Source organism: Rhizobium sp. Root1220, assembly GCF_001426265.1.
GTDB lineage: Bacteria > Pseudomonadota > Alphaproteobacteria > Rhizobiales > Rhizobiaceae > Rhizobium.
Genome location: NZ_LMDG01000008.1, coordinates 55,951 through 106,721 on the forward strand (window position 1 = coordinate 55,951; position 50,771 = coordinate 106,721).

Consider the following 50,771-nt stretch of genomic DNA (forward strand, 5'->3'; position numbering starts at 1 on the left):
GGAGGATGGTGTTCCAGAGGCGGCTGGCGCTGACCGACCGCGGTATATCCGGTGAGAGCCATGTAATCCCATTCTCGACCTTCATGTGGTGGCGGAGACAGCCGGACAGGCACGGCGGAATCCATCTTTTTGCCTATCCTGTGCTCGAGACATCGGATGGCGCGCTGGTTGCGATCCGGATGGGGGCTCATACCGCCAATCCCGGCCAGGTCTATTTCGCGGCCGGTTCCCTTGAGCCGGAAGACGTGGTGGACGGACGCTGCGACCTCGAGGCCAACATGCGTCGCGAAGTGCACGAGGAGACGGGGCTCGATCTCGGCGAGGCGGATGCCGGCGAACGGTATTTCGCGAGCCATATCCGGCGCACCGTCACGGTGCTGCGTCTTTTTCGCTTCGGGCTGACCGCCGACGAGATGATCGAGAAGATCCACGCACATATGCTGGTTGCGGAGGACAAGGAGATATCAGGCGCGGTTGCAATCCGCTCGGCGGATCACGCCGCGCATCCGTACAACGTCTCCATGCTTCCTGTGATCGAGTGGTATTTCGGACCGACGCGGGGCGCATAACGCCTTGCGCTCTTTTCTCCGGTCGGGCAGGTTGGCGCACGAGGACGAGACAAGGAGGCCGATGTGGCGCGCAGCTACAGCGTCTATGACGTGTTCACCGACCGCAAGCTCGAAGGCAATCCGCTGGCCGTCATCTTCGATGGTGATGAATTGAGCGATCAGGCGATGCAGGCGATCGCCAAGGAAATGAATCTCTCCGAGACGGTTTTCGTCCAGCGCTCCGGTAATCCCGCCCATAGCGCCAGGCTCAGGATTTTTACTCCGGGCCGCGAACTGCCTTTTGCCGGTCACCCGACAGTGGGCACGGCAATCGCGCTGGCCGAGCAGGCGCATGGCAATTCCACGATGGATCTCGTGTGCGTGCTGGAGGAGAATGTCGGGCCGGTGCGCTGCGCGGTCAGGCTACGGGCGGGGGAGGCAAGCTTTGCGGAATTCGACCTGCCGAAAAAATCGAAGCAGGTCACGATGCCGCTGGACAGGCTCGGAATTGCCAATGCCCTTTCGTTGAAGACGACGGAAATCGGCTTTGAGAATCATGTTCCTTCCCTCTGGAGTGCAGGCGTTCCATTTCTGCTGGTGCCTATTCATGACGTCGGTGCCGCGCAGCGTATGGATTTCGATCCTCAGTTATGGGAGGCGACGGTGCCTTTCGTCGATGGCGCTCTCGCCTCGGCTTACATCTATTGCCGCGGCGGCGTGAACCATGTGGCCAAGTTCCACGCGCGCATGTTCGCAAGCGGTATGGGGATCGTGGAGGACCCGGCAACGGGTTCGGCCGCAGCGGCCTTGTCCGGCGCGATCAATCATTTCGACGGGCTGACGGACGGGCATCACGGCGTGATGATCGAGCAAGGCGTCGAGATGGGCCGGCCGTCCTTTATTCACCTGAACATGGATGTCGAAGGTGGCGCCATCACCAACGCCCGTATCGGCGGGCAGGCGGTCCGTCTCGCAACCGGCACTCTGGACCTTTGATTCTATTGCATTTCAGCCATGCACAAAAATCTTCGCATTTGGCAGAAGAATTTTTGGGCAGGCGCTGGACAAGCACATCGATCCTGTTTATACGCCCCCTCACACCACGCAAACAAGCGCGGACGGGTGATTAGCTCAGTTGGTAGAGCAGCTGACTCTTAATCAGCGGGTCGTAGGTTCGAGCCCTACATCACCCACCATTTTTCTCTAATGAGATCAATGAGTTACGCTGAATTCTTCTGTCATCAGACAAAACACGGACAGCCCGCTAGATCACCATTAGATCACGCGAGGTAAGTATCTGTTTTTCTGTTCTATTTTCGTTCCAAGTCAACAGACTTGTGGATAACCGGATTCCGGCCTGACAGTCACCTGATGAAGCTTAGGCGCGGTAGCTTCAAAACTGGGGAACTATCGAGTGCGGGGTCGGATTCTAACCGACCATCTGCCGACGCACTGTCGGCGTCTCTGACCAGGCTGAGACCATCTCCGCACTCGCAGTCATTCTGCCCTGGCGGCCTGCAACATTCGACATGCAGAAAAGGCGGCAGGACCTCTTCTCGACGCCGAGTCCTCCGCCCGGTCTCCCTCCTATCCTGGAGGCAAGCATGGACTTTGACGACATCCGAAACAAGCTGAAGAATATGGGCGCTCAGGCAGTCGCCGATGCCCATGCCCTTGACCTGCCCGCCGTCTACAAGCGCGTGGCCGAGATCGTCTGGGAGTATACTGGCGGCGAAGTCGTATCCGATGAAGAGCACCATCGCCGTCGTGCTGCCGAACCGTCCTGAGAAGGCCGACTTTCGACGTCGCATCGGCAGTCGGTACGAGCTGCTCTCTGGACGGAAAGCGCCATGACCGAGCCGCCCGACCAACGTCCCGTCCGCCGCCACCCGGATCCGCTCGGCTACGACACCCGACGACCTTTCCACGAGGTCGCCAGGGAGATGGCCGAGGACGCGCTTGCCGGACGGAACCAGGATGCGCTCGATACGGAGCTTGATGCCGTGCGCAGGAGATGGCGTCGTCCTCGATCATCCGACGGAGAAGAATTGTAGATTCTACAATGGACAACAGCGACCGCATCCGGCAAACCTCTCATCGAAGAGGTCGCTGAGGAGCTGCGACGCGTGCGCGCTGAGATCGCTGTTGAGGATGACTACGAAGTCGGGCCATCGGAAGTCTATGCCTTCGATCTATATCGACCGGATCTCGATCAGCTCCTTGCCGTCCTCAGCGGTGATGCTGATCTGGCCGACCTGATCCTGAAGGAAAAGCGGGTTGTAATGACCGCCTCCGAAGAGTCCGCTTGACTCCTCATACAATGAGAACAAAATAGGAACAAAATCCGTTGACGTGCGGATGAAATTCCTAGGAGATTCGCGGTGTCTGTACTGAAGGGATTCGAGGGTGACGCGCTCGCCGCGATCAGGAATCTCCTCGCCGACGCCGACTTTTTGAGGGACCAACTTTGGATCGCGAGCAACCTGATGTCGAAGGGCATCGCGCGCGGATGGAAGCCTCAGTACGAGCGCACGTGATGAAGCATCGGCGCGGCGTCGACCTTGTTCGCGAAGGCTCCGACGCAGGGCACACCGTCGGCGAAGGCAGCCGCCGTGGATCTTCGGGATCTGAATATGCCTATCGCATCGAGGTTTGGACAGACGAGCCGGAGTCTGGCGGATTCTTGATCGAAACGATCTCCAGAGCAACGGACCATTCCGTGAGCTGTGCCGCCTATGGGGCTGCCGTTCGACAACGCCCCGGGAAGGTGCTGGTACATCTCAACGGTCGAAATCGAATGAGTGCGGAGCGTGCGCCGGATCCGCCCGTCCCGGAGTACATGCGGCCACCCGAGCGGACGGGTCGGCCGCGATCTTCAAAAGCTATGACGCCGACAGGATGACGCTGGCGCAGCTTGAGGAGTGGTATGTCCTCGGCGGCAAGTGTGCGGCGTGTACGCACCAAGGATTCGTGGATCGCTGGGAACTCGGTCGACCCCGGCAAGGGCTGGTTCCCGATCTTCCGTTTCTATAGCCCGAGCGAGCCCTACTTCGACAAGACGTGGAAGCTTGAAGATATCAAGGCGACAAAGTAGCGAGACGGGTCTCAGACAGGAACGCAATCACATCAGGAGGAGCAGATGCCATCTCGGCTTTCATTTGTTCTGGCGGGCCTTGTGGCGGTGGGCCTGACCGCACCTGTCCAATCATTCGCGCAGTCGGCGGTCGAGCCGGGAACGCCGCAGAGTGGCATCCCGAGTTTGCCGTCCGACATGCCACATGGATACCTCGATCCTGCAGGCTTGCCAGACAGTCTGGCCATTTTGCGGCCACCTCCACCACTGGACTCTTCTGCCTTCGCTGACGACGAGGCCGCGCGTGAAGCTGCGTCCAAGCTGCGCGATACGGCGCGTTGGTCGCTTGCGGTCAGTGATGCCGATCTCCATTTTCCGCATGCTGCCGAGACATTCTCGTGTGCGGCGAACCTGCCGATCTCGAACGAGCGAACTCCGAAACTCTACACATTGCTGGCCAAGTCTCTCGTGGATGTGGGTCTTTCCACTTATCGTGCAAAGACCCACTATCAGCGCGTAAGACCGTTTGTCCTGCACAACGCGACGAGCTGCACCCCTGGTGACGAGGATGCTTTGCGCCGAGACGGCTCCTATCCATCCGGCCACAGCGCTGCGGGGTGGGGATGGGCGCTGATCTTGACCGAGGTCTTTCCAGACCGTGCCGATGCGATCTTGAAACGCGGTTGGGCTTTCGGTGAAAGCCGAATTGTTTGCAACGTTCATTGGAAAAGCGACGTTGATGCCGGCCGTATCATGGCTGGAGCGGCAGTTGCCAGACTACACGCCGTTCCGGCATTCGACGCCGATCTCAAAGCCGCGAAGGCCGAAATCGCTGTCGCGCGGGCTGAAGGAGCAATGGCCACCGCCGAGACATGTGCTGGCGACGAGGCATCGTCACGACCAGGTCGCTAGCAGCGCATATGCGAGTCCCGGACAGTAGCCAAGGCATTGGGACAGACCATCGGTTACCGAGGAGAAGCAGTAACGGGATGACCGGATGGAGAAACTGTTTAGCAACCTTCACCGCGAGATCGCAGAGGAAAACACTGCCGCTTCTCATTCCCCGCCGCCGCAGCGCCGAGGGATTTTTGGGATGGCTGTTCGGACGGTAAATATCGCTAGGCAGATTATTGGGATTTGTCCTCGTCCTCCCCACCGAGCGCGTCCAACACCTCCTTGCCCCATAGCTCAAGTCGCGAGGCAAGTTGATCGGTAAGGATCAAGAAGGCCCTGCGGTGTCGCAAAAGGATCTCTTTTGACCGATCAAGCTGCTCCTGCAGAATTCGGTCGACTCGTGCCATCGGCATCGGATCGAGTTGGCAAAACGCCTCGAGGTGGCGACGGCTGAGGTCGCCGTAGGAGCCAAGATTCTCACCCATCCCATAGGATCGCTCCAAGGCGATGGCCGTCTTCGTCGCCTCGAAGAGATCGGATCCTTCGTTGCCTGCGACCCCATCATCGTGACCTCCCAGGAAGACCTCTTCCGCAGCCATGCCAGCCATCGTCATGGCAATCAGATCGAGATAGTGCTCCTTCGTCCTGCGAATCCATGTGCCGCGCCTGACCTAGGGACTGCAGGCTGCTATCGACCCTGATCCGTCCAACGATGGAAACATTCACGAGATTCATGCCGAGGGCTACGCCGACTACCGCGTGCCCAATCTCATGGACCGCGCTCGCCTTCAAGATGTTCGGAGGGATGTCCGCCATGAAGGGCAGATGAAGGATCACATCGGTCTTCGTGATCGGCCCGCGCCGCCGCCTTGCCAACCTACGGGCATCGCGTACGATCTTCTGGATCTCGGCGCCGGATAGTCCCGCAGTCGCCTCTGCGAAGTCCCGATAGTCCTCGACACCAAGGCTCTCGTGCAGATGCATTCTAAAGATGTCTCACGGGCGTATTGATCCGGAAGCGAAATCTCCACATGGCGGTCGAGCCGTCCCGCTCGCAGGATGGCGGCGTCGACCATCTTGGGATGATTGCAGGCAGCCACGACGATCACGCCCTCCCTGCCTTCAATGCCATCGAGCTGTTCCAGCAGGCCGTTAATTGCCTTGATGTCGTAGGAAGCATTGCTGCCCTGAGCATCATCCCGAGATCCGAATGCCTCGATCTCGTCGATGAACAGGATTGCCGGAGCGGCGTCTCTGGCTTCCTTGAAGCTCTTCTGCATAGCCTTCAGGAAGTCGTTGAGATATCCCTTCGCCTGCCACTTGGCGTAGGAGGTGGCGATCAGCTTCACATGGCATGAGGCGGCAAGCGCGCGGGCGAACATTGTCTTACCCGTTCCGGGCGGTCCGGACAGAAGCACTCCCTTATCGACGTCCTCCCAGGTGATCGTACCTGCGCGCCAGTCGGCGAGATCGTGCGCAAGTTCAAGGCCCCACTCCTTAACTTCGCCGTAGCCCTCCATGTCTTCGAGACGAATATCCGAGAGCGCTTCGGGATCCTTCGTCTGCCTTGGTGCTGACGGCTCCTCTTGCGACATCTTTTCCAAGACTGAGAACACGCGCGAGATTGGCCGGCCGCGTGTCATTGCAAGCTTCAGGCGCTTCCGAAGAGGATGATCGTCTTCGGGCCGAAAGCGTGTGGGCGATGTAAAACATGATGGTGAGAACGTTTAGAGAACACTCAAGCGGGCGTCAAGCCGGCGATCTCCGTTTATTTTCAGATGGATCCGTCGAGAGCACGTCCGATCCGAAAGATCGAGTGCGCCAGGGAACAGCCACCTCTCAGAGGCGTTTCACTACAAGCCAGGAGGCATAATCATGAAATACGCAGGTTCGCAAGGGTTTAAGCGCGCGCGGCGGCCCCGAATTGGGCGTCTCTTGCCAAGCGAGCTTCGCGGAGCCGGGCGGTTTTCGTTCGCTGCGCATCCTCAACAAAGCTGACTTCTTCGCCTGCCTGATTGCGGGCGAAAAGTTGCGATTGGATGTTGCCAAACGCCGCCTCGGCCTGCTGTCTGGATTTGCTGTATGTCTGGGTCATGGAATTTCCTTGGATGGAGCGTGAGCTCCGTAACGAAAGAAGGCCGGGCATGACTGCCCGGCCTTCAGATCGACATGCTTTCCCCAGTGCCAGTACATCCGTGGTCAAAGGGGGCCGCAGGTTCTCAATCTACGCAGCCTGAAGGTTGCAGGCCGTCATCTTGCCCGACTTGTTGTCACGCTCGAGGTCGTAGCCGATCTTCTGGCCTTCGACGATTTCGCGCATTCCGGCGCGTTCGACGGCCGAGATGTGAACGAACGCGTCGGCGCCGCCGTTGTCAGGCTGAATGAAGCCGAAGCCCTTGGTGGAGTTGAACCATTTTACTGTGCCTGTGGTCATGATGAACCCTTTCAAAGCATAGAGAGAGGAACCGCGAAGCGATGCTCCGAGGACGGCGTAACGACTATTTTTGAAAGGAAGTTCGTTTAGAACGCGGTGCCAATCGCGTGGTAGACAAAGCTCGGCAAGCAAAAGATCGATAAACCAGCAATAGACTTTTAGACGCGAGCACGAGTTGATCCGACAGACCACGCTTTAACAACCGCCGACCAATGGTCATGGTTGTGACTGAGCCAGGATGTTCCGCACGCTTCAAAAAGCTTGCTAGCAGTCGCCTTGACTGTCTTATCTCTCATCACTCTCATGACGCCATCCTTTCCTCGTTCGTCCGTTCCACCGCTCTCCGCAGCCGGTAGCCGACGAATTCCATGACAGGGACGCTCATTGAGTTGCCGATGCCGCGATATCGCTCGATGTCGAGCACCGGGCGGCCTCCGATTTCGACAGCGGTCCAGTCATCCGGGAATCCTTGCGCACGCTCGCACTCCAGCGGTGTCGGCCGACGGACCGTGCCGTCCGAGAACACCAAAACGAAATCGAGTTCGTTGCCCTGTCCAGCCGGCCGCGACATTCCGGCCGCGCTGGCGTTCAATGTGCCGAGCACCTGAGGCCAGATCAGCTCTCCAGCGCCTCCCTGACCGCTGCCGGTAGCTTCTTCTTGCGACCGTTTGCGCGACGCAGGATCCCGGTTTTGGCGGTCGAACTCAGCGAGTACGCAGGCTGCGTCGACAGTTGGGTCAAAGCTGGCGACAAGGAACACGCGCTCCCTGCGTTGTGGGACTTCGAAAAATTGAGAGTCGATGGTTCGCCAACAGACGGTAGCGTCGGTATTTCCATGGATGTCTCGGGAAAGCACATGACCAGCAGCCGTCCAGCTTCGCCCTGGCGGGACCACAGGATTTCCTCCCGCTCCGTCACCGGCGAGGCCAGCCAAAAGACATCCGAATCCGTTCGTTCCATCGCTCAAAACTCCCTTTACGTTTTCCCAGACAACAAACTTGAGGCCATTGATTTCTCGCATTCGCGCGGCCAATTGCGCGAATGCAAGCGTCAGATTTCCGCGATCGTCAGCGAGACCTTTACGGAGCCCGGAAATCGAAAACGCTTGGCACGGCGAGCCACCCTCGAGGACGTCGACAGGTCCGAGAGCGCGGAGGTCGTCGTCGCTGATCTGCGTGATATCGCCGAAATTGACCACGGAACCGCCGCGGATGGATTCGTACTTGCGGGGCCCGAAACCCTTAGCTGCCGGTAGGTATTTCGGAGACGTCGCATCACAGCGTGCGGCGAGCACGTAGCTCTGAAACGCTGCCGGCTCGCAGTAGCCGACGAATTCGAAGCCGAGGGGCTTCCAGGCGGCCGAAGCCGCCGAGATGCCGCTGAAAGTTGAGAGGACACGCATCAGAAATCCTCCAGATCGGCCATGGCCTTCGAAATCGCCGATTCCCAAGGCTGGATGTCGTCGCCGCGCTTGATGTCGGCAATAGCCGCCTCAAGCCGCTCGACCTGCGATGTCGTAACCTGCGTCATCCACGGACGGTATTCCGTCGAGAACGCGCGATGGGGGCGGTCGCCGACGACGGCGGTACGATGATCCTGAATGGAAACTCGATCAGAACGCTGGGGGACGGAAGCGTCGGACTCTATGCAACTGTAGAGCAGGCCGGGCCGCAATATCCCGCGACGCTGACGGGCAACGGCATATCCGTCGAGACGTTCGGCAACAGTGCGCCGGGCGGCACCTCGGTCCAGCATTTTCTCGACGCGCCATCGGTCATGACGCTCAACGACTCCACCGTCACAACGCATGGCGATCTCTCCGGCGGAGTGCGTGCCATCATGGCCGGGACGGTCAATGGCAATCGCACCGCCGTTGCAACGGAAGGCGTAGGGTCGGATGGCGCGCATGCCCGTGACAACGGCAGCTCGGTCAACTTCGTGGGCTCGTCGATTGCGGCGACAGGGGCGCGTTCTCACGGGGCCGTGGCCAACAGCGGCGGTCTGATCACAGCCGTCGATACGACCGTGAATGCGTCTGGCGATGCATCGTCGGCCCTTTACGTGGCCGGGGCAGCAGGGTTCGTGTCGAATGCGAGGTTCACCGACAGCACGCTTACCAACGTCAGCGGTTCGACGATCGGCGTGGGCGGCATCGGAAACGTCTCCCTCTCCAATTCGTTTGTCGGCGGTAGCGGGCAGTGGTTGAGGGTGGGAACAATCGCCGAGTTCCCACCGCTAGCTGTCCCCGACACCGGTCCAGGCGGCGTGACGGACCCCGAAGGTCTGGATATTCCACCAGTATTCACGCCACCGGCGGCCCTTCCAGTCGTTCCCGGTCTCGCCAATGTGACCGTATCCCATTCCACCGTCATTGGCTCTGCGTTCACAGCGCTCGGTAGCGTATCAAACGTCAGTCTTCTCGATGACAGCCTCTGGATCATGACGGGCAGCTCCAACCTCACCAACCTTGTCAACGACCCAAGCCTGATCCAGTACACGCCGCCCACAGGTGATCCGACGCTTTTGTCGAGCTACAAGACTCTGACGGTCGTCGACTACATCGGCGAGGGCGGGGCTATCGGCCTCAACACCTACCTCGGTGCCGACGGTTCACCATCGGACCGGCTGATCGTCGACGGGGGCAGAGGAAGAACCTGAGAACCCCGACTATCCGAAAGACCCGGCCTTCCGCAAACGCTTCGGCCCACGCGGGGTGATCAAGGGCTCGGCCGACGGCAAAATCGAGGACACCGGGGCGCTGACGGTTAAGCGCATGGAGACAGTCGACCAGGAATTCCTAGCCGCTGCCCTCGATTTCATGGACCGCAAGCAGAAGGCGGATACGCCCTGGTTCTGCTATTTCAGTTCCACCCGGATGCACGTCAACACCCATCTGAAGGCCGATTCCGTCGGCAAGACCGGCCTTGGCGTCTATCCCGACGGTATGGTCGAGCATGATGGCATGATCGGTGAGCTGCTGAAGAAGCTCGATGATCTCGGCGTCGCCGACAATACGATCGTCGTCTACACCAGCGACAACGGGGCCGAGGTCATGACCTGGCCGGATGGCGGCAGCACGCCCTTCCGCGGCGAGAAGGCGACCAATTGGGAAGGTGGCTATCGCGTGCCGACGTGCATAAGATGGCCCGGTGTGATCAAGCCCGGCACGATCTACAATGAGGCGTTCTCACACTACGACCTGATCCCGACCTTCTGCGCGGCAGCCGGCGAACCGGTATCGTGGCCAAATGCCTGACCGGGTATACCGCCGGAGCCAAGACCTTCAAGGTGCATCTCGACGGCTACAATCTCATGCCGTTCTTCTCGGGAACCGCCAACGAGTCCCCGCGGCGGGATTTCCTCTACTGGAACGACGACGGCGAACTGGTCGCGGTGCGCGTGCAGAACTGGAAGGTGGTTTTCAAGTCGCAGGATCACACCGGCATCGGCGTCTGGCGCCAGCCATTCACCGATCTAAGGACCCCACTTCTCTTCAACCTGCGGGCCGACCCGTTCGAACGTGGTGATGAGTCCATGGAATATGAGACGTGGTTCTTCGCGAGAGCCTTTGTCATCGTCCCCTCGCAGGCGATTGTTGCGCAGTGGCTGCAAAGCTTTCAAGAATTCCCCGTCCGCCAGAAGCCCGCAAGCTTCAACCTCGATGAGGTCATGCAGAAATTGTCGGCGCCGAAGAACTAACGTCGGAAACCTGTAGCGCCAGAGGCTGCCCATGGCTGCCTCTGGCGCTTTTCGGCCGACGTCGCTGCTGACGCGAAGCCGAGACCGAAGGAAAAGCTCAGGAGCCTGGCTCGGATGTTGGGGAGGTGGGCAAGAAAAACCGAAGAGGAGCAAAGGCCGCGGCCATTGCAATCGCCGACAGCGCAACTCCTATCTGCAGGGGTGCCAGCACCCAGAGCTGCATGGGGTCGGACGATCGTCGAGGATCGGGCTTCATCCCAGGCATGTAGAGAACGACGCCTCTTCAGAAACCGAGGTTATCGCGTCGGCTTTGGGAAGGTCTGTCATGGCTCGTTCCTTTCAGGTGAACTCCTGTGAATGGACAGAAAGCCCCGTTGCTCCCTTCGGACAGCACGATCTTGATGGCCCCCGTTGCGGTGGCTGCGTTGAGCACTATGTCCGCATTCATGGATCAAGACATCAAAACACCAAAACCCTCCGGCACTGCCAAGCTGGACGCCACCACCGAAGCCGCATACGCGATCATTGACAAGCGCGTGCTAGACCGGGAATCCAAAACTGCAAAGCTCAGTGCCTTACGCCTCGAAAAGGACGCCGTCGAACGTGCTGCGAACGCTTCCAAGTCCGCCACGAAGCTGAAGCGGAAGAAGGCAGATCCAGTCGCCTAGCCAGAGGCTGCTAAGGCGTTTCCTCTGGGGTACCCGGCATCCGAAATTCGAAGACCGTCGCGTCCTGATCGGATTTCACCGTCAAGGTGCCTCCATGCGCCTTGGCAATCTCGGAGGCGATATGGAGACCTAGTCCTAGTCCTTGCTGACGTTCATTCGGATTGCTGCCCCGGAAAAATGGCTGGAAGAGACGCTCCATCGTTTGCGATGGAATAGGGTCGCCTCCGTTTGAGACGGCCACGATAAGGCAGCCATCCTCGACGCGTGACTTCATACGAACGGGAAGATCCGGATGACCATGCGTGAACGCGTTGCCGAGAAGATTGGACGCAAGCTGGCCAATTCTACCACTGTCGACGAGCACTGCACCTGGCAGATTGATATCGACATGGATCTTTCTGCCAGTTCCGCTCTCCAATTCGGAGACGACCTGCCTGAGGACGGGTTCGAGATCCAACTCCTCCCGACGGGCGACGGCAATGCCACCCCCGAGGCGGCCGCTCGCCAGATCTAGGACATCGTTGACGAGTGCGCTCATCCTGTCGACGCTCCCGTCGATCAATCGGACGACTTCACTTGCTCTGGGACTGAGGGCCTCCTTCGCCAAGAAGCGCACGCCGCCCTTCACCGACGCCAATGGATTGCGCAAATCGTGCCCTAGAACCGCGATGAACTCGTCTCGAAGGAGAGCCGAACGTGTTAGCGCCAAATTGAGCGCCTCGACCTCCCGTCGAGCGGCCTTGCCAGCCTCGTTGGCATCGAACAGCTCGCGTTCGTACTTGCGGCGGCTCGTCGCCTCGAAGAGGGCTATCCTGGTCTCCAGTACGCCGCCATCGCTTCCGGTCTTCTGGTTCGCATTCGCCAGAACCGGAAGACGGGCTCCGTCCTTCCGCACGAGGTCAAGCGCCACTTCGTGAAAGTTGCCCTGCATGCGAAGGAGCGGCGCGAAATGCGTCTCGTAGAACATACGGCCGGCGACAGGCATTAGATCGAGAAGGCGTTGGTCAGCAAGGTCGGCCTCGTTGAAGTCGAGCCATGCAAGCAGGGTACGATTGGCCTTGGTGATCCGCCCGCGTGCGTCAAGCAGCAGGTAACCGCATGGAGCATCCTCAAAAAGATTCTGAAAGTCGGGCATCGCACTCATCTAGTGTCTGACGAACTCGCGAATTGCCTCAACGACCTCGGCTGGTGCCGAAAGGTTGGGACAGTGACCGGTAGCATCGAGAAGCTTGTAGCTGCAGTTCGGGATCGCCTCCCGGACGTATTCGCCGACTACCTCAGATGCGATAATGTCGTCCTTGCATTGAAGAACCAGGGTGCGAGCGGTGACGAGGGGGAGTTCCGCCCGGTTGTCCGAAGTGAAAGTCACCTTCGCGAACTGCTTGGCGATCTCGGGATCGGTCCTGCAGAAGCTGTCGGTGAGCTCCTGACCTAGTTCCGGCCGATCCGAGTTCGCCATAATGGCAGGCGCCATAGCCGCCGACCACCCCATGTGATTATCGGCGAGAGAATCCAATAGCTCGTCGATATCGCCGCTTTTGAACCCGCCGTAATATCCCTCGTCATCGATATAGCGGGGCGAGGGGCCGACCAGCACGAGGCTTTCGAACATGCGGGGTGCCTTCAGAGATGCCAGAACTCCGATCATCGCGCTGACCGAGTGGCCGACGAAGACAGCGTCCTTGAGGTCAAGCGCCTGGCCGATCTCGACGAGGTCGTCCGCATAACCTGAGAGGTTGGAGTATTTCTCAGGATCATATGCTCCAAGATCTGATCTCCCAGCACCGACGTGATCGAAGAGGACCGTCTTGAACGTGCTCTCGAAGGCCGGCGAAACCAGCCGCCACATGTTCTGGTCGCAACCGAACCCGTGGGAAAAAACCATCGACTGGCTTCCGCTTCCATTGAGGATGACGTTGTTGCGCTGAAGTACGTTCATTGATGCCCCTGTTCAGCACGCACCTTATCCATCATCCGATGGAAATGCCACAAGGCGCGAGACCTTCGAAGGCTGGATGGAATCCTTGCGATACGTCGTCGCTCCTTTCGGCATCGGTACGATGTCGGTCGAGCCGGGCTCCTTCCGTACGGAACTCTCGACGACGGACGGACGCAAGGTGTCGATCCGGCGAAGCTGGGCTCCGCTGTCGTGGAGTTGTCGGACTCTGAAACTCCTCCGTAGCGCATCGTGGCCGGCGCGGACGCGATGAAAGCGTCAAAGCCAAGCTGGGGGCGATTAAGGATCAGAGCGACGGCAATCGAGAACCGTCGGCGACGCTGTCGTTCGACGATCAATAGTGGGGGCTTCGCGTCAGCTCTACGACCGCAGGCGGAGCGCGTCCACCACGAGCGCGAAGGCAGGAGAAGGGTGCCGCCGGTTCGGATAGTATAGGTGATAGCCGCCGAACGGCGGGCACCAGTCCTCAAGCACACGAACGAGGTCGCCCGTCGCCAGATCGGCCTGAACTTGATCCTCCGGCATGTAGGCCAGCCCGAGGCCACGAAGCGCGGCGTCGCGCCTCATCGCCAAGTTGTTGAATACGAGCTGACCGTCCACTCGGGCTCGCAATTCGCGGCCATCCCGTTCGAACTCCCAGGCGAAGATGGTGTCGTGCGTCGGCAGACGCATGTTGATGCAGTTGTGTCCGGTCAGATCCTGTGGCGTGTCCGGTACCGCGTGACGACGGAAGTAGGCTGGCGATCCCACCACCGCCATGCGCACCTCGGGGCCGATCGGTACTGCAATCATGTCCTTGGCGATCTGCTCGCCGAGCCGGACGCCCGCATCGAAGCGCTCGGCGACGATGTCCGTCAGGCCATAGTCGACGATGATCTCCACCTTCACGTCGGGGTTCTCAGGGAGGAACCTCTCCAGAGCCGGAGCGAGCACGGCGACCGCCGCGTGCTCGCCTGCCGTGATGCGGACGGTGCCGGTAGGGCGATCCCGCATCTCGCTGAGCATCACGAGTTCCGCCTGGATTTCCTCGAAACGCGGACCCGCGGTCCGAAGAAGCCTCTCCCCCGCATCCGTGGGCGATACGCGACGCGTCGTTCTCGTCAAAAGTCGCATCCCGAGGCGCGCCTCCAGCCCGCGGACAGTCTGGCTTAGGGCCGACTGGGAGACACCCAGTTTGACGGCCGCCTTAGTGAAGCTTCCCTCCCGCGCAACGACGACGAAGGCGGCAAGATCATTGTAGTTCTCGTTTGGCATTCATAAGTCCTGCTTATAGGGAGATGCGGATTATAGCACCTAATCGCATGTCCCAGCGAGGTCTATGTTCGGATCGTAATCAGCGCTTCTCGAAAGGATTCCTGTAATGCCAGATCAGACCAAACTGACCATGGGCCGGCGAGGCTTCCTCGGAGCTGCAGGGTCGCTTGCCGCGATGCCCCTCGTCGAAGCCAGCTACTCCACGGCGGCGGCACAGACGGCCATTGCCAGCAGCCCGCTTGGAGGCCGCAAGCTCGGATCGCTGGAAGTCTCGAGCATCGGTATCGGTGTACAGAACATGAGCCGCACCTATCAGACGACGATCCCGACACGCAGCGAGATGCACGCAATCATCCGGGCGGCGCACGACCACGGCGTCACCTTTTACGACGCCGCTGAGGCCTACGGTCCGCATGAGGTCGAGCGAATCCTAGGCGAAGGAATCAAACCTTTCCGCGACGAGGTCGTGATCACCTCGAAGTTCGGCTGGAACATCGATCTCGAGACCGGCAAGCGCATGCCGGGACTCAACAGTCGGCCCGAGCATATCAAGCTGGCCGTCGAGGGCATGTTGAAGCGGCTACGCACCGACCGCGTCGATCTGCTCTACCAGCACCGTGTTGACCCGGCCGTGCCAATCGAGGATGTCGCAGGCGCGGTGAAGGAACTGAAAGCAGAGGGGAAGGTACTGCACTGGGGGCTTTCCGAGATGGGCCTGCAGACTGTCCGCCGCGCCCATGCCGAACTGCCGCTAACGGCGATCCAGAGCGAATACTCGATGCTGTGGCGTGCCCCGGAAGAGGCCGTCCTTCCTCTTTGCGAAGAACTCGGCATCGGCTTCGTGCCATGGAGCCCCCTGGGCGTCGGTTTCCTGACGGGTGCGATCGACGAGCGGACCAGATTCGCCGAAGGCGACATCCGCGGCATCGAGGGCCGGTTCTCCCCTGACAACCTGCCGAACAACCTCGCATTGGTCGCGCTGGTGAAAACCTGGGCCGACCGCAAGGGGGCAACGCCCGGCCAAATCGCGCTGGCATGGCTGATGACGCAGAAGCCGTGGATCGTGCCGATCCCCGGCAGCACACAGATGCCGCACATGCTGGAGAACGTCGGTGCCGCATCGGTCAGCTTCTCGCCAGACGAGGTCGCCGAACTGAACAAGGCCGTCGCCGCGATCGAAATCAAGGGCGCCCGGCTGCCGGAACAGGTGTTGGTCTATTCCGGCGTCGAAGCGCCGCCGCGGTCCTGACCGTTCGGTATGCGACTCCAAACAGTTGAGATGACACTGAAGGAAATACGATGATCACCTGGTTTATTACGGGATGCTCCACGGGATTGGGGCGAAGCTTGGCCGAAGCGGTTCTCGCCGCCGGTCACAACGCCGTGGTGACGGCACGAGACGCGGCCAAGGTTCAGGATCTCGCCGCGCAGTTTCCTGGGACTGCATATTCCGCTGCTCTCGATGTCACCGACAAGGCCCAGGTCGCTGACGTCGTGCGAAAGGCTGAAGAGCGGTTCGATGCGATCGACGTCCTCGTCAACAATGCAGGCTACGGCTACCGCGCCGCAGTGGAAGAGGGAGACGAGCAGGAGGTGGCCGCTCTCTTCGCCACGAACTTCTTCGGCACCGTGTCGATGATCAAGGCGGTTCTGCCGGGCATGCGTACCCGCCGTTCGGGGACAATCCTCAATATATCATCAATCGCCGGCCGGCTGGCCGCACCCGGCTCGGGATACTACTCGGCATCGAAGTTCGCGGTCGGCGGCGTCCGACGCCCTGCGAAAGGAAGTCGCTCCGCTCGGCATTCGGGTGGTCGTCGTCGAGCGGGTGCATTCCGCACGGACTTCGCAGGCCGCTCACTGCAGCAGACCAAGACGAAGATCGACGACTACGCCGCAACAGCCGGACCACGCCGCAAGGAGAACGATAAGACGCATGGCACACAGCCCGGCGATCCCGAACGGGCGGCGGCCGCTCTCCTCGATCTTGTCTCGAGATCGGAACTTCCGGCCCGGCTGCTTCTCGGCAGCGACGCCGTCAAGATCGTCGGCAACGAGGTCGACGGCCAGCGCCGCGAGATCGGCGCGTGGAAAGACCTCAGCGTCAGCTCGGATTTCACGTCCGACGACAAGAACATCTGAACGAAGGAAACGACAATGCAGAAGCGCAAGCTCGGAAACTCCGGCCTCGAGGTCTCGGCCCTCGGCCTTGGATGCATGGGCATGACCGGCGTCTACGGCGCGACGCCCGACAGGAGTGAGATGATCAAACTCCTCCGCGACGCCCACGACCGCGGCATCACCCACTTCGATACCGCAGAGGCTTACGGGCCGTTCGCCAACGAATCCTTGTTGGGCGAGGGACTGCAGCAAATCCGCGACCAAGTGACGATCGCCACCAAGTTCGGCTTCGACATCGATATGGAGACGGGCGCGAGGAACGGCGGAACCAACAGCCGGCCTGACCATATCAAAGCCGTCGCCGACGCTGCCTTGAAGCGTCTGAAAACCGATCGCATCGACCTGTTCTACCAGCATCGCGTCGATCAGAACGTCCCGATCGAGGACGTGGCCGGCGCCGTCAAGGACCTCGTCGCCGAGGGCAAGGTCAAGCACTTCGGCCTGTCCGAAGCCGGTGTTAACACGATCCGTCGTGCTCACGCCGTTCGGCCTTTAGCCGCCGTGCAGAGCGAATATTCGTTGTTCTGGCGTGGACCGGAGCAGGAGCTGCTTCCTGCTCTGGAAGAACTTGGCATTGGCTTCGTTCCCTTCTCGCCGCTCGGCGCCGGCTTTCTGACCGGCAAGATCGATGAGACGACGACCTTTCTGGAAGGCGACTTCCGCAACATGGTGCCAAGGTTCTCTCCCGAAGCCCGGAAGGGCAATCTGGAACTTGTGTCCGTCATCAAGACGATCGCGGAGCGCAAGGAGGCGACGCCCGCGCAGGTCGCTCTGGCCTGGCTGCTGGCGCAGAAGCTATGGATCATGCCGATCCCCGGCACGACCAAACTTCACCGTCTCGAAGAGAACATCGGCGCCGTCGAACTTGACCTGACGACCGACGACCTCAGCGAGATCGATCGCGAAGCGTCGAAGATCGAGGTGCAGGGTGAGCGTCTGCCGGAGGCGGTGCTCAAGATGACCGGACACTGAAGTCGACAAGACGCACCTCAAGAAAAGGATGGAGACACGTCCATGAACAAGATCGCAGCCACCATCGCGGCGTCCGCACTGGCGACGACGGGTGTCGAGGCCGAAGAGAGGCACCCACGCGTCGCGCCGCCCGCCGTCTACGATGTCGCGCCGGGACTTGGGCATTTCACCGACGACGTCCTCTTCGGTGAAGTCTGGGAGCGCGCAGAACTCTCACCTCGCGACCGCAGCCTCGTCACCGTGGCGACGTTGGTTTCCACAGGCAAGGCGGCCCAACTCGGCAACCACGTGCGCCGAGCCCTCGACAACGGATTGAAGCCCGAGGAGGTGGGCGAACTTATCACGCATCTCGCCTTCTACTCGGGCTGGCCAAACGCGATGTCGGCTGTCACCGAGGTCAAGGAGGTCTTCGAGGAACGCAGGATCGGCCCCGTCGCCAGCAGCGACGCGAACAGGATCCAGCTTGAGGCCGCAGCCGAGGTCGCTCGCGGTGCCAACGTCGACGCGAACATCGCGCCGACCGCCCCGATGCTTGCCGAGCTCACGAACCGTGTCCTCTTCGGCGATCTCTGGCAACGGCCTGATCTCTCGGCCCGAGACCGCACCTTAGTGACGATGGCGGCGCTCATTGCAAACGGACAGCCCGAACAGCTTCCCTTCCACACCAACCGAGCAATGGACAACGGCCTGACGCGGCAGGAAGCCTCCGAGGTCGTGACGCACGTGGCGTTCTACGCCGGATGGCCACGAGCCATGTCAGCCGTGCCCGCGCTGACGAAGGTGTTCGAGACCCGAGAAGCGAGTGCCCTGGTCGCGCCGGACGATGTCCGGGTGACGCGGGCGGGCGAGGGGCGCGCGGCGGCGCCGGAGCATTACTTCACGGGCAAAGTCGAGACCTCTGGCTTCTATCGCGGTGATGCTCCGGCCCGCATCGGTGGAGCGACCGTGTCCTTCATGGCCGGCGCACGAACCGCATGGCACACCCATCCTCTCGGCCAGACGCTGTTAATTGTCTCCGGGAAGGGGCTCGTCCAGAAGGAAGGCGCTCCGGTGGAGTGGGTCGGTGCCGGCGACGTAGTATGGATTCCACCTAATGTTCGTCATTGGCATGGCGCGTCGCCGAACGAGGCGATGACCCATTTCGCGGTCGCGGAGGCCCTCGACGGCAACAACGTGACATGGATGGAAAAGGTCACGGATGACGAATACGCCGCCGGTCAAGCGATCGAATGAACTCGATGGAGGTCCGAATGCGCAGACGCCACTTCCTGCAGAGCCTTCCGATCGCGGCAGCAGCCGTATCTTCCCTCGCCAACAGCCCGTCCGCGCAGGGTACCGATTCACAGCGGATTCTGGTCGCCTACTTCTCCCGAACCGGGAACACGCGGGTGATCGCCAATCAGATCAGGAGGACTAAGAACGCCGTCCAGTTCGAGATCACTCCTGCCACTCAATATCCTGAAGACTACGAACAGACCGTGGCGCAGGCCAGCCGGGAGACGACGGCCGGTTACCTTCCGCCTTTGGCGGCTTCTGTAGCGGACCTTGCAGGTTTCGACGCGGTCTACATCGGATTGCCGATCTGGGGCATGACCGCGCCGCCGGTTGTCCGCGCGTTCGTCCAGGCCCACGACCTGTCGGGCAAGATCGTCTATCCATTCATCACCCACGGGGGCTACGGCATTGGCAGCAGTCTCGATGTCTTGAAGGCAATAGCACATCGGACCGACTGGCAGCCGGAATTTGTCGTGGAGGCGGACCAGGAACGAAGAATCCTTGAGCAGGTCAGGGGATGGCTAGCCGGCTGATTACTAGGAGTCTTGGACGGAGTTAGTGGAATGTGGCGAGTAGCGGTTCGTCGTCATTGAAGTTGCCGTTACTCGCCGCGTCGTATTGGTTGATGCTCCGGCCACCGCCGCGAGTCCCGTACGCGGTGAGCTGCACCATGAGGGCTTTTGCTTGCTCTAAGGCCTCGTCGGCACTTCTGGCGTGACCGTCCGGGACCTTGATATACACCACTTCCCCATCGTCGCCGACAAAGTCTATTCGCCAGCCGGTTGTCTCATGGGCCACCTTGGTTTCGAGCAAATGCATGTGACTACCCGGCCTTCCTACCTTTGAGATCTGCCTCGACGCTCTTCTTGAGCGCGTCCATGATGTTGACCACATTGGACTTCGGAGCGACTTCGGCGGCCTTCCCCTTCGCCGCCTTCTTCGGCTTCAGCGCCTTCTTCTTCTGAGCGATGATCTTGAGCAGGCTCTCCCGGATCGGATCGCTCACCATGGCCGCCGACCACCGTGCCGACTTCTTCTTGATGAGCTGCTGAACAAGGGGAACTAGATCCGGATCCGCCTGCTCGTCGATGTCTTCGAAGTAGTTCTCCGCCGGTCGCACCTCGTCGCCGAAGCGCAGGGTCCAGAGCACGATCCCTTCGCCCCGCGGCTCCAGGACGACGGCGCGCTCTCGGCGACCCATGACCAGCTTCGATACGCCAAAAACCTTGTCGGCTTTCATTGCGTCGCGGATGACGGCGAACGCCTCGTTGCCTACGGCGTTGTCAGGCATCAGGTAGTGCGGCTTCTCGAGGTAGATCCACTCGATGCTGTCGGCTGGGACGAACTTGTCAATGTCGATCGTCTTCACCGTATCGAGCGCTACCGCATCCAGATCGTCGTCCGTTAGGATCACGTAGTCGTTCTCGCCGCGGGCATATCCCTTCGCCTCGTTCTTCTCCCTGACGGGCTTGCCATTGACGGAGTCGATGTACTGGGAGACGACGCGGTTGCCCGTCTCCTTGTTGAGCGTATGGAAGCGAACCTTCTCGCTCTCGGATGTCGCGGGGGTCATCGCCACGGGGCAGGTGACGAGGGAGAGCTTGAGATAACCCTTCCAATAGTATTTCGGTGCCATGGGTCGTCTCTCAACTTGCCTTGCGCTGCGGAGCCGCCTTAGCGCCGTTCTTCGCTGCCGCCCCGCGTGCGGCGCGCTCCCGCCCGGCACCAGTATTTGCGTTGGCGGCAGTGCGTTTCGGCTTGTCCGCGGCAGCCTTCATCATGCCCGCGCTCTCGCGTAGCGCCGCCAGCAGATCGTTGGGCTTCGACACTACGACCTTCTTCGGTTTCGGAAGCGCCTTGCCCTCAATCTTGGCCTTCACCAAGTCGGCGAGCGCGGCCTCGTAGCGGTCATCGAACGTCGCTGGATCGAACGCACCCTTCTTCGTTGATATGATGTGCTTGGCGAGATCGAGCATCTCGCCCTGAATTTTGAGCTTGGGCATCTCCTCGAACGCCTTCGCGCTCGACCTGACCTCGTAGTCGTAGTTCAGGGTGGTGGCGATCAGACCCTTGCCGTGCGGACGGATCAGCACCGTGCGCATCCTCCTGAAGAGGACGGTGCGGGCGATGGCCGCAACCTCCGATTTCTTCATGCCGTCACGGAGGGCCGCGAACGCGTCTCCGCCCATCTTGTCCGGTGTGAGGTAATATGGCTTGTCGAAGTAAACATCATCCACATCCGAGCAGGGAATGAACGCCTCGATCTCCAGCGTCTTGTTGCTCTCCGGAATCGCCGAAGAGAACTCCTCCGGATCGATGATAATGTACTGGCCGTTCTCGATCTCGAAGCCCTTGGTCTGGGCCTCTTTCTCCACGCGCTCTTCGGTCTCGCTATCAATGAAGACACGGTTTACGCGGTTGCCCGTGGCCTTATTGATGGTGTTGAAGGTGATCCTGTCAGAGGTGGACGCAGCGGCGTACAGCGCCACCCCGAAGGAAACCTCCCCGAATTTTATGAAGCCCTTCCACTGCGCGCGCTGTCCTGAGGCCATGAGGCTTACTCCGAATCACTAATACGCGACTCAAAGACGTGTCAGGATGATTCGTTCCGACTCAAAACGAATCATTTTTCAATACTTTACGGAATCTCCCTCAGAAATTGATTCCGCTACCTGCCTGGTCAAGGCCGTCGAGGAGCAACTGCGCATCCTCTCCCAACCTGTGCATTTCCGCGATGCTGGTGCCGTGACCGAGCACGCGATGGCGCTTAAGTTCCTCGTTCATCTCTACGGCGATGTTGCCCAGCGTCTGCACTGCGCAGAGCGCGACGACGATGGCGGTGGCAACGGTTTTCACGTCTTCTATTCAGGACCGAAGCTGAACTCGTTGGAAGGACAAACTTTCACACAGTTTGGACAGTCTGATATCCAGTGGAACTGGAACGCCTACGTCCAGGATCTCGAGCAATCCTGGCTGAAGGGCAAGGACGAGAGCACGTTCCTCTCTGGATCCGTGGTGGATTGGGTGAACGCATGACATCAGCAGGCCGTCCGAGCATATGGACTTGTTCCAATTGATCTGACCCTGGGTCAAAAGCAGCTCAAGGTCGAGAAGAGTGATCGCAGACGAGCAACTCGCCAAAGCGGGCGTCCGGCTGGCGGACGCGCTCAATAAAGCGTTTGCATCATATCCCTAACGCCGCATGATGTAGTCGGCACCGCGGCTGATGCTCCATGGGAAGCCGCGGGGTGCTCTCAAGAAGCGCCCTCCCGCGCCCCAAGGACAAAAGTCGGCAGTTAAGCATCCGGAAGGTCTGCCAAGATGGCGCGACATGGAGCAATCTCTCTGGGCCCCAGAAATTTGAAGACAGCATACCGCCCGATCCGGGCGGGGGAGGTTGGCGCGAAAGCACTGAAAGCTATGTCTTGGACGTCGGGGTGGAGGGAAAATCCAGTAGCCAAATCACATCCCCGATCTGGGCGTCCGAGAGTGCTGGAACTTTGTCGCTCAGCGGCTGTTATCTACCGCCAGAAGAGGAGGGCGAGTGATGGATCGAGAACACGAACAGCGCAAACGAGCATATAAGATCTGGGAAGACGAAGGGCGACCTGAAGGCCAGCACGAAGATCACTGGAAGCGCGCCGAAGAACAGCACGAGGCCACCGAAGAGGAAGCTGCGCAGGTGACGGACGCAAACCAGCGAGCTTCCGACCAGTTCAACGACCGCACGAAGCCTCGATCGCCTGCCGACGTCCGACCTCCAACGACGGTAGCCCCTGACTGAGCAGAACCTTCGTGATCGGGTGGTACCAAATGAGCCCGACGATGTGTCGTGGAGCTACTTTCGACTTCAGATCGATCTGACGTTTTCGGCCTTCGATTTTCCCGTCTTTCGGTCTTGGCCGAGATCATAGGACACCCTTCTGGCCGTCGTGCCGAAGCGTTGAACCCTGCACGGCGCTGACATGGACAAACACGTCCTGCCCGCCGTCATCCGGGGTGATGAAGCCGAAGCCCTTGTCCTGGTTGAAAAACTTTACCGTCCCGTTCGCCACTGGTCTCTCCAACTCGAATTCGATGGGAAGCGATTCATAACTCCCGGCCGGACGACTAGCAACGGCAATATGTCGGCTCCAAAACGCCGCGAAAGACCATCCATCCAGGCCGACCGCAGCCTGCGAATAGCCGTGCAGTCCTTGGGACAAGGCTTCGGGAACCCCCATGCAGGAGAACGTCATCGTTAAGCCGGACTTGAACGGTGCGAGAGTATACGATCCCTGGAGAGCCGCGGCCTTCACATTGATCGAGAGCGAAAAACCGCGCTCAGCCTTGGAGCGGACGCCCGCCTCGATCAGCCAGCAACAACGACGGGTGACCGCCATCTGCAATTGGATATACGACCATGTCGACTACCAGCGGGGATCCTCCAACGAGACCACGACGGCCTCCGAGAGCCTGATCAAGCGCGCCGGCGTCTGCCGCGACTCATATCCTCCGTTGATGCGTTCCCATTCAGCGGAGGCGAATGCTCATCGCGAGCGCACGCCAACGGTGTGTGGGAGACCGAAGATAAACCTGCATATGGGTGGTTTGTTCCGATCGGCTCGAAGAAGAAGAAACGAAAGGCCGGCGCGCCGGCCGTGACGCCGATGCACGGGGCCGGATCTCGTTTGTCTCGGATCTGGAACATATCCAGCTTGTCTAGGTTAAGCCATCGGTGGGGCGAATGAGCTCGACACATTCGAGGAGCTTAGAATGGCCACGTACTATTTTCAGTTGGTCGATCACGATGGGGTGCAGCCGACTGAGATGTCATACGAGTTTGACACGCCGGAGGCCGCGATTGAGGAGGGCAGAACTGCCCTCGCAGAGATGGCGGCGGACGGGCTGCCACTTGGCGACTATCACATGCTCTCGGTGGAAGTCTTCGATCATCAGCGTAAGCCAGTTCGGGAGATCAGGCTCATTCTCGAGGAAATCGACAGGACTGTTCCCGCGCACCAATCGGCCTTGCCGGAAGGCTGAGGTGCGCCTCGTGCTTCACACCCTTAACGTCCACCTGCCGTTCTCATTGAAAGTATCCATGACCCGCGTTGCAATCATCGGCTCCGGTCCCACCGGCATATATACGCTGCGGGGCCTCATCGCCTCTACTCAACCGCTTAGCATCACCGTGTTCGAGGAAACGCCGGATGCCGGAAAGGGAACGCCCTATCATCCAGCGGTGAACGACCGAACGATGCTCGCGAATATCGCGAGCATCGAGGTACCGCCAATCGACCAGAGCCTTGTCGAATGGCTCCGCTCGAGAACCAGCGATGAACTTCAGGCACTCGGCGTAGAACGCGACGCTATTGGCGACCGGGAATTTTATCCCCGCGTCCTCTTAGGGGACTATTTTGCAGACCAGTTCTGGACCCTTGTGAAGCGCGGCATCGCGGGTGGACACGCCATTGACGTGAAGGCGAGCCACAAGATCAGCGACATAAACCTTGGGAACGCGGACATTGCATTGAAATTCACCCGCCGGGGTGGCGAGGATGGTGAAGCGAACTTCGATCACGTCGTGATGGCCACAGGCCATGACTGGCCTGAGGATACCGAGGTTTCGCCAGGATATTTTTCGTCTCCATGGCCTGCTTCCGCGATCAAGCGCATCGGACCGGTGGAGGTGGGCGTCCTCGGCACCTCGTTGAGCGGCATCGACGCCGTCGTTTCTGTCGCGACCGCCCATGGCATGTTCCTGCGCGACCAGGATGGGACGCTGCGGTATCAACCTGCAACCGGTACCGACGGGTTCCACGTAACGATGATGTCACGAAAAGGGCTGCTTCCCGAGGCTGATTTCTATTGTCCCATGCCCTATGAGCCACTGGTCGTCTGCACCGAGGATACGGTCAAGCGGCTGATACTGGAGAAGCCTGATCGGTTGCTGGACGAGGTCTTCGATCTGTTCAAACAGGAGATCGTTCTGGCCGATCCGGACTACGCCGCAAAAATCGGACTGGGGCTGGCAACGATAGAGGATGTTGCCGACAGGTATTTCCGAGAGCGCGAGCAGGCCGATCCTTTCGTGTGGGCGGCTAGAAATCTGTCAGAGGCCAAAGCCAACAAGACAACCCGCACCACGGTTCAATGGCGTTACGCTATCCTGCGCATGCATGAGGTCGTCGCATTAGCGGTGCCCCACTTCAATGAAAGTGACCTCAAGCGCTTTCAGAAGCATTTCAAGGCCGTTTTCGTTGACGATTATGCGACGGTTCCTCATCAGTCGGTGGAGCGCCTGCTAGCCCTGCATAACGCGGGCAAGCTGCAAGTCCTTGCCCTTAGCGACGATTACGACATTCAGCACAGCATGGATACATCCGGAGCCGTCGTGACCAGGGAAAGCGAAACGATGAGATTCGCGGCGTTTATCGATACCACTGGCCAACATGCCTTGTCGGCGTCGGACCTGCCGTTCCCAAGTCTACGCCGCCCCGATGCACTGAAGGATGCAAAGACGAGGACCGGCGACGTCGGCAGGGGATTGTTTTCAACCCGAAGGACCGGGGGTATAGACATCGATGATGACTTCCGTCCTCGCGTAGAGCCGAACCTGACCAACCATCTCTACTGCGTGTCGGTCCCCTGCACAAGCTGCCCTTTGTCCAAGGGATAACAAGTTCGCACGAGATGGGGACGCGTGCGGCGCGAGCTATCGTTTCTACGGTGGGAGGGGACGCGCGGCTATGCGCCAGAACGGCAAGCCACAAGGACAGGCTTCGGTTGCGAGGGTAACAATGTCGGAGATTTCGTAGCGAAGCAGGGGTAAGACACTATTGTTCAGCGTCGTAATAAGCAGCTTCGATCCCGTCGTTCCGTTCGGCACTCTCCGGTTATCCTCGTCGACAACCTCGAACACAAACGCGTCTTCGGCAAGGTGAATACCACCGCCCCGTTCACACTCGTGCCCCATAGCTCCCGCTTCGGTGCATGTGTACGAGTTGGCGATTGTCGCCTGCCACGCACCCGCCGCCATCTCCCGGACGTCGTCTGTCAGCGTCTACGTCCGGACGAACCCATACATCGTCCGGACCATTGAACACTTTTCCGCCATAGGCGGACAACAGAACTGTGACCTTCTTGTTGGTTGCGATGGACCACAGTTCGCCTTTGTCAGAGGCCGCCACAATGAGATTGCCTGCGCGATCAAAGTCGGTCCCGATCGCATTTCCGGACGGCGTGAGCCTGTTGGACAGCTTCCCATCCGCCGCGTTCCACTTGATGATTACGTTGTTTCCATAGTCCGTGAAGAACAGATTGCCCTGGGCATCTACCGATGGCCCTTCGGTGTGCGCATGACCCTCACTCACCGCTTCCAGATGCGCGCCGGGCAGTATGAGGTTGGCATCCGCCGAGGAGCAGGAATAGGCTGAAAGTAGCAGTGCGGCGACAAATGAAAACCCGAAGGCCCATGTCCTGCAGAGGTCGAACCCCGAGAAAGCTCCGTCCGCAGTGCTATCGCTCAGAATTGCCATTTGACGATCCTTCCCAGGCGAGCACCAAGTGTGCCAGGAGAAGTCGGCATGATACATCATTCCGTTCGCCCGGTGAACACCTAACCTCCTCGCTGCAGGACGGACCGCTCGATGTTGGCCAAACCCGGACCTGACTGAGTAGGTTATGGGACGCCGTAAGCGTGGGGCGATGGATCGTAAACAGGCGAGATGGTTTCTCGTGGAGTGGATTCGCCCATCGCTGCTTTCTTACAGATGGCGACGGCGTTCGATGTGACCGCCGCCATCAAGAAATGCTCGTAGCTAGCGTCTGCGCGGGAATGCCTGATCCTGGCGGAGGTCACCCATCGATTGGCTTTGTTCCGGGTCACGCGGACGCTCGCCCTCCCACACATCACGTTGGTGACCCGTCGGAAGGACGTCGTCCTCAAGATCGAAGGGGATGGCGGCATCGAGTTCGTAGGAGCGGACGCGCGGCGACACTTGCTCCCCACGGCGGCGATAGTTCGGCCGCGTATCTTCGGCCGCGAATACGTCTTCGCTCGTCCCCAACTCCTGCTGCTCGCGCTCGAGGCCGGAAACCCGATTCTGGTCGTAGCGGGTGTCGGCCAGTTCTTCGCCCGACCTGCTTGCGCTCCAACCTTCCGTCTTCCAAAGATCTGCGCGCTCGTCCATATCGATCGAGCCATGCTCTCCAAGAATTTGGTGCGCGATGTCGTAAGTAATATCATTCACCTCGGCCGATACGAGGAAGCCGCCTCGGCGGAGTCCCTCTCCATAAACGTCCCGGTCTTCGTTCGGCAGGAACCAGTCAGCTTCGAAGAAGCCGCCTCGATCGTCGCTCCCGACTTCGGCGTTGTCCGTGTCGGCTTCGTAGCCCGGCATAAAACGAGCGTCAGGAACTCCTGCTTCCCTCAGCCGCTCGACGGCCGACTCTGCGTCAGACCGAGAATCGAAAAAAGCAGTGAGGGCGCTCTGGGCTCTGTCGCCGGAAAAGGCGGGTGCGTTTTCGTTGTAGAGATTGGCCATCTTCTTCTCCCTTGATTTCCTCTAATCCGCCAACGGATGGAAGGACCCGAAGTTCCCCTGAAGCTGTTCCCGGCGGAGATGCTCTCTCTCACTGACGCCTTACCCGCGACGGAGCAGCTCATCGAAGGCGGCTCTAACCGAGCCGGCGCACCGGACAACGCAATTGTCTCGAGTACGTGTGGCCTACTCGCCAAGGATTCCACGCCGTCAAAATCAAGCGGATCACGTTGGTCCCGAAGGATTGAGTAGATTGATGGAAGAACGCTCCACAGGAGGTGCGATCCCATATGTCTCGTTACAAACCCAGTCAGGTCAGGCCTGTCAAGCTGGGATCCGCTTTAACCATTGCGACCAACTCCAAGCCTCGTTTGTATTTTACAGGATCTGATCCGACGGTGTTTGCCTGCTGCAGATTATCCTGGAGATCGGCGATCTTTACGGAGCAGGCGAGCCTGTTTTCGACGGCCCGGATAACGAACTGATCGTCGGTTTCGTCCTGGCGGTGGGTGAGGGCGTCAACCGCGTCGACGACGTCGTTGCTGAACCCTAGTTGTCGAAGGCGGTCGAAATCCCAGTGGTTGCATTTCTCGACGACATCGTGGAGGAAGGCAACAGTCTTCTCCTTTGTCCCCTGGACGCGATCGGCAACTCGCTCGCAATGGTTGTCGTAAGGCTGGCCTGTCTTGTCCGTCTGCCCGTGATGCGCTTCGGCCGAGACCCTTCGTGCCAAATCGAGTTCCGATGCCTCGGCTGTTGATGTCTCGCCATGTCTTGCCATCGATTTTTTTCCTCCGCAGCGAAACGTGACGCGTGACTTTGAGGTTCCGAAGGTAGATCCCGACCTGCCCACGTTCCCATTCAATCAGATGACGGTTTGCAGGCCAAGCTCCACCACTCGTCCACTGGGAAGGCCGAAATAGTCCGTCGCGTTGCCAGCGTTCTGAGAGAGCACAATGAACAGTCGATCTTGCCAGAAGGGCATCCCACCGTTCTTGGAGGGGAGGATCGTCCGACGCGACAGGAAGAACGAGGTCGACATGATATCGAACTTGAGACCGAGCCTCCGAACTAGCACCAATGCGCGCGGAATGTTTGGCGTTTCCATGTATCCGAACGTGATCACCAGTCGGCTGAACAGCGGGCTGAAGCTTTCGAGGAAGATCTTCTCGTCGTCAGGCACGAACGGCTCCGTTGCGGTGATCACGCTCAGGATGACGTTGTGTTCGTGGAGAACCTTGTAGTGCTTGAGGCTGTGCAGCAGCGCGGTGGGCGCACCTTCAACGTCGCTCGTCAGAAAGACGGCCGTTCCTGGCACGGTGGTCGGCGGCTTCCTTGTCAGCCTGTGAACGACCCCTTCGAGTGGCACCTCATCTGCGCGCGTGCGGGCGGCCAACAGCCGTCGACCCGCCATCCATGTTTGCATGATCAAGCCCATAGTGCATGCGACGGCGACCGGAACCCATCCGCCCTCGGGAAACTTGGCAATATTCGCCACGAAGAACCCTGCATCGATCAGGAAGAGTGGAACGATGACCGCCGCAGTAGTCAACGTGGTCCATTTCCAGATGTGCTTCATGACGACGAACAGAAGAACGCTGGTGATGAGCATCTCGCCAGTGACGGCAATGCCGTATGCGGCGGAAAGCCCGCTGGAATTCCTGAAGTAGAGAACCAGCGCGACGACAAATACGAATAGGAACGCGTTCACCTGCGGCATGAAGATCTGCCCGGAGTGCGTCTCGGAGGTATGCAGGATCTGCAAGCGCGGCAGCAGGTTGAGGTGCATGGCCTGACGGACAAGGGAAAATGCTCCCGAGATTACCGCCTGGCTCGCGATCACGGTCGCCGCGGTCGCCAGACATACCATCGGCACTCGTGCCCATTCCGGATGCATGCCGAAGAAGGGGTGCTCGGTCATGTCGGGATTCGCGAGGACGAACGCACCTTGTCCGAAGTAGTTAAGGAGAAGGCATGGGAAGACGAGGGAAAACCAAGCCGTCACGATCGGCCGTCTGCCGAAGTGACCTAGGTCGACATAGAGCGCCTCCGCCCCCGTGACCGCAAGGAAGACCGCCCCGAGAACAGCGATGGCGTGCCCGACATTGTTCGACGCGTAGAGAACGCCATGGAGCGGGTTGATGGCGTCGAATATTTCGAGGTCATCGAGGATGTGGATGGCGCCGCTTATTCCGAGAACCAGAAACCAGACCGCCATGACGGGGCCGAACACCGAGGCGACGCCGCCTGTGCCGAAGCGCTGAACGAAGAAAAGCACGGCGATGATGCTGACGGTGATCGGCACGATCCATGCGGACAGGCCGGGCGCGACCACCTGAATTCCTTCGACGGCGGACAGGACCGAGATTGCAGGCGTTATGATGGCGTCGCCAAGAAATAGGGAAGCGCCCGCGACGCCCAGCACGAGGATCCAGGCTGGCTTTTCGGCGAAGCTCTGCCGAGCAAGCGTCATCAGGGACAGCGTTCCGCCTTCGCCGCGATTGTCTGCCTTGAGGACGAATGTCACGTACTTCACGGTGACGACGATGGTCAGTGCCCATACGATCAGGGAAAGAATGCCGAGCACGTTCTCCCGGTGCGATCCCGATCCGGCTGTCGCGTGCAGCGCCTCGCGAAACGCATAGAGCGGGCTGGTCCCGATGTCACCGTATACGACGCCCAGTGCGGCCAGTACTAGCGAGGAGAGACCGCTGCGCGATTCAGTCGCCAACTCTGGGTCTTGGGAGCGAAGTTGCGGATAGGTCACCGGGCTGTCCTTGGAAGCGACTATGTTTTCAAGGTTGTAGCTGATGATATCGCTGAACGCCCGAATGTTCGATTGGTTCGATTGGTTGAGCCACACCTTTTGAGATGTGCCACCAACGGGCATCGACACAGACCCCCCGTACTTACGCGGAATTGCGTAGAAAATGCTACCAACTGAAAGCGCTGCGGCGCTTGTCAGTCGTAAGCCCAAAAAGCAAACCGGGGGCCATCGTCCGCTTCGCGCCCCCATTTCAGACGTTCGGGGTGAGCTTAGTGACACCGACGACCTCCGAGGCGATTTCGGAATCTGGCGCAGGCAGTTTCAAACCAGCGAATTTACTTCAGAAAACAAGTAGCAACGGCTGTCAGGCTGCCTAACTCATAGTCGTCACCGGCATGCACGCTCCGTCGGCGCGTGATCTGCCCGGTCGTGGCGTTCTTTTTCGCTGAGCCGATCGGGGCCGCTTCCGGGCGGTCGGAAGAACTGAAGCTCCGGCAGAGCCCCTTGGACAAGACGGTGCCAATGGAGACCGCTGGCCGCTCGCCAATGCTGAGCATGTGCGCCGATCACGAATTCACGCTACGTCACCTCGCCATCTTCGACAGCACGCACCGCGAAATTCCCATCGCTTCGAATTAAAGTGACCGAGTTCCGCTACATCGCTGCCCCCTCCTAGATCGGGATCGGCGTTCTCAGGCAGCGCGATAATCCTACTTCCGTAATGTCGCGAGCATAAGGCGCGCCAAGTCACAGAACTGTCCTCGGGGATATTTGGCAAGGTAGGCATCGATCATCGCAGCGTTGCCATCGCTGCGTACAGTATCCCAGAAGGCGACCTCAACAGCGAGGTCCTCCGGTGACGGCTTACTGTTTTCCAGGCGAGCGTGTGCTAGATCAACAAACTTCCCGTCGGGAAATCGCGAGAGATACAGTTTGTATTCATTGGGGTCATTGCTCTCCCGGACCGCATCCCAGAAGGCGATCTCGACTTGCTGCAAATCTTCTGACGTCCCATGATCAAGGGACATTGGCTCGGCATAGGGTGTCCGAGTATCGGGGTTACTCTCGTCATCCGCATTCATGAAGCGGGGCCTAGGTCCGTCGCTAAGCGGATCCGCCTCCTGGTCGAACTCAACCCGAAACACCCTCAGTGGTCTCCCGATATTTTTGAACGTTTGCTCACCCAGATCTTCGAATGCTGCGTCAACGCGGTCCCGAAGGTGATCTCTCACGCCTCGGGTTACACAGATCCCGCCGACGTCCGCCATTCCTTCCAACCGAGCAGCGATATTGACACCATCGCCGAAGATGTCCCCGTTTTTGACCAGGACATCGCCGACATTGATGCCAATCCGGAAGTTCATTCGCTCTTCGTCAGGGAGAGATTGGTTGGCGCGCCAAATCGATTGCTGCATGGCAACAGCGGCATTGAATGCCAGCACAATCGACGGAAATTCAGCGAGAACGCTGTCGCCCGCGGTCCCGAAGATTTCTCCGTTTGCTCGTTCGATGATGCTATCGACGATCGTACGATGCGACGTCAGCGTCGCGAGCGTGCGCTCCTCGTTGACATGCATGAGCCGCGAATAACCCTCGACGTCAGCAGCGAGGATGGCGGCAAGCTTTCGTTGAAGGGGAGGAGCTTCCATGCGTATTTCCATCGGTTGTCTCGTCCCACGGAAAGAACCGGCAGGTGGTTTTGTTCCCTTCCTCGTTGAGGAAGGATTTGCAGGTGCCGTGGCACTAACGGCTTTTCTTTGCCGACACAAAATGCTCTTCCGTCCGTGGGATCAATGAGCTAATTTCGAGGTCGGTTGTGGCAACAATTTCGGGCGTTCGGAACTCATAGTCAGTTGGCGTGACGGCCCCAGTTCGGTGAGCGCTTTCCACCATGCTCAGGCGAAGTCAGCCCTCGAATGGCCAGGGCAGGAACGCCTGTCTGTGGCGTGTTATCGACGGCCGAGTGCCTTCCAAACCGTTTGACTAACTGCTGAGATAACTCGGAGGGATCGGTCACACCTTCGTGGAACAGTTTTATAAGTAGCATTGACGCAACGTTTGTGGTCGCAGTGCCATCCGCCGGAGTGTCGACCTTGTATCCTGCATCTAGCAGAACTTGGCTTAACATCCGGAGATCACCGGGACTGATGTAAGTAGACATTGAAAGCCCGCCAACAGGATTAGACCGCGGCAGTAACGGCCTCACAAGCCAAAAGGTTCCGTCTTGGAATTCAGCATCGTCTCGGCATTCCGACTCTAGTTGGAACCTGTAACCTTATCTCGGCATTCCGACTCTTGATCGAGAACAGGAATATCATGGCACCCGTTACACAACAAAGCAGGTTGCCCCATCGCCATCTGACGGCGAAGGGAACGGGACTACTATCAGCCGTAAATTGTGGCAAAAGCGACGACGCAAGGTGGTGAGAGTGCGTAGAGGATTCGCGATAGTCGCGACGGTTTTCGCAGCGGTGACCGCTATGGTAGTCGTCAGTAGACGGCCTCTCACGATTGACAATCTCCACCAAACTCCAGACTCGGAGCGCGGGAGAAACGCCGAAATTCCTGAAGCCATCCCGCTCAATGGCTTAAAGGATGTGCTGTGGCGCGTGGTTCACCAAGTGTCCGAAGACAGAGTGACGCTCATTGCCGCTGGCGTGACCTTCTATCTATTGCTTGGCTTGTTTCCAGCAATCTCTGCGCTGGTCGCTCTCTATGGATTGGTCGCCGATCCCTCGACGATGGCTGAGCATCTTCGGGATTTGTCCGGCATGCTGCCACCCGGTGCGTTCGATCTTATAGCCGAGAGGATCAGTAGCTTGTCAGCTAGCCGGAATTCGACACTTGGTCTCACCTTCTTCGCGAGCTTGAGCATCGCGCTCTGGAGCACCCACAGCGCGACACTGGCGATTTTCGATTCAATGAATATTGCCTATGACGAAACTGAGAAGCGTGGGTTGATCAGGCTGAACCTTGTGGGCTTGGCGTTCACAATATGCGCAATGATATCGGCCGTACTCATCCTTGGTCTGGTTGCACTGATCCCGCTGGTTCTGTCCTATGTCTGGTTGGATCGGTTCGAAGAGCAAATGGCACTCATTGTGCGCTGGCCAATCTTGTTCCTGATCGTCGCGACCGCGACGACGGCCATCTACCGGTTTGGACCAAGCCGCCAGCCAGCCAAGCTTCGCTGGCTGACGTGGGGCTCAGTACTCGTGACAGTGTCTTTGTTCTTAATGTCGCTTGGCTTTTCGTTCTACCTGAAGCATTTTGCCGACTACGACGCGACCTACGGGACATTGGGAGCACTAATCGGCTTTCTAGTCTGGATCTGGCTTTCGATATTGATCCTTATTGTCGGTGGGGAGTTGAATGCTGAGCTCGAGCACCAGACGACGAAGGACACGACAACCGGCTTGCCTCTACCTATAGGCGCTCGTGGCGCTTACGTAGCAGACACGATTGGTGAAGCGTCCGACGGTTGACCCGCGTGAACCACAGCCTTCAGAGGAAGACGGCACGAACTCGAACGGGATCATCGAGAGCTTCTTCCGCCGCGTCGAGAAGGCTTACAAGGGCATCAACCACGGCTTCTGGACAAGTACCTTGCATGGGAAGGCTGCCGTGGAAGGAGGACACGCGATGCATGGGCCTGCGCGGGCAGTTCGCCGACTGCAAACGTAGCTCGCGGAGAGGGCCGTCTTTACTTCACGAGCGTCTCGTTGCGCTTTGATGATCCCGTCGCGATTTCGTAGGTCACCGCGCGTTTCTTTTCGCGTTGGGCAGGTGCTGTTTCAGAACCTCGACCTCGCCTTCAACCCTGGCCGTGCTATCGGTAAGTTGCGCATCGAGCGTCTTTTCACCCGTCATTATCTTTTCCAGGTCGGCGCGATTAATCGTCAGTGTTAGATCCGCCTTCGCGGACTGAAAGCGGGCAGAAAAATGAGAAGATAGCTGTAGCTACGGCTCATCAAATGCAGTGGCTTTAACCGTCAACGTCTTTCCTGTTGGGTCGTGCTGAAAAATCAGCCCGCCACCAGCTTTCGAGTGACCGGGCACGTAGTCGAGGACGGTGTCAACGCTTTCCAGCACCGAACCTTGTTCTCCCATCTCCCCGTGGACGGTCACTTGCGATGCAGTCACGCTGGAATCGTTTCGGATTTCAAAGAGCACTTGAAAGCCATCGCTGCGCCTTTCCGTCTGCAAAACCACGCCGACCAGGTTCGGCGAAGTGTCACCGTCCATTAAGGCGTCCTTGCCAATCCATGCGAGTACGCAAATGACAACGACAGCCGAGACGACGCCGGTGGCCCATTCGATCCAATGCGGTTCGGCCGCTTCCACATTTCTATCCTTGGAAATCTTCGTCATCGCTCCTCACAGGATCAGGCGAGCTGCCGCCGCGCCAATGGCACCGGGGAAACTCAAGATCACCACGGTCATCAGAATTTGGGTCGAGCCGATGTCATCGGTTCTGTGGAACGTCCAAAGACAATAGGCGCTGATCAGGCCGGCGATCAGGTAGCCCGGCAGCGTGAAACGGACAAAGGCGTGCCAACTTGGCGTACCTTCGGCCAGGTCGTGGCTTCCGTTGAACGATAGGGCGTAGACAAACCCATGCATGACCGCCAGCGAGGCAGCGATGATCACTAGGCCGTGCCACGGCGTCATTTTGTAAGACAGCAAGATCATCTCTTCCGTGGGCGCGACATTGAGATTGAGAAAAAGGGCTCCGACCGCCATCAGGAACAGCTCACCGGCGTAGCTCGTTTCCCGTCCACTGACGGGATCATCAGGATCGCCATCCCCGTCGTTGTCATTATCCTCTGCGGATTGCCCGCCAAGCTGGCTTCGACCCAACATTGCGCCAATACTAGCGGGAACGGCCTGGATGGCGATCATGCCGATGATCTCGTGCGGCGATTGATCGTGTCTCACAACACCCATGGCCACCAGGATCAGTGTGCTGGCTAGGATACCAAGGCAATGGGCAATGCTTGCGTCGCGGATAGCCTCTCGCCATGTCGACGTTTTTTCGAATCCCACCCTGTCTGAGAGGATGATCAAGAGGGGAATGTTGACGAGAAGCAAGAGGAAGAGGCGGCTGCGGTCCATATAGAATCCGAGTTCCCACATCTCCATGGTCATGAACATCGGGAGCGCAAAAAGTAATGCTCCGGCAACACCGCGCGCAATACCTGCAAAAAACTTGCTGCTGTCGAAATCAGCGCGCGTGTTCGCAGCTCTCAAAGCTATTCCCCCTCAGACGAAAAAGTCCGACCATCCAGAGACCAAAGCAATGCCAATAACTCACCGCGCTTGCGGCCGAGGCATTATTAGAGTGACGCAATACAAGCGCTGCCGAAACCAAAGCTGTCATGAACATCAAGGAGTAGGGAGGATCCTTGCAGCTCATCTATCGAACTCCACAATGACGCCCGGCTTCACCATGCTGCTCAATTCTTCGACGTCCCAGTTCGTCAACCGCACACAGCCGTGAGAACCAGCCTTGTCGATCAACGATGGCTCCGGTGTGCCGTGGATGCCGTAGGTCGGCTCAGACAGATCGATCCAAACGGTGCCAACTGGATTGTTTGGCCCGCTCGGAAGCGTGAGCTTTGTTTTGTTCTTGCCTTGCTGGAAGTTGATTTTTGGATTGTAGACGTACGGTGGATTGCGGGCGACGCCGTTCACCTTGTGTTTGCCAGAGGGAGAGGGGTTATCCTCACTGCCGATTGTCGCTGGATAGATGGCCAGGGCCTTTCCGTTTGCGTCGTAGGCAACGAGCTGACCTTCCTTTCGGTGAGCCTCAATCCGTTTCACGCTCCCCGTGCGGGGTGCGCCGATGACTGCCACAGACAGCGTCTCACCTGGCAAAAACTGGGCCGTGGGGTTCAACGCCTGCAGCAGGTCGACGTCCATATGAAAGCGCTCTGCCAACTTTTCGGCGACACTGGTGTACCCCAGGTGCTCCATCTTGGCTTGCTCGGCGTAGTCTTTGGGAATTTCGGCAACGATGTCTGCACCGTCGTCCGCGTCGATGATGTAGGGGCCAATGACCTGCTGGCCGTCGGAAAGGCGAGCTACAACGTCGGCACCGAGTTTTCCATCAACTGTCAGACCCTGCAGCAGTTCAAAACCAGCGATCGCCTTTCGGACGTTTTCTCCGTCCAAACCGTCAATCACTCCAGGGGATGCGCCAGCACGATCTAGCAAGACCTGAAGATGGATTACTACGGGATCGGGTTGGTCTTTCGACGGCTGTTTCTCACGCTGCTCAGCCGATACCGGGGCAAGATTGGCGTTGTTGATCACGTCCGCCGACAAATCTTGCGCATGGAGCACCCCCATCGAGGTCAGTAAAAAAAGGGAGCTGAGAAAGACAGTTTTCTTCATGACGTCTAAAGCTGCAGACGCGCTCGATGTTCCACGGTTCTGCGATTTACGGATCATGGCAACTCGTGCATACGTGGAGATCACGGAATCTACACCATCATTTGACGTTTGCTTTTCGCGATCGCGCCCTTGGCAACCGGACGCGGCACGGACGGTGGACGCAGTATTTGTCCGGTTTCTCGATGCAGGCAACGAAACGCCAAATGAGCTCCCAACGTGTCCCCGCCGCGATCTCAATGCCTTTAAGACCAACAAATGGAACAGCCTTCATCACGCGAGCCCCTCGAAGCTCATGAAAGCAAGCTGGACGACAGGGCCGTCCGCCTCGCCAGCGTCGATTCAGCCGGCAGCTCGATGAACAAAATTCCGGCGACAGGCGTTGTCTGCTGAAAGCAGGAGATTCCTATAATGCCGAAGCGTGCAACAAAATCTCAAAGTGGCGAATTTGCCGGCGCTTTTCCGTTGGGGAAAGTTGCAGGCGCTATTGCCGCCAGCATTGTCGCATCCGGGTTTGTTCGCAGGCTGCCGCTCGGCCGCGTTCTGGCTGCAGCGGTGCCGATCTTAATCGCTGCACTTCAAAAGAATGACAAGGCTCGGCGTAAGTAAGGCGTTTCGTTTTTGTCGGGTGAGGGGCAGCCTTACACATGGGACGTCTCGGGCCGAACGAAGAGCTTGCCGCCGAGCACGTTTGGATATCCAGGCGCGGCAGCTTAGGCGCTACGTCAGGGACCCGATCTGAAAGAGATGATCGCGGGCGAGTTCGCGAGAGCTGAAGCGTATTCGGCTGAGAGGAACCACAAACCGACGGCTGCTAGATCATTATCTCGCCGCCTGTCACCGGAACAACTGCGCCTGTCATGTAGCTGCCTAGCTCGGATGCCAGCAGAACATATGCACCAGCAAGTTCCGCAGGCTGCCCGGCGCGTCCAATCAGCGTTTTCTCGCCAAACTTCGTGGTCTTCTCCGTTGGCATCGTTGAGGGGATGAGCGGTGTCCAGATTGGTCCCGGAGCGACAGCGTTGACCCTGATACCTTTCTCGGCAACCATTTCTGCGAGGCCGGCGGTGAAGTTCGAAACTGCGCCCTTTGTCGAGGCGTAGGCAAGCAGGTGCGCCGATGGTTGACGTGACTGGATGGACGTCGTGTTTATGATCGAGCTGCCAGGCCGCATGTAAGGAACGGCGGCCTTCGACAGGAAGAATGGAGCGTAGATATTGGTGCGAAATGTCCGATCCCACTCATCGATAGTGATGTCTGCGATATCGGCATAGGTACGTTGGAACGCCGCGTTGTTCACGAGAATGTCGATGGAGCCAAGTTCGCGAACCGTGTGTTGAACGAGGTCCTTGCAGTGATCGTCCGACGTTATATCGCCGGCGACTATCACAGCCCGGCGACCTGCGTCGCGAACCCACTTCGCGGTGTCTTCAGCATCCTCTCCTTCATCAAGAAACGAAATCACAACATCGGCCCCTTCGCGCGCGAAGGCGATCGCAACCGCCTTGCCGATGCCGGAATCCGCTCCGGTGATCAAAGCGACTTTCCCTTCGAGCCTTGCATTGCCGCGATAGGAGCGCTCGCCATGGTCGGGAGTCGGCTGCATCTGCGCCGTGGTGCCAGGCGGCTGCTGACGCTGCTCTGGAAAGGGTGGGGTAGGTCGGCTTTCGTCGCTCATTGTGATCTCCTCGCTGTTGCTGCGAGTTAAACCGTGGGGAGCGACATCGGTTCCCCGGCCGGATGATTCAAGGACGCCAGCAGCACATTCCGGCCGGGCGGTGACGGTGGCAAATGCTGAATACCGAGAGCGCCGGTAGCGATCTGCGGAACCTGTTGCCGCGCTCCAGGTTTGCCTTTGATCGCGCTTGTGTCAACCGGACGCGACAGGGATGGTGAACGCAGCGATTTTTCCGGTTTCTCGCTGCGGGCGACGAAATGCCAGGCGAGCATCCGACCTGTCCGAGCTGCGATTTTGCATCATGAAAATTCATGACCGTGATGCTGATCGCGAGGGCAATCGCGTTCATGCCGAGGCGGCGGGCTCCGAGGGCCGCGTAAATTCGATGATTGGAGATTGTCGTTGCCGAAGTGGTTTCGACTTATCGCGGGGCGATGCCGACGGAACAAAGCGCGTTCAGTGAAGTTTTTGATCCACAGCACAGGAGAAATGCTATGGATCACACAAATCACGTCCGTCTCACCACCACCGAACTGACGCCGGCCAATCTCGAAGGCGCAACGGTATACGGAGCTGACGACGACAAGGTTGGTTCGGTTGACCATGTACACGGTACGAGTTCCGTGGTGATCGACGTCGGCGGTTTTTTGGGGATCGGGGCCAAGCCCGTCGCAGTGTCCTTCTCAGACCTCGAATGGATGCGCGACGAGGATGGCGACGTACACGGCGTGACCAATTGGACCAAGGATCAACTCAAGGCTATGCCCGAACACAGGGACTGAGGTGGCCCGGTGAAGCCGGGCCTTCCTTCGCCGCCGCAGACGACGATAGTGCTCGTGGCAACAGGTTTTAAGTTCGGCTACCACGAAGCGTACCGCGCATAGGATCAGTTTCGACGTCGAGACTAGCGGTAGTGATTTGACGCACAATTCGGTTCCCGCGATCGATAATTGTCTGCCATCCATTCACATGTCGACCTTGGCTCTATCGCCCATGTCAGGCTGCGGTAGGACTGAGTTACCTTCAGTAGGCGGATAGAGGATCCTCTCACCAGCCTCGCTTGCGGTCGCGATCATCGTGGGCCGCTACCTGTTCACCCGCCATCACCGTCATTTTACCCTAACGAGTTCCGTCACGAATTGTCATCATCAGGTCTGGTCCCACCGGGATCTAATGTTCAAAGGGCTGATCTCTTCAGCGATTTCCTTGGCGATCACGAACTTTGAAGAAAGCCCATGACGCAGGAAGACAAAGCTTCGCAACATTGGCGCGCTTTGAGAGTTGAACATTCACTTCAATGCCGGGAGACCAGCAATGGCAGGCGACAGCACCGTAGCGATCCGCGCCATCTTTGATACGCGCGAAGCTGCAGACCTCGCAGTGGAGCACCTCGTGCAACAGCTCGGCCTATCAAGGCCGGACGTCTTCGTTCAATCAGCGGCGGACGAGAACACCTCGGGATCGCAAGCGTCAGGTGGGGACGCGTCGCACCAGGAGGGGCCGCGCGTCGATGCTCCGCTTGGTGGCGACATCGAGGTCTCCGTAGACATTCCTGCAAGGCAAATACCGGCAGCCAACCGGATCTTTGGAGATATTGGGGCAATGCGGGTCTCGAGGGGCCAACCATGACGGGCATTGACTGGAAACCAATTGGCCGCCGAATCCTGATCACCGGCGCGAGCGTGGCGGGCAACGCCCTCGCCTGGTGGCTCGCCAAGCGAGGATTCGACGTTACCGTGATCGAGCGCCATCCGGAGTTCCGCGACGGCGGGCAGAACATCGACATCAGGGGCGCGGGCCGAACGGTCCTGGCGATGATGGGTCTCGAACAGGAGGTCGCTGACGAAGGGACGGGCGAGACAGGCGTCAGGTTCGTCGACAGCGATGACAAGCCAATCGCTCAGTTCGACGTTCAAGAACTTGGCTCCGACGGACCCACCGCCGAACTCGAAATCCTTCGTGGCGATCTGGCGCGTATCTTCTACGTCGCATGCGATGGAGATGTAAGATTCCGTTTCGACGACTGCATCATCGACATCACAGACGCGGGGGAGGCCGTCCACGTCTCATTCAAAAGCGGTGCTCGTGACGAATACGATCTCGTCGTGATCGCAGAGGGTGTCGGTTCCTCCACTCGTGAGCTCGTCTTTTCCGGAGANGGGGAGGCCGTCCACGTCTCATTCAAAAGCGGTGCTCGTGACGAATACGATCTCGTCGTGATCGCAGAGGGTGTCGGTTCCTCCACTCGTGAGCTCGTCTTTTCCGGAGAGAACCAGCCTCGATGGCTCGATGTSACGATGGGATATTTCACCATTCCCAAAGGGCCGGGTGATGGAGATCTCTGCAGGATTTTCACGGCGGGCAAAGGCAGGAGCATATGGCTTCGTCCTGACAACAAGGGCAGTACGCGTGCCATCCTCGTCGTTCAGAAGGARGCCRACGGCGAGGACGAGCTGACTYCCGCGGAGCAAAAGACATTCTTGCGAGAGCATTTCGCCGACGCAGGCTGGGAGACGCAACGGGTACTGCAGGGACTGGAGACGACTGACGACCTGTATTTCGACGTCCTGCGGCAGGTGAAGTTGGATCGCTGGTCGAATGGCTGATCGGAACCGGCAGATGCCTTGCCGCCGACCTCCCCNAAAGACATTCTTGCGAGAGCATTTCGCCGACGCAGGCTGGGAGACGCAACGGGTACTGCAGGGACTGGAGACGACTGACGACCTGTATTTCGACGTCCTGCGGCAGGTAAAGATGGATCGATGGTCGAATGGCCAGGTCGTCCTCACCGGCGACGCGGCGTGGTGCGCCACTCCGATCGCGGGAATCGGCACGACGCTTGCCATTGTCGGGGCGTACGTCCTGGCCGGCGAACTATCGCGCTCGACCGACCTTGCGGTGGCGCTCAGACGGTACGATGAGATCATGCGTCCCTACGTGGAGAAGGGACAGAACGTACCGAAACTTGCTCCCAAGATGCTGCAGCCACTGACGATGTTCGGCGTTGCTCTGCAGCGCGCTGTTCTTCGCGTCGTCGACAAGCCTGGGATTAAGCAGCTTGCCACCAAACTGTTCGTATCGGGCGACGACGATTTCGAGATTCCCCCGTATGAAGACGTCCGGTCATAGTGCGCGCGCCGTGCGTTGCAAGGTCAGGCATTACAAATAAATCATTGGAACTTATGCATTTTCCGCGTGTTTCCGTTTCATCCAACAAGAGGAAACACCAATGAACAAGATCACCATCCTCACTGCCGGCCTGTTTCTCGCTGCATCCGGCGCGTTTGCACAGAGCGAAACGCCGAGCACCTCGCAGACCACTCCGGCGGTCAATACTGAACAGAACCCAGGCGCGCCGATCGCTGGCAAGAACAGCTTCACCGAAGCCCAGGCGAAATCCCGGATCGAAGACGCCGGCTACCAGGACGTAGCCGGACTGAAGCTCGACGATCAGGGTGTGTGGCGTGCGACCGCTTCCAAGGATGGCAAGCCCGCGAACGTGTCCCTGGATTTCCAGGGCAACGTCACGCTCGCCAAGTAAAAATCGAACACGGAGGATCTCCTATGAGAACGATCACTGGACTTTATGACAGCTACGACGACGCCAAGGCGGCCGTGAAGGCACTCGAGGATGCCGGCGTTTCGTCGGATGACATTAGTATCGTCACCAACAAGGCAAACGGCGTCGATGCCGAAGGACAGGGAAACCGGGCCACTGAAGGTGCTGGAACCGGAGCCGGGATTGGCGCGGTCGCTGGCGGCGCAGGCGGGCTCCTGACCGGCCTCGGCATGCTCGCGATCCCCGGTGTCGGCCCTGTCGTCGCGGCAGGCTGGCTTGCTGCCACTGCAGCCGGCGCGGTCGCGGGAGCCGTTGCCGGCGGCGCGGTCGGTGGCATCGTTGGTGCGATGGTGGAATCCGGCGTCCCGGAAGAGGATGCCAACTTCTATGCGGAAGGCATTCGCCGCGGTGGATCGGTGGTGACGGCCCGCGTCGACGAGAGCCGCGTCGGTTCGGCCGAGGCGATCCTAAGCAGCTCGCGGCGCGTCAACGTCGCCGAGCGCCGGGCGCGCTATTCCGAGCAGGGCTGGACACGTTTCGACGACACGGCCGATCCCTACACGGATGAGCAGATCGCCGCCGAGCGCGACCGCTACCGCGTAAACCGTCTGTAGTTCTGACCGCCATAAACGATCGGAGAGCCTCGCCGTCGCTGCGGGGCTTTTTGCTGCCCGCCACCGGGACCTTTTTGCACCGCCGACGTTGTCTCCTCACGAGAGAAGAAGAACGAGATGTCATCGAAAGCCACCGCCGCAAAGCTGCGCGATATCCAGCAGCACGTCGAGAACCGGAGCGACAAAAATGCCGCCGACGGCAGCAGCCGTCCGCCCGATGCCACGGAATAGACCCGACCCGGAGCGGAAATCGTGGTGGTCCGACGCAGGCGACCACCCGGGCCGGAACGGAGAAAAGACAGTAACCCAGCTTCACTTCGGCGGATCAGGGAATGGCACCTGCACCCGCCGCAACCACACCTTCTCGCCTCAACAGGAGAACTAACCATGGACAGAGAGCAAGATCGCCGGGAACGCGCGTACAAGATCTGGGAGGACGAAGGCCGCCCGGAGGGTCACCATGAGGATCACTGGCAGCGAGCCGAGGATCAGCATGAAGCTACGGAGCAGGAGGCCGCCAACGTCGCCGAGGCGAACGAACATGCCTCCGGCGAGTTCAACAACGGCAAAAAGAAGAGAAGCGCGGTGGTAGACAGCCGTCCGCCTTCAATAGTTGCTCCGGATTGAAAGACATTGGAAACTGTCGACGGTTGCAGATGCAACGTACACCGTCGGTCAGAGCCGAAATCGTTTGGAACATGATCTGCCAATTGAAGTTAAGTCTAGGAGGTCATCAAGATCTCTCAAGGAGGAGTACAAGCATGGCATCCACTGGCACAGACTCATCGCACTCCAAAGGTGGCTCGAAGTCGGGCGCAGCCAAGAACACATCATCGGCAAAAGACGCCAGCTCGACCGGCAACAAAGGTGGCTCGCACGAGCAGCACGTCAAGGCCGGCGAACAGAGCCACAAGAATTCGAAGTAACTTCGAATCCTTGGTCCGATAGTGCCGAACGGGCGCGGATCACTCCGCGCCCGAACTATATCAGACGATGGGCGACGACGCTTTGCCTAGCTTCACCGAGGGCTCGCGACCCCACACACGAAGTTTGCCGAGCTCCGCGACAAACGCCACGATCTCGTTGGCATTAGACAACCGTATAGTACCTTGGTCGAGCTGACCGGATACGCCCGCCTTCTCCAGCAGCGGAAGGGCGGATTGATCGTACCCGATATACTTGCAGTGCTGAAAAGCGTCGGCGACAAAGTCGCGGGCGGTGGCTTCCTTCACGAGATCGTCGATCGCTTGGTGCGACGTTAGAAGGACGACGGCGTCAAAGAGAACGGACGGCCCGCCGTCGATCATGTGGTGCGCTTCGATCAAGCTTCCGTCTTCCGCCGTCACGCCGCCAACCTTTGGGGCGATCAACTCGACGTCAGCCTTCTCCGCGACGACGGCCTTTGTCAGGGCCTTCAAGAGCGTCCCATCGAAGCCGTCGGCGATCAACACGCCAAGCTTGCGTCCCTCAAAACGCTTGGGTCCTTTTTCGACGATACTAAGGGCTGGCGACGCATCCAGATCCTGACGAGTTGGCATAGCGGCTTCGGCCGGCTTCGGCATCGACTGGAAACCCAGTTTCTGCGCGACCGTCGTCGCCAGCGTTTCGTCGACGTTCAACAGGTGTGACACCATCCGCTCCCGTATGGCCACGTTCTCGACCTTACTGAGCTCGAAGGTGAGCGCCATTGCGATGTGGCGCTGTTCCGGCCCGGTCTGGCTGATGAAGAATTGCCGAGCCTGGCTGTAGTGATCGGCGAAGCTTTCCGGACGGAGCCGCACCTTCTGTCCCTGTTCCTCGGCGGGGAAGTGACGATAGCCGCGGGCCGGAGATTCACGCGGACCTTCGCCGTGCGAGTTCGGCTGGTAATTCGTCCTGCCGACAGGATTGCGCATAGCCATATGGCCGTCCTGCTGGAGGTTGTGCATGGGACACTTCGGTGCATTAATCGGCAGATGGGTGAAGTTCGGGCCGCCGAGACGCTTCAACTGGGTATCGAGGTAGGAGAAATTGCGCCCCTGTAGCAAGGGGTCGTTGCTGAAGTCGATTCCGGGCGGGACGTTCTGCGTCATGAATGCGACCTGCTCGGTTTCGGCGAAGAAGTTGTCAGGCATGCGGTCGAGCACCAGGCGTCCGATCGGCCGGACCGGCAGTATTTCCTCAGGAATGATCTTCGTCGGATCCAGGACGTCGAAGTCGAAGCTGTCTGCAAATTCCTGATCGAAGAGCTGCACCGCAAGTTCCCATTCCGGAAAGTTGCCTGCCTGGATGGCGTTCCAAAGATCGCGACGATGGAAGTCCGGATCAGCGCCGTTGATCTTGACGGCTTCGTTCCACGCGACCGATTGCAGGCCTAGCTTCGGCTTCCAGTGGAACTTGACGAACGTCGACTTCTCGTCGGCGGTAACGAAACGGAAGGTGTGGACACCGAACCCTTCCATGAAGCGAAGCGATCGGGGGATCGTGCGATCGGACATGATCCACATGACCATGTGCATGCTCTCAGGGGTCAGGCTGATGAAATCCCAGAAATTGTCGTGGGCGGTCTGGGCCTGCGGAAAGGCGCGATCCGGCTCCTGTTTGGCCGCATGGATGAGGTCTGGAAACTTGATGGCATCCTGTATGAAGAAGACCGGGATATTGTTGCCAACCAGATCCCAATTGCCTTCCTTCGTGTACATCTTCACGGCAAAGCCGCGCACGTCACGGGCAAGGTCGGCTGAACCCTTGTTGCCGGCAACAGTCGAGAACCGCACGAACACGGGAGTCTTTTCGCCCGCCCGTTGAAAGAGATCGGCTCGGGTGATGTCGGACAAGGATTCGTATGTTTCGAAGAACCCGTGAGCGCCATAGCCGCGGGCATGGACGACACGCTCGGGAATGCGCTCGTGATCGAAGTGGAAGATCTTCTCGCGGAAATGAAAGTCGTCGACAAGCAACGGCCCGCGCGGACCGACGCGAAGAGAATTCTGATCGTCAGCGACAGGAGCGCCCTGCGAGGTCGTCAAGACGTCATGGCCGTCTTCGGCGAACTGGTGGAGCTCGCCTCCCGCGCCGCGGTGAAGGTGCTGGTCGTGAATCGCGACCGCGTCGGCTGCGGGAGAAGATAGAGATTTCGTTGGGCGCTTTGCCATCTGGATGTCTCCTTGAGAGATTCGTTCCGTGAACTGCAAAAGGCCGCCTCGTCGGACGGCCTCTCGCAGCGAACCATGCAATCTTACGCGGCCTTGCTTTTGCCTTTCGCATTGGCTTGCGTTTCGGCGAGCTGCGTCAGCTTCCTGTCGGTGGCTTCCTCCTCGGCAAGGGTGGCTTGCAGTAGCGGAACTGCGTGGTTCAGGCCAAGCTGGTTGGCCCAGGCGATCAGCGTGCCGTAGCGGGCAATCTCGTAGTGTTCGACAGCCTGCGCCGAGCTGATGAGGCCCGCATCGAGGGCAGGGGAGCCCTTGAATTCCTCCATGATCTCCTCACCCTCTGCAAGAATGCCCTGGATCGCTTCGCAGGTCTTGCCCCGCGCCGGTTTGCCAAGGAGCTCGAATACCTGCTCGAGACGATCGATCTGTCCCTGTGTTTCGTCGCGATGCTGAAGAAATCCAGCCTTGCCTTCCTCCGACCGGGCGGCGCGGGCCATCTTTGGAAGAGCCTTCAGGATCTGCTTCTCGGCAAAGTAGATGTCTTTGAGCGTGTCCAGGAAAAGGTCGTCGAGTGTCTTCGTGCTAGCCATGATGTCCTCCTATGGCGATGTCTCGGGCCCATTTGAAGCCACCGCCCATCGGGCAAGCGGGCGGGTCGCTGCAACGAGTGCAACCATGCCAACCAACTTCGAGAAGGGAGAATTGTTCCGCTGTCCGTCCGGCCGGAGGGCAGACGGCGCCAAGGCGGAATATGTGCACCCGGGTGCCCCCGCACGCTGCCTCGAACGCAAGTTCGAACTGGCGGACCATGGAGGGCGAGCGGATTGCCGCGATAAAGGTGCAGCTCTATCACCAAGGAGCAAAAGACCCGACCTTCTGCGGGGTCATCGTCGAGTCCGCCAAAGGCATCCACATTCGGAGTGCTGCGTGAGCAGCAGGGCAGGATTACTCTGGCGGCAAGCTCCGTGTTACCAAATCGCAGATGAAGGGGATTCTGCATGAGGCGTAAACTTGTCGCCGTGGCTGTCGCAGCGCTCGCGCCGGTCGTCGCCATGCTTGGATACAACGAATACGCTATGCGGCAGCAGCGGACTGAAGAGGTGCGCGCACAGGCCACGCAGGCCGCCCGCCAGGCGTCGTCCGAGGTGGAGCGAATCGTCGAAGGCCTGAGGTCGCTTCTGACTGCGGTAGCGTCCATGCCTTTCGTGCGCCATGCGTATGCCCCGGCCTGTAACGAAGCTCTCGAAGCCCTTGCAGGTAAGGTTCCGAATATCAGGACGATCTTCGTTCTCGCCCCGGACGGCAAGCCGATCTGCGGCAGTCTGGAGATGCCTGCTGGTACAACCTTTGCCGACCGCGAATACTTCCAGAGGGCGATCGAGACGAAGGACTTCGTTGTCGGCGGCTACACCAAAAGCCGGATTTCGAACGACCCCGTGCTGCCGTTGGCGATTCCTGTTCTCAACGGCGACGTCGTCACGGCCGTCGTCGTCAGCGGCGTCCGGCTGGACTGGCTACAGAACCGGATCACAGAGCGCGGCGTCCCACCGGGCAATGCTGTAACCCTCGCAGACGGGGCCGGAACAATCGTCGCGCGGGTGCCATATCCCGAAAGGTTCGTCGGCACAGTCATCCCCGAGGACTATCGCAAGCTCGTCCATGCCAAGCAGCCGGGTATCGTCGACGTCGTCAGCCAGGACGGAACACGACGGATCCTTGGGTATCGTCCCGTCACGGAGAGCAGTCCGCTCTACGTCAGCGCCGGCGTCTCGACTTCGGAAGCGTTCGCACCTATCAACCGGTCGACCATCAACAACTCGATTGGAATCGCTCTGGGCGCTCTCGTCGCCCTTGGCTAAGTTCAGCTAGGGACGCGCAAGTCTTCTGCTTGGGATCAATAGCGGAATCCAAGTGCCCAGTTTTTGTTCTGGAGTGGTGTTGAAATGGCGCGCCCGAGAAGATGAAACTGGGCACCCCTATGTCATTGTTATTGCTATCCACTTCTAAACAGCGGCATGCTGTACGCCGCGTGCGGACCCAATAGCGGCGTGCAGACAAATCACGGCTCGCCCCCGAAGAGACCTTCGGGAGATGCACGTTCCTCCGACACAAAGGTGTGCGCAGGACGCGTTTGAAGCGCTGTGCTAAATGGATGCGGTCGATGTACGGTCCGGAGGACCTCGCCATGACAGATGATTCAAGCCTCGATCGTCGCGATTTCCATGCTCGCAACCGTCGGCGGCGTTGCGGCTTCGATTGCTCTTGCTTCGGATCGTGCTGCGGCACAAACCGCGACGGGCAAGTTGCCGGGTGGAACGGTCTACACGGGCGATACCGTGCACGGAAAGCCCGTCGTCAGTACGCTCGGTGTTGCCGACCTTGAGCCAGGGAGGCTCCATCGCCTCTATTTCCGCGGTGTCGAGGGCCCCTCCGGCCAGCCGTGGCTGGTGTCAGTCGCCGTCCTGCGGGGAGCTAAACCGGGCAGGCGCGTCACGCTGGTGAGCGGTGTCCACGGCGACGAGATGAGCTCCATCCAAGCAGTCCAGACCATCATCAACGGGCTCGACCCAAGCGCGATGAGCGGCACCGTCATAGCGATCTTCGATGTGTCCCGCCCTGCGATCGAAAGCATGGGCCGGCGCTGGCCGAACTCCGGTCGCGGTGCGGACCTGGTCGATCTCAACCGTGTCTGGCCGGGCGACGAGAACGGGCCGGGCGCGCCGGTGCGCCATGCCGGTCTCCTGTTCAATCGGCTGATCCGTCCGAACTCGGACTATGTCCTTGATTTTCATACCGCCGGGCCGGGCCTCGATGCCGCAGCGTTTCACCTGGCGAAGATGGACGTGCCTGAGGTCAGGGCCATGGCGGAGCTCTTCCCCATCGACCAGATCTTCGACAATGCCGGGTATCCCGGTCTTCTTACGGACGCCCTCTTTCAGGTGGGTATTCCGGCCTTCACGCCCGAGATCGATCTTCGACAATGCCGGGTATCCCGGTCTTCTTACGGACGCCCTCTTTCAGGTGGGTATTCCGGCCTTCACGCCCGAGATCGGCAATGCCCGGAGCCTGGATTTGTCGATGATTCCTCTCTTCGTGGAGGGCACGATGAACGTCCTCAAGCTGCACGGCATCATCGAGGGTCCGATTGGACGCACCGGACGCGATACGGGAATCTTCGTGGGCAACAGCCTCTTCCCGGTTCTTGCGACCGCAGGCGGTATTGTCGAACATCTCCTGAAGCTTACGGACGTGGTCAGCCCCGGCCAGAAAATCGCAATCCAGCGCGATATGTTCGGCGAGATTGTCGCGGAGTATACCAGTCCGGTCGATGGTGAGATTGGCGGTCTGCGGAGCGACGCCACGTCCGAGCCCGGCAATGTGCTCGCCTTCATTCTGTTCAATCAGGCGACACCGAGCGGGGCTGAAGCCTACCCGGAATAACGCGCGTCGTCTGCGGGTTGCGCGTTTTCCCAGCATCGCTCTCGGGAAGCCGTCCGTCCGCTCCCGGCCCCAAAGCAGTCGTTAGCGACGCGTGCCAATTCTCAGTGATTGCAGGTCGCTGCAATTATTTCGTTCTGGCGCAAAGCCTTCATCTGCCGATGACCGCTATCGGCGGCGGGCTCAAGCGACAACTTGTGCACGAGACGCTGACATCTGATATCGGTTGCGTCCGGCCGTTCCTCTCGCTGCGACGAAATGCCGAAGGATGCCCACGAAATTGAGACCTCGCAACGGCTTGGACGGCTTCATCGGCGCAAAAGGNTTGCGTCCGGCCGTTCCTCTCGCTGCGACGAAATGCCGAAGGATGCCCACGAAATTGAGACCTCGCAACGGCTTGGACGGCTTCATCGGCGCAAAAGGATCATGATATGAAGGTCGTGCTCACACAAAAGGCCCTGAACGAAATACGAGAGTTCGGCGAATACATCTCACGAAGTGAGCGCGACGAAGAGCTGATACCGTCGATCGGGTGGGTGTTGTCCAGCGTATTTACANTGAACGAAATACGAGAGTTCGGCGAATACATCTCACGAAGTGAGCGCGACGAAGAGCTGATACCGTCGATCGGGTGGGTGTTGTCCAGCGTATTTACARACGAAAATACGGGGCAGACGACCAAGCGCGGTGGTCATTTTGACTTTGGAGCGCTGAAGCCTGGCAAACTGCGCGGATGGACGATTCTCGAACAAGAAGGTGTGACCTTTGGAATCGCACTGCCCAAGGAGGCTGAAGGACTTGACTGCGTAGAAATCGACTACGCCCGCCGTGAGTTTATCATCAGCAATTAGCCACCACAATAGCTGCATATGGCGCGAGGGAGACCACCGGCTATTGCCGATGGTCATTTGCTTTACAGCTCGATCTGCTCGGCAATCCTGAGCGCGTCGTCCACCTCGACGCCAAGGTATCGGACGGTGCTTTCTAGCTTTGTGAGACCAAGCAGAATCTGGACAGCCCGGAGATTGCCGGTCTTCTTGTATATCTGCGCCGCCTTCGTTCTCCTCATTGAGTGCGTGCCATAGGCGCTTGCTTCCAACCCGACGGAAGCCACCCATCGATGTACGATCCGAGCGTACTGCCGTGTTGATAGATGCCGCAATGTTTTTTTGCGACTGGGAAACAGATAGCTACCACCATTTCTTCGAACGAAAGGAAGCCAGGCGGCGAGCGCATTCTTCGTCTGGTCAGTGACCTCAAATTGCACGGGCCGCTTCGTTTTCTTCTGGATGATGGTGGCGCGGTCCCGGATCGAACTACCCGACCACAAGTCCTCGACCCGCAGCCTAACTAGATCACAGGCGCGGAGCTTGCTGTCGATGGCGAGATTGAAGAGCGCCAATTCTCGGTGAGCCCCGCTCATTTCAAGCCGAACGCGGATTGACCACACGTTCTTAGGCTGAAGCGGTCGCTTTTGACCAACCAAAATTCCCTTATTCCAAGGACGTCGGGTACGCAGCACATGTCCATGACAAAGCCCCTGCCGCTCCTCCCACCTCGTCGCCCTTATTGGGAAGGTCGATGCTATCACGGTTTGTCGCTACTCTGAATTCGCCCCCGAAAGGCCCGGACATGCTCCACCACTTAGCTAAGTGGGTAGGAGTAATGTTGGTAATATGACTAGCAGCAATTTTAAGATGGAAGTCCTCGC

General features: G+C 59.2%; 54 protein-coding genes, 1 tRNA gene and 5 pseudogenes (1 of these 60 running past the window's edge). 34 read left to right on the forward strand and 26 right to left on the reverse strand.

Annotated elements, in window-relative coordinates:
• The 9 genes from ASC90_RS08025 to ASC90_RS08060 all read left to right on the forward strand — a co-directional run.
• Positions 1–569, forward strand: partial view of an NUDIX domain-containing protein gene (locus ASC90_RS08025; RefSeq protein ID WP_056537994.1) — the 3' portion only. The gene continues 178 nt to the left of window position 1, outside the view; 569 of the gene's 747 nt are visible here — the last part of the coding sequence; its start codon lies beyond the left edge, outside the window; its stop codon occupies positions 567–569.
• Between the two features lie 63 nt (positions 570–632).
• Positions 633–1,544: a PhzF family phenazine biosynthesis protein gene (locus ASC90_RS08030; RefSeq protein ID WP_056537997.1), complete on the forward strand. Its 912-nt coding sequence runs from the start codon at positions 633–635 to the stop codon at positions 1,542–1,544.
• A gap of 124 nt (positions 1,545–1,668) precedes the next feature.
• Positions 1,669–1,744: transfer RNA gene (locus tag ASC90_RS08035), tRNA-Lys, on the forward strand.
• A gap of 408 nt (positions 1,745–2,152) precedes the next feature.
• Positions 2,153–2,335 carry a hypothetical protein gene (locus tag ASC90_RS08040; RefSeq protein ID WP_056538000.1) on the forward strand — a complete coding sequence of 61 codons (183 nt, stop codon included), beginning with the start codon at positions 2,153–2,155 and terminating at the stop codon, positions 2,333–2,335.
• A gap of 63 nt (positions 2,336–2,398) precedes the next feature.
• On the forward strand, positions 2,399–2,602 hold the full coding sequence (locus tag ASC90_RS08045; protein ID WP_056538003.1) for a hypothetical protein: 204 nt from the start codon (positions 2,399–2,401) through the stop codon (positions 2,600–2,602).
• A 72-nt stretch (positions 2,603–2,674) separates the two neighbouring features.
• On the forward strand, positions 2,675–2,857 hold the full coding sequence (locus ASC90_RS08050) for a hypothetical protein (RefSeq protein WP_056538006.1): 183 nt from the start codon (positions 2,675–2,677) through the stop codon (positions 2,855–2,857).
• 72 nt (positions 2,858–2,929) lie between these two features.
• Entirely contained in the window at positions 2,930–3,085 is a 156-nt protein-coding gene (locus ASC90_RS28705; protein ID WP_156392874.1) for a hypothetical protein, read from the forward strand.
• A gap of 389 nt (positions 3,086–3,474) precedes the next feature.
• Positions 3,475–3,642 carry a hypothetical protein gene (locus tag ASC90_RS28710; protein ID WP_156392875.1) on the forward strand — a complete coding sequence of 56 codons (168 nt, stop codon included), beginning with the start codon at positions 3,475–3,477 and terminating at the stop codon, positions 3,640–3,642.
• A gap of 45 nt (positions 3,643–3,687) precedes the next feature.
• On the forward strand, positions 3,688–4,533 hold the full coding sequence (locus ASC90_RS08060) for a phosphatase PAP2 family protein (protein WP_056538011.1): 846 nt from the start codon (positions 3,688–3,690) through the stop codon (positions 4,531–4,533).
• 215 nt (positions 4,534–4,748) lie between these two features.
• Here ASC90_RS08060 and ASC90_RS08065 read toward each other — a convergent pair whose 3' ends face one another.
• The 6 genes from ASC90_RS08065 to ASC90_RS30245 form a co-directional block, all read right to left on the reverse strand.
• A complete protein-coding gene (locus ASC90_RS08065; RefSeq protein WP_280138316.1) occupies positions 4,749–5,168 on the reverse strand; it encodes a hypothetical protein in 420 nt (139 codons plus the stop codon).
• A 180-nt stretch (positions 5,169–5,348) separates the two neighbouring features.
• Entirely contained in the window at positions 5,349–6,110 is a 762-nt protein-coding gene (locus tag ASC90_RS08070; protein ID WP_162246964.1) for an ATP-binding protein, read from the reverse strand.
• A 305-nt stretch (positions 6,111–6,415) separates the two neighbouring features.
• Positions 6,416–6,610 (reverse strand): hypothetical protein, encoded by a 195-nt coding sequence (locus ASC90_RS08075; RefSeq protein WP_056538017.1) that lies wholly within the window; start codon positions 6,608–6,610, stop codon positions 6,416–6,418.
• A 129-nt stretch (positions 6,611–6,739) separates the two neighbouring features.
• Positions 6,740–6,949, reverse strand: a complete 210-nt coding sequence (locus ASC90_RS08080) for a cold-shock protein (RefSeq protein WP_056538019.1) — start codon at positions 6,947–6,949, stop codon at positions 6,740–6,742.
• Between the two features lie 301 nt (positions 6,950–7,250).
• Positions 7,251–8,351: a DNA cytosine methyltransferase gene (locus ASC90_RS08085; RefSeq protein WP_056538021.1), complete on the reverse strand. Its 1,101-nt coding sequence runs from the start codon at positions 8,349–8,351 to the stop codon at positions 7,251–7,253.
• A complete protein-coding gene (locus ASC90_RS30245; RefSeq protein ID WP_280138315.1) occupies positions 8,351–8,479 on the reverse strand; it encodes a hypothetical protein in 129 nt (42 codons plus the stop codon). The genes ASC90_RS08085 and ASC90_RS30245 overlap by 1 nt, the downstream gene beginning before the upstream one ends.
• Before the next feature lie 909 nt (positions 8,480–9,388).
• Here ASC90_RS30245 and ASC90_RS29720 point away from each other — a divergent pair.
• From ASC90_RS29720 to ASC90_RS08100, 3 genes and pseudogenes are all read left to right on the forward strand, one after another.
• Positions 9,389–9,607, forward strand: a complete 219-nt coding sequence (locus tag ASC90_RS29720) for a hypothetical protein (RefSeq protein WP_244480348.1) — start codon at positions 9,389–9,391, stop codon at positions 9,605–9,607.
• A pseudogene (locus ASC90_RS08095) lies at positions 9,591–10,648 on the forward strand (sulfatase-like hydrolase/transferase); the annotation flags it as partial. The gene ASC90_RS29720 and the pseudogene ASC90_RS08095, both read left to right, overlap by 17 nt.
• A 425-nt stretch (positions 10,649–11,073) precedes the next feature.
• On the forward strand, positions 11,074–11,316 hold the full coding sequence (locus tag ASC90_RS08100; protein WP_156392876.1) for a hypothetical protein: 243 nt from the start codon (positions 11,074–11,076) through the stop codon (positions 11,314–11,316).
• A gap of 10 nt (positions 11,317–11,326) precedes the next feature.
• Here the strand turns inward: ASC90_RS08100 and ASC90_RS08105 are convergent, their stop codons facing one another.
• From ASC90_RS08105 to ASC90_RS08115, 3 genes are all read right to left on the reverse strand, one after another.
• A complete protein-coding gene (locus ASC90_RS08105; protein ID WP_156392877.1) occupies positions 11,327–12,451 on the reverse strand; it encodes a PAS domain-containing sensor histidine kinase in 1,125 nt (374 codons plus the stop codon).
• A gap of 9 nt (positions 12,452–12,460) precedes the next feature.
• Positions 12,461–13,255, reverse strand: a complete 795-nt coding sequence (locus tag ASC90_RS08110; protein ID WP_056538028.1) for an alpha/beta hydrolase — start codon at positions 13,253–13,255, stop codon at positions 12,461–12,463.
• A gap of 378 nt (positions 13,256–13,633) precedes the next feature.
• Positions 13,634–14,527 carry a LysR family transcriptional regulator gene (locus tag ASC90_RS08115; RefSeq protein WP_056538030.1) on the reverse strand — a complete coding sequence of 298 codons (894 nt, stop codon included), beginning with the start codon at positions 14,525–14,527 and terminating at the stop codon, positions 13,634–13,636.
• Positions 14,528–14,633: 106 nt separating this feature from the next.
• On the opposite strand from ASC90_RS08115, the gene ASC90_RS08120 reads away from it, so the two are divergent.
• The 5 genes from ASC90_RS08120 to ASC90_RS08140 are packed head-to-tail and all read left to right on the forward strand — an operon-like array spanning position 14,634 to position 19,488.
• The gene (locus ASC90_RS08120) at positions 14,634–15,776 is read left to right on the forward strand and encodes an aldo/keto reductase (protein ID WP_056538033.1); all 1,143 of its coding nucleotides are present in this window, start codon (positions 14,634–14,636) and stop codon (positions 15,774–15,776) included.
• A 50-nt stretch (positions 15,777–15,826) separates the two neighbouring features.
• Positions 15,827–16,669: an oxidoreductase gene (locus tag ASC90_RS08125; RefSeq protein ID WP_244480344.1), complete on the forward strand. Its 843-nt coding sequence runs from the start codon at positions 15,827–15,829 to the stop codon at positions 16,667–16,669.
• 15 nt (positions 16,670–16,684) lie between these two features.
• Positions 16,685–17,680: an aldo/keto reductase gene (locus ASC90_RS08130; RefSeq protein WP_056538035.1), complete on the forward strand. Its 996-nt coding sequence runs from the start codon at positions 16,685–16,687 to the stop codon at positions 17,678–17,680.
• A 42-nt stretch (positions 17,681–17,722) separates the two neighbouring features.
• A complete protein-coding gene (locus ASC90_RS08135; protein ID WP_056538038.1) occupies positions 17,723–18,913 on the forward strand; it encodes a carboxymuconolactone decarboxylase family protein in 1,191 nt (396 codons plus the stop codon).
• 17 nt (positions 18,914–18,930) lie between these two features.
• Positions 18,931–19,488, forward strand: coding sequence for a flavodoxin (locus tag ASC90_RS08140; RefSeq protein WP_244480345.1), 558 nt, complete (start codon positions 18,931–18,933; stop codon positions 19,486–19,488).
• Positions 19,489–19,510: 22 nt separating this feature from the next.
• Here ASC90_RS08140 and ASC90_RS08145 read toward each other — a convergent pair whose 3' ends face one another.
• The 3 genes from ASC90_RS08145 to ASC90_RS08155 are packed head-to-tail and all read right to left on the reverse strand — an operon-like array spanning position 19,511 to position 21,507.
• Complete coding sequence (locus tag ASC90_RS08145; RefSeq protein WP_056538039.1) at positions 19,511–19,774, reverse strand: hypothetical protein; 264 nt, start codon at positions 19,772–19,774, stop codon at positions 19,511–19,513.
• Positions 19,775–19,778: 4 nt separating this feature from the next.
• A complete protein-coding gene (locus tag ASC90_RS08150) occupies positions 19,779–20,591 on the reverse strand; it encodes a Ku protein (protein ID WP_056538042.1) in 813 nt (270 codons plus the stop codon).
• A gap of 10 nt (positions 20,592–20,601) precedes the next feature.
• Positions 20,602–21,507, reverse strand: a complete 906-nt coding sequence (locus ASC90_RS08155; protein WP_056538043.1) for a Ku protein — start codon at positions 21,505–21,507, stop codon at positions 20,602–20,604.
• Positions 21,508–21,553: 46 nt separating this feature from the next.
• Between ASC90_RS08155 and ASC90_RS08160 the strand changes: the two genes are divergently transcribed.
• The gene (locus ASC90_RS08160) at positions 21,554–21,991 is read left to right on the forward strand and encodes a S1/P1 nuclease (RefSeq protein ID WP_056538046.1); all 438 of its coding nucleotides are present in this window, start codon (positions 21,554–21,556) and stop codon (positions 21,989–21,991) included.
• A 511-nt stretch (positions 21,992–22,502) separates the two neighbouring features.
• Entirely contained in the window at positions 22,503–22,739 is a 237-nt protein-coding gene (locus tag ASC90_RS08165) for a DUF2934 domain-containing protein (protein ID WP_056538048.1), read from the forward strand.
• A gap of 66 nt (positions 22,740–22,805) precedes the next feature.
• Here the strand turns inward: ASC90_RS08165 and ASC90_RS08170 are convergent.
• Positions 22,806–23,010: pseudogene (locus ASC90_RS08170) on the reverse strand (cold-shock protein).
• A 313-nt stretch (positions 23,011–23,323) separates the two neighbouring features.
• Between ASC90_RS08170 and ASC90_RS29725 the strand changes: the two are divergent.
• The 3 genes and pseudogenes from ASC90_RS29725 to ASC90_RS08180 all read left to right on the forward strand — a co-directional run.
• Positions 23,324–23,440: pseudogene (locus tag ASC90_RS29725) on the forward strand (transglutaminase family protein); the annotation flags it as partial.
• A 270-nt stretch (positions 23,441–23,710) separates the two neighbouring features.
• Positions 23,711–23,980, forward strand: a complete 270-nt coding sequence (locus ASC90_RS08175) for a hypothetical protein (RefSeq protein WP_056538051.1) — start codon at positions 23,711–23,713, stop codon at positions 23,978–23,980.
• A gap of 58 nt (positions 23,981–24,038) precedes the next feature.
• Positions 24,039–25,616, forward strand: coding sequence for an FAD/NAD(P)-binding protein (locus tag ASC90_RS08180; RefSeq protein WP_244480346.1), 1,578 nt, complete (start codon positions 24,039–24,041; stop codon positions 25,614–25,616).
• Between the two features lie 280 nt (positions 25,617–25,896).
• Here the strand turns inward: ASC90_RS08180 and ASC90_RS08185 are convergent, their stop codons facing one another.
• The 5 genes from ASC90_RS08185 to ASC90_RS08210 all read right to left on the reverse strand — a co-directional run bounded on the left by ASC90_RS08185 (position 25,897) and on the right by ASC90_RS08210 (position 31,896).
• On the reverse strand, positions 25,897–26,475 hold the full coding sequence (locus tag ASC90_RS08185) for a hypothetical protein (protein ID WP_056538053.1): 579 nt from the start codon (positions 26,473–26,475) through the stop codon (positions 25,897–25,899).
• A gap of 282 nt (positions 26,476–26,757) precedes the next feature.
• On the reverse strand, positions 26,758–27,483 hold the full coding sequence (locus ASC90_RS08190; RefSeq protein WP_056538056.1) for a hypothetical protein: 726 nt from the start codon (positions 27,481–27,483) through the stop codon (positions 26,758–26,760).
• A 307-nt stretch (positions 27,484–27,790) separates the two neighbouring features.
• Positions 27,791–28,261 carry an HD domain-containing protein gene (locus ASC90_RS08195; RefSeq protein WP_056538060.1) on the reverse strand — a complete coding sequence of 157 codons (471 nt, stop codon included), beginning with the start codon at positions 28,259–28,261 and terminating at the stop codon, positions 27,791–27,793.
• Between the two features lie 84 nt (positions 28,262–28,345).
• A complete protein-coding gene (locus ASC90_RS08200; protein WP_056538147.1) occupies positions 28,346–30,247 on the reverse strand; it encodes a potassium transporter Kup in 1,902 nt (633 codons plus the stop codon).
• Positions 30,248–30,957: 710 nt separating this feature from the next.
• A complete protein-coding gene (locus tag ASC90_RS08210; protein ID WP_056538065.1) occupies positions 30,958–31,896 on the reverse strand; it encodes an adenylate/guanylate cyclase domain-containing protein in 939 nt (312 codons plus the stop codon).
• A gap of 831 nt (positions 31,897–32,727) precedes the next feature.
• Between ASC90_RS08210 and ASC90_RS08215 the strand changes: the two genes are divergently transcribed.
• Positions 32,728–33,732 carry a YihY/virulence factor BrkB family protein gene (locus ASC90_RS08215; RefSeq protein ID WP_082519848.1) on the forward strand — a complete coding sequence of 335 codons (1,005 nt, stop codon included), beginning with the start codon at positions 32,728–32,730 and terminating at the stop codon, positions 33,730–33,732.
• A complete protein-coding gene (locus tag ASC90_RS08220) occupies positions 33,710–33,931 on the forward strand; it encodes a hypothetical protein (RefSeq protein ID WP_056538072.1) in 222 nt (73 codons plus the stop codon). Before ASC90_RS08215 ends, ASC90_RS08220 begins: the two co-directional genes overlap by 23 nt.
• Positions 33,932–34,003: 72 nt before the next feature.
• On the opposite strand, the pseudogene ASC90_RS27890 reads toward ASC90_RS08220, so the two are convergent.
• The 5 genes and pseudogenes from ASC90_RS27890 to ASC90_RS08245 all read right to left on the reverse strand — a co-directional run.
• Positions 34,004–34,171, reverse strand: a pseudogene (locus ASC90_RS27890) (alkyl sulfatase C-terminal domain-containing protein); the annotation flags it as partial.
• 36 nt (positions 34,172–34,207) lie between these two features.
• Positions 34,208–34,618 (reverse strand): hypothetical protein, encoded by a 411-nt coding sequence (locus ASC90_RS08225; protein ID WP_056538075.1) that lies wholly within the window; start codon positions 34,616–34,618, stop codon positions 34,208–34,210.
• Between the two features lie 6 nt (positions 34,619–34,624).
• A complete protein-coding gene (locus ASC90_RS08230; protein ID WP_156392878.1) occupies positions 34,625–35,497 on the reverse strand; it encodes a TIGR02587 family membrane protein in 873 nt (290 codons plus the stop codon).
• Between the two features lie 162 nt (positions 35,498–35,659).
• Entirely contained in the window at positions 35,660–36,643 is a 984-nt protein-coding gene (locus tag ASC90_RS08235; RefSeq protein WP_056538081.1) for a L,D-transpeptidase, read from the reverse strand.
• 811 nt (positions 36,644–37,454) lie between these two features.
• A complete protein-coding gene (locus ASC90_RS08245) occupies positions 37,455–38,318 on the reverse strand; it encodes a glucose 1-dehydrogenase (RefSeq protein ID WP_082519847.1) in 864 nt (287 codons plus the stop codon).
• A 494-nt stretch (positions 38,319–38,812) separates the two neighbouring features.
• Here ASC90_RS08245 and ASC90_RS08255 point away from each other — a divergent pair, with 494 nt between their 5' ends.
• From ASC90_RS08255 to ASC90_RS29270, 7 genes are all read left to right on the forward strand, one after another.
• Positions 38,813–39,100 (forward strand): PRC-barrel domain-containing protein, encoded by a 288-nt coding sequence (locus tag ASC90_RS08255; protein ID WP_056538090.1) that lies wholly within the window; start codon positions 38,813–38,815, stop codon positions 39,098–39,100.
• A gap of 532 nt (positions 39,101–39,632) precedes the next feature.
• Positions 39,633–39,947 (forward strand): hypothetical protein, encoded by a 315-nt coding sequence (locus ASC90_RS08260; RefSeq protein ID WP_056538093.1) that lies wholly within the window; start codon positions 39,633–39,635, stop codon positions 39,945–39,947.
• Between the two features lie 1,125 nt (positions 39,948–41,072).
• Positions 41,073–41,447: an FAD-dependent monooxygenase gene (locus tag ASC90_RS08270; protein WP_244480350.1), complete on the forward strand. Its 375-nt coding sequence runs from the start codon at positions 41,073–41,075 to the stop codon at positions 41,445–41,447.
• A gap of 100 nt (positions 41,448–41,547) precedes the next feature.
• Complete coding sequence (locus ASC90_RS08275; protein ID WP_056538102.1) at positions 41,548–41,859, forward strand: PepSY domain-containing protein; 312 nt, start codon at positions 41,548–41,550, stop codon at positions 41,857–41,859.
• 23 nt (positions 41,860–41,882) lie between these two features.
• Positions 41,883–42,491, forward strand: coding sequence for a general stress protein (locus tag ASC90_RS08280; RefSeq protein WP_056538106.1), 609 nt, complete (start codon positions 41,883–41,885; stop codon positions 42,489–42,491).
• 387 nt (positions 42,492–42,878) lie between these two features.
• Positions 42,879–43,118, forward strand: coding sequence for a DUF2934 domain-containing protein (locus ASC90_RS08285; protein WP_056538110.1), 240 nt, complete (start codon positions 42,879–42,881; stop codon positions 43,116–43,118).
• A 134-nt stretch (positions 43,119–43,252) separates the two neighbouring features.
• The gene (locus tag ASC90_RS29270) at positions 43,253–43,417 is read left to right on the forward strand and encodes a hypothetical protein (RefSeq protein ID WP_200950864.1); all 165 of its coding nucleotides are present in this window, start codon (positions 43,253–43,255) and stop codon (positions 43,415–43,417) included.
• 60 nt (positions 43,418–43,477) lie between these two features.
• Here the strand turns inward: ASC90_RS29270 and catE are convergent, their stop codons facing one another.
• A complete protein-coding gene (gene catE / locus ASC90_RS08290) occupies positions 43,478–45,625 on the reverse strand; it encodes a catalase C (protein WP_056538113.1) in 2,148 nt (715 codons plus the stop codon).
• An 83-nt stretch (positions 45,626–45,708) separates the two neighbouring features.
• Complete coding sequence (locus ASC90_RS08295) at positions 45,709–46,212, reverse strand: ferritin-like domain-containing protein (protein ID WP_056538116.1); 504 nt, start codon at positions 46,210–46,212, stop codon at positions 45,709–45,711.
• Positions 46,213–46,620: 408 nt separating this feature from the next.
• Here ASC90_RS08295 and ASC90_RS08300 point away from each other — a divergent pair, with 408 nt between their 5' ends.
• From ASC90_RS08300 to ASC90_RS30380, 3 genes and pseudogenes are all read left to right on the forward strand, one after another.
• A complete protein-coding gene (locus tag ASC90_RS08300) occupies positions 46,621–47,481 on the forward strand; it encodes a cache domain-containing protein (RefSeq protein ID WP_056538121.1) in 861 nt (286 codons plus the stop codon).
• A 663-nt stretch (positions 47,482–48,144) separates the two neighbouring features.
• Positions 48,145–48,438, forward strand: a pseudogene (locus ASC90_RS30375) (succinylglutamate desuccinylase/aspartoacylase family protein); the annotation flags it as partial.
• An 82-nt stretch (positions 48,439–48,520) separates the two neighbouring features.
• Positions 48,521–49,063, forward strand: a complete 543-nt coding sequence (locus ASC90_RS30380) for a succinylglutamate desuccinylase/aspartoacylase family protein (RefSeq protein ID WP_348270863.1) — start codon at positions 48,521–48,523, stop codon at positions 49,061–49,063.
• 910 nt (positions 49,064–49,973) lie between these two features.
• On the opposite strand, the gene ASC90_RS08320 is transcribed toward ASC90_RS30380, so the two are convergent.
• Positions 49,974–50,483, reverse strand: coding sequence for a tyrosine-type recombinase/integrase (locus ASC90_RS08320; protein WP_244480347.1), 510 nt, complete (start codon positions 50,481–50,483; stop codon positions 49,974–49,976).
• Positions 50,484–50,771 lie beyond the last annotated feature (288 nt).

What these genes read in the sequence shown, in the direction of transcription:
- ASC90_RS08280 (WP_056538106.1), top strand. Translation starts at nt 41,883, where the DNA reads ATGAGAACGATCACTGGACTTTATGACAGCTACGACGACGCCAAGGCG.
- ASC90_RS08180 (WP_244480346.1), top strand. Translation starts at nt 24,039, where the DNA reads ATGACCCGCGTTGCAATCATCGGCTCCGGTCCCACCGGCATATATACG.
- ASC90_RS28710 (WP_156392875.1), top strand. Translation starts at nt 3,475, where the DNA reads ATGTCCTCGGCGGCAAGTGTGCGGCGTGTACGCACCAAGGATTCGTGG.
- ASC90_RS08185 (WP_056538053.1), bottom strand. Translation starts at nt 26,475, where the DNA reads ATGGCAATTCTGAGCGATAGCACTGCGGACGGAGCTTTCTCGGGGTTC.
- ASC90_RS29270 (WP_200950864.1), top strand. Translation starts at nt 43,253, where the DNA reads ATGGCATCCACTGGCACAGACTCATCGCACTCCAAAGGTGGCTCGAAG.
- ASC90_RS08245 (WP_082519847.1), bottom strand. Translation starts at nt 38,318, where the DNA reads ATGAGCGACGAAAGCCGACCTACCCCACCCTTTCCAGAGCAGCGTCAG.
- ASC90_RS08155 (WP_056538043.1), bottom strand. Translation starts at nt 21,507, where the DNA reads ATGGCCTCAGGACAGCGCGCGCAGTGGAAGGGCTTCATAAAATTCGGG.
- ASC90_RS08080 (WP_056538019.1), bottom strand. Translation starts at nt 6,949, where the DNA reads ATGACCACAGGCACAGTAAAATGGTTCAACTCCACCAAGGGCTTCGGC.
- ASC90_RS08115 (WP_056538030.1), bottom strand. Translation starts at nt 14,527, where the DNA reads ATGCCAAACGAGAACTACAATGATCTTGCCGCCTTCGTCGTCGTTGCG.
- ASC90_RS08295 (WP_056538116.1), bottom strand. Translation starts at nt 46,212, where the DNA reads ATGGCTAGCACGAAGACACTCGACGACCTTTTCCTGGACACGCTCAAA.
- ASC90_RS30245 (WP_280138315.1), bottom strand. Translation starts at nt 8,479, where the DNA reads ATGACGCAGGTTACGACATCGCAGGTCGAGCGGCTTGAGGCGGCTATT.
- ASC90_RS08210 (WP_056538065.1), bottom strand. Translation starts at nt 31,896, where the DNA reads ATGGAAGCTCCTCCCCTTCAACGAAAGCTTGCCGCCATCCTCGCTGCT.
- ASC90_RS08300 (WP_056538121.1), top strand. Translation starts at nt 46,621, where the DNA reads ATGAGGCGTAAACTTGTCGCCGTGGCTGTCGCAGCGCTCGCGCCGGTC.
- ASC90_RS08320 (WP_244480347.1), bottom strand. Translation starts at nt 50,483, where the DNA reads ATGAGCGGGGCTCACCGAGAATTGGCGCTCTTCAATCTCGCCATCGAC.
- ASC90_RS08195 (WP_056538060.1), bottom strand. Translation starts at nt 28,261, where the DNA reads ATGGCAAGACATGGCGAGACATCAACAGCCGAGGCATCGGAACTCGAT.
- ASC90_RS08165 (WP_056538048.1), top strand. Translation starts at nt 22,503, where the DNA reads ATGGATCGAGAACACGAACAGCGCAAACGAGCATATAAGATCTGGGAA.
- ASC90_RS08255 (WP_056538090.1), top strand. Translation starts at nt 38,813, where the DNA reads ATGGATCACACAAATCACGTCCGTCTCACCACCACCGAACTGACGCCG.
- ASC90_RS08275 (WP_056538102.1), top strand. Translation starts at nt 41,548, where the DNA reads ATGAACAAGATCACCATCCTCACTGCCGGCCTGTTTCTCGCTGCATCC.
- ASC90_RS08040 (WP_056538000.1), top strand. Translation starts at nt 2,153, where the DNA reads ATGGACTTTGACGACATCCGAAACAAGCTGAAGAATATGGGCGCTCAG.
- ASC90_RS08285 (WP_056538110.1), top strand. Translation starts at nt 42,879, where the DNA reads ATGGACAGAGAGCAAGATCGCCGGGAACGCGCGTACAAGATCTGGGAG.
- ASC90_RS08270 (WP_244480350.1), top strand. Translation starts at nt 41,073, where the DNA reads ATGGATCGATGGTCGAATGGCCAGGTCGTCCTCACCGGCGACGCGGCG.
- ASC90_RS08135 (WP_056538038.1), top strand. Translation starts at nt 17,723, where the DNA reads ATGAACAAGATCGCAGCCACCATCGCGGCGTCCGCACTGGCGACGACG.
- ASC90_RS08085 (WP_056538021.1), bottom strand. Translation starts at nt 8,351, where the DNA reads ATGCGTGTCCTCTCAACTTTCAGCGGCATCTCGGCGGCTTCGGCCGCC.
- ASC90_RS08235 (WP_056538081.1), bottom strand. Translation starts at nt 36,643, where the DNA reads ATGAAGAAAACTGTCTTTCTCAGCTCCCTTTTTTTACTGACCTCGATG.
- ASC90_RS08045 (WP_056538003.1), top strand. Translation starts at nt 2,399, where the DNA reads ATGACCGAGCCGCCCGACCAACGTCCCGTCCGCCGCCACCCGGATCCG.
- ASC90_RS08150 (WP_056538042.1), bottom strand. Translation starts at nt 20,591, where the DNA reads ATGGCACCGAAATACTATTGGAAGGGTTATCTCAAGCTCTCCCTCGTC.
- ASC90_RS08175 (WP_056538051.1), top strand. Translation starts at nt 23,711, where the DNA reads ATGGCCACGTACTATTTTCAGTTGGTCGATCACGATGGGGTGCAGCCG.
- ASC90_RS30380 (WP_348270863.1), top strand. Translation starts at nt 48,521, where the DNA reads ATGCCGGGTATCCCGGTCTTCTTACGGACGCCCTCTTTCAGGTGGGTA.
- ASC90_RS08225 (WP_056538075.1), bottom strand. Translation starts at nt 34,618, where the DNA reads ATGACGAAGATTTCCAAGGATAGAAATGTGGAAGCGGCCGAACCGCAT.
- ASC90_RS08070 (WP_162246964.1), bottom strand. Translation starts at nt 6,110, where the DNA reads ATGTCGCAAGAGGAGCCGTCAGCACCAAGGCAGACGAAGGATCCCGAA.
- ASC90_RS08190 (WP_056538056.1), bottom strand. Translation starts at nt 27,483, where the DNA reads ATGGCCAATCTCTACAACGAAAACGCACCCGCCTTTTCCGGCGACAGA.
- ASC90_RS08105 (WP_156392877.1), bottom strand. Translation starts at nt 12,451, where the DNA reads ATGCCCGACTTTCAGAATCTTTTTGAGGATGCTCCATGCGGTTACCTG.
- ASC90_RS08125 (WP_244480344.1), top strand. Translation starts at nt 15,827, where the DNA reads ATGATCACCTGGTTTATTACGGGATGCTCCACGGGATTGGGGCGAAGC.
- ASC90_RS08260 (WP_056538093.1), top strand. Translation starts at nt 39,633, where the DNA reads ATGGCAGGCGACAGCACCGTAGCGATCCGCGCCATCTTTGATACGCGC.
- ASC90_RS08110 (WP_056538028.1), bottom strand. Translation starts at nt 13,255, where the DNA reads ATGAACGTACTTCAGCGCAACAACGTCATCCTCAATGGAAGCGGAAGC.
- ASC90_RS08140 (WP_244480345.1), top strand. Translation starts at nt 18,931, where the DNA reads ATGCGCAGACGCCACTTCCTGCAGAGCCTTCCGATCGCGGCAGCAGCC.
- ASC90_RS08060 (WP_056538011.1), top strand. Translation starts at nt 3,688, where the DNA reads ATGCCATCTCGGCTTTCATTTGTTCTGGCGGGCCTTGTGGCGGTGGGC.
- ASC90_RS29720 (WP_244480348.1), top strand. Translation starts at nt 9,389, where the DNA reads ATGACGGGCAGCTCCAACCTCACCAACCTTGTCAACGACCCAAGCCTG.
- ASC90_RS08215 (WP_082519848.1), top strand. Translation starts at nt 32,728, where the DNA reads ATGGTAGTCGTCAGTAGACGGCCTCTCACGATTGACAATCTCCACCAA.
- ASC90_RS08075 (WP_056538017.1), bottom strand. Translation starts at nt 6,610, where the DNA reads ATGACCCAGACATACAGCAAATCCAGACAGCAGGCCGAGGCGGCGTTT.
- ASC90_RS08145 (WP_056538039.1), bottom strand. Translation starts at nt 19,774, where the DNA reads ATGCATTTGCTCGAAACCAAGGTGGCCCATGAGACAACCGGCTGGCGA.
- ASC90_RS08160 (WP_056538046.1), top strand. Translation starts at nt 21,554, where the DNA reads ATGATTCGTTCCGACTCAAAACGAATCATTTTTCAATACTTTACGGAA.
- ASC90_RS08130 (WP_056538035.1), top strand. Translation starts at nt 16,685, where the DNA reads ATGCAGAAGCGCAAGCTCGGAAACTCCGGCCTCGAGGTCTCGGCCCTC.
- ASC90_RS08120 (WP_056538033.1), top strand. Translation starts at nt 14,634, where the DNA reads ATGCCAGATCAGACCAAACTGACCATGGGCCGGCGAGGCTTCCTCGGA.
- catE (WP_056538113.1), bottom strand. Translation starts at nt 45,625, where the DNA reads ATGGCAAAGCGCCCAACGAAATCTCTATCTTCTCCCGCAGCCGACGCG.